Genomic DNA, 57,671 nt, shown 5'->3' with positions numbered 1-57,671 from the left:
AGATCTCGTTCAGCCGCTCGTGCGTCCGCCGGTCGACCGCGTTGAGGACGTGCGGACGGTCGATGGTGACCGTCGCGACTCCCCGCGAGTCGAGCTCGTAGCGTACTTCGTCCGTCATCACAGCACTCCCAGTTCCTGCAGCCGCCCGATGGTCTGCTCGTCGAAACCGTGCTCGCGCAGCACCTCCACGTTGTGCTCGCCGAGGCGGGGAGCGACGCGGCGTACGGAGGCGGGTGTCTCGGAGAGGTGGATCGGCGCGTTCAGCATCTTGAACCGGCCGGCCACCGGATGGTCCGCTTCGACGATCATCCCGTTCACGAGCGTCTGCGGGTCGGCGAGCGTGTCCGCGAGGGTGAGCACCGGGGCGTTCAGGACGCCTTCGGCTTCGAGGCGGGCCGTCCAATGGGCCGTCGTGTTGGTCGCGCACCTCAGCGCCAGGATGTTCTGCAGTTCCGCGCGGTTCTGCACCTGCTTCTCGAACGTCGCGAACTCCGGTCGCAGGGTGAGATCGTCCTCGAACTCCAGCGCGGCGCTGATCCGCCGGAGCGGGTCCGTGGAGAAGCCTCCGACGAAGCACACGGCCGAGTCCGTCGTCGCGAAGACTCCGGTCAGCGGCATCGCACCCCAGTTGACCTCGAAGCCGCGGTTGAGCTGCATCGACGCCTCCTGCATCTGCATGTGGAGCATCGAGTCGTACATGCTGACATCCACCCGCTGCCCCTCGCCCGTGGCGTCGCGGGTGCGCAGGGCGAGCAGGATGCCCTGGAACAGGTGCATGCCCGTCGTGTAGTCGCACAGGGTCGTCGGATACACCGACAGCGGCAGCTCGTCGGAGCTGCGCCGCCACATCACGCCCGAGTAGGCCTGGTTGATCACGTCCTGACCACCGAGGTCGGAGTGGGGACCGGTGGGCCCGAACCCCGTTCCGGAGGCCCAGATGAGCCGCGGGTTGACCGTGCGGAGCTCCTCGTAGTCGAACCCCATCCGCTCCATCACCCCGGCGCGGAAGTTGCTGACCACGACATCGGCGCTCAGGATGAGCTCCCGGAGCGCGTCGCGGCCTTCCTCCTTCTTGGTGTCGATGGCGATGCCGCGCTTGTTCCGGTTGATCGAGAGGAAGATCGGGTTGTCCTTCCCGTCCCGGTCGGGCATCGAGTTGCGCGACGTGTCGCCGACCCCCGGCCGCTCGACCTTGATCACGTCGGCGCCGAAGTCGCCGAGCATCTGCGTGCAGCTCGGCCCCATGAACACCTGGGTGAAGTCGATGACGGTGATCCCCGACAGGGGGAGCGCCTGTCCGGGGGCGGCGGATTCCCGCGGGTCCGCCGTCACGAGGCGACGGCGATCGACTCGGCGTCCTCGATGAGGGCGTTGGCGGCGGGCCGGTCGCCCGGGTCGGCGTTGTGCGAACGCATGCCCCGTTGGATCTCGGTCGCATCCACGTCGCGCACGCGGATCCCCTGCTGGACGGCGAGGGAGGCGGCCACGGCGGTCGCCTGCCCCATCGCCATGCACGGCGGGATCTCGCGCGACGACTTCTGGGCGTCGGAGGTCGCGGAGAAGTGACGGCCGGCGACGAGCAGCTGGTCGACGTTCTTCGGGAGCAGGGAACGGTACGGGTAGTAGTAGTCGCGGCCGCGGGCGACCGTGTCGGCGAAGTGACGGCGGTTCACGACGTCGTCCTTCGTCATGACGTACTCGCCCTGCAGCAGCCTGGTCTGGCGCACGCCGATCTGCGGAGCGGTGTCGAGCACGAAGCTGTTCTCGAAGCCCGGCAGGAACTCCCGCACGTACTCGACCGCCTCGGTGATGCGGTCGCGTCCGGCGAAGTCCGCCCGGGTCAGCGACTCGGGATCGGTGCCGTCGAAGCCGCTCATGTGCGGAGCGTTGCACCAGACCACGCCGGGGAGCGGGGTCTTCAGCCACCACAGGTCCCAGGCTCCGCCGAGGATCCGCTTGACGCGCTTGTTGATGGCTCGCGCCTCCTTCGGATTCTGCTGCTCGTACTCCTCGGCCGATCGCGTGTCCACGCCGCCCAGCCGGAAGACGAGGGTCGTGATGTACGCGCCCTGGATGAAGTCGGCGCCGGCGCGGGAAGCCACGTCGATGTCGCCCGTGGTGTCGATCACGACGGTGCCGAGGTGCGCCTGCGGGCCCGCCTTCGTCTCGACGATGACGCCCTTCATGACCCCGTCGTCGACGATCGGCCGCGAGAAGAAGGAGTGCAGCACGAGGTTGACCCCGGACTCCCGCACCAGGTCGTTGGAGACCCGCTTCCAGCCGTCCGGATCGAAGGCGGCCGCGTAGCAGATCGGCTTCGGGTGGGAGTGGCTGTGGAAGTCGAATGTGCCGAAGCGCCCCCACTTGTTCCAGAGCTCCTGGGACATCGCCCGGTCCTCGGCGGGCGGGACCACAGCCAGGCCCAGCTTCTGCAGGCGCTCGATGTACTCCGAGACGATGCCGGTGACGGTGATCTCCTGGCCGTTGATCATGTCGTCGAGCACGAGCACCATCCCGCCGGAGGCCAGGCCGCCGAGGTAGGAGTAGCGCTCGATGAGGGTGACGGACATTCCGCTGCGCGCCGCCGTCACCGCCGCCGACACCCCTGCGGGACCACCGCCGACGACGAGGACGTCGGAGCGGGAGACGACAGGTGCGGAGACGTCGTCCGAGTGGATGAGCAGGTGTTGCGAGGACATGCGTTGTTACCTTCCGATGTGGATGCCGTTGAAACGGCGCGCCAGGACGTAGAGGACGATGCTGAGGACCATCAGGACCGCCCCGTAGACGGAGAACAGCCAGGTCTGGTGGATCTCGGAGCACCAGACCACCAGGTAGGCGGCGGTGCCGCCGAAGACCGCGACGCCGATGCCGTAGCCCAGGGCGGTCCCGGCTCCCCGCGACGCCTTCGGCATCAGGGTCGAGGACACGACGTTGTAGAGGGTCATGTTCAGCACCATGACGATGGAGCCGCCCAGGACGACGCCGGCGAAGGCGCCCATGCCGGGCCGTACGTACAGCAGGACGAGGAACATCGACGGGATTGCCAGGGCGCGGGTCCAGATGTACCACTTCGACAGGGCCTTGCCGTCGACGAGCTTTCCGACGATGAGGGATCCGATGACCATGACGACTCCCAGCAGCGTCGTGATGCCGAACACCGCAGTGGGCGACTCCTTCATGACGATCCGCGCCGTGTTCGGCAGGCCGGTGGTCCAGGCGTAGTTGTACACCTGAACGGCGCCGACGACGAAGACGATCGCCAGGATGCTCAGCCAGTTCCGTCCGACGCTGCTCCAGATCTTGCCGGTGGACGCCTCTTCGAGCTCCTGAGGCGTCATGGTCTCCGGCAGGCGCCGCCGCAGGTAGAGGACGACGATGCTTCCGACCACCGCGAGGGCGAAGGGGACGCGCCAGCCCCAGTCCGCCATGGCGGCCGGGCCGAGCAGGAGGACGGTCAGGAACGTGACGAGGGAGGCGGCGAGGATGCCGAAGTTGACGAACGCGCTCATGACGCCGGCGACGGTGCCTTCGCGTCCCTCGGGGACGAGCTCGAGGCCCTGAGCGGTCGCGAGCGGCCCCTCCACTCCGGTGGAGATGCCCTGGACGATCCGGGCGAGCAGAAGGATCACGCCCGCCCACGGGCCGATCTGCTCGTAGGTCGGGCAGACGGCGATGACGAGGGTGGTGGCCGCCATCAGGACGACGCTGAGGATCATGATCTTCCTGCGGCCGATCCGGTCCGCGTACGTGCCGAGGACGATGCCGCCGACCGGACGGAAGAAGAACCCGACGGCGAACACCGCGAGGGCGCTCAGGGTCGCGGTGATGGGGTTGCTGTCGGGGAAGAACTTCGGGCCGAGGTAGGAGGCGACCAGGCCGAACAGCATCCAGTCGTACCATTCCAGGGTCCCGCCGAGCCCGAGCGCGATGAGGCCTCGGCGTGTCTCGGGGAGGAGCCGGGCGCGAGTGCCCGGCCGAGTGCTGACTTCGTTGTCAATCAAGGGTTTCTCCTTATTCGCGAGCGCGAACCATCACCTGCGCGTCACCCCGGCCGGGCCGTCTCGTACGTACGGTCCAGCAGGGGTTCCGGCACAGCGATGTTGCCGGTGGATCGGTCATGGGTGTCGAGGATGCGCGTCCTCGGGAGGGGGTGTGTTAACTATATCGAACGCGTTAACAATAGTAAAGAAATCAGCCCACGACTTTCCGGGCCTTCAACCCGTCGATCACCGAGGCGGTGTAGCCGAGCTCGTGCAGCACCTCCGTCGTGTGCTCGCCCAGCTTCGGGGGCGCGTGGCGAACGGCCGGATCGACGGCCGAGAGCGCGATCGGGGGCGAGACCGTCCGCACGGTCCGCCCCTCGTCGTCCTCGAACTCGAGGATCATGCCGTTGTGGATGGTCTGGACGTTCTGGAGCGCCTCCGCCAGATCCAGGACCGGCCCGCACAGCACGTCCTCGGCCTCGAGCGCGGTCAGCCAGTGCTGCGTCGTCTGCTCGGCGAACCGGCGTGCGAGGATCTCGCGGATCTCGGTCCGGTTCTCGCGCAGGCTTCCCATGGTGCTGAACCGCTCGTCCAGGGAGAGGTCGGGCAGCCCGAGCGCGGCGCAGATGTCCGCGAGCGGGTTCGGCTTGAACGCCCCGATGACGACGATCTCCGCGTCGAGGGTCGGGAAGCAGCCCGTGAGCGGCATGAGCGCCCAGTTCAGCTCCTCGTCGATGGTCATCCGGGCCGTTGCCTCCTGCATCTGCAGCGCCAGCATCGAGTTGAGCAGGCTGACCTCCACGACCTGACCGACACCCGTGCGCTCGCGCTGCAGGACAGCGAGGAGGATTCCCTGTACGAGGTGCTGCCCGGCGGTGTAGTCGGCGATCGGGGTGGCGTAGATGGCGACCGGATGGCCCGGGTCGGCACGGCGTTTCATGACGCCGGAGTAGGCCTGGCCGAGGATGTCCTGCCCGCCCTTGTGCGCGTACGGACCGCTCCGGCCGAACCCGGAGCCCGCCGCCCAGATGAGTCTCGGGTTGATCGCCGACAGCTCGTCGTAGCCGAGCTCCAGCCGTTCCATGACACCGGGCCGGAAGTTGCTGACGATCACATCCGCGTCGCGGACGAGGTCGCGGATGACGCCTCTGCCCTCCGCGGAGGAGAGGTCGATGACGATGCTCCGCTTGTTGCGGTTCAGGCTGGAGAAGACGGGATTCTCGTTGCCAGCTGCGGCGAAGACTCCGACCCGGGACAGGTCGCCGGCGCCGGGGCGTTCGACCTTGATGATGTCCGCGCCGAAGTCACCGAGCGTCTGCGTGCAGGACGGCCCCAGCATCACCTGCGTGAGGTCGATGACCGTGAGTCCCTCGAGCGGTAGCGTCATCGGACGTCGTCACCAGCTCGGCGGGGAGATGACCCAGATCGCCCGGCAGACCTCGTCCGAGGTGTTCTTGTACCAGTGCGGGACGGTCGAGTTGAAGGTGATCGAGTCGCCTTCCTCGAGGACGTACTGCTCGCCATCGACGTAGACCTCTTTCCTCCCCGAGATGATGAGCCCGAACTCCTCGCCCCGGTGGGTGAAGGGGGTCCCGCTCGAGTCGTGCCCGGGTGGAGTCTCGACCCAGATCGCCTCCAGCGTCCCGTGCAGGTCGGGCGAGAGCAGCTCGAACACCGTCCGGCCGCGTGCCTCCGCCACCGTCGAGAGGAGGTCGCGCCGTTCGGACTTCCGCACGACGGGCGACCGCGAGACGGGCTGCTGCGCGAAGAGCTCGCCGACGGGGATGTCGAGCCCGTGAGCGAGCTGCGCCAGTGTCGTGAACGAGGGATTCGCGAGCCCGCGCTCGATCTGGCTGATGATCGCCGTGCTGAGTCCGGTGCGCTCGGTCATCGCGCTGAGCGTCAGCCCTCGCGCTTTCCGGCGAGCGCGCACGGTATCCCCGATGCCCTCCAGGATCACTTCCAGCGATGCGTTCGGGAGGGAGCCGGATTCGGTGTTCGCCATTCACGCCGCCCTTTCGTCTTCATTATCCTAAACTCGTTAACCGCTCCTTACGCACCTGTGGCCCGGGTCGCGCCCAGGCCACAGGGTTCGATTCCGGTCACGCGACTACTGCGCCACGCCGTCGCTGTAGGTGGTCACGGTCTGCGCGCTGCCGCTGTTCGCCCCCGTCGCCGCGGGACCCTGGCCGTCGATGACGTGGTCGATCGTGCCGGCGTTCGTGTTCAGCGCGACCGTGCTGAGGTCGTGCATCACCACGCCGGGCGTGTTCGGGACCTCGAACGACTGGGTCGCGTGGAGGGTCGGGTCGACGTTGGTGTAGATGTAGCTGCCCAGGCCCCACGCCTCGTGGCTCCGCACGGTGTCCGCCACCTTGTAGGCGGCGTACCCGTCGAGGCCGTCGTGCTGCCACGCGGCCTGGTCGGGCGCGTCGTAGGGGAGCTCGTTCTGGAAGAAGACGGTCCGGCCGCGTTCTCCGTTCCACACGACGTTGTACTGCTGGTAGTGCTCGACGAACAGGCCGGTCGCGGTCACGTCGTCGCCGTTCACGACGACCCCGGTGTCGGCCGTGTTCACGGTCCAGCCGACCGAGCCGGCCACGCCGTGGTCCGCGCGCCACGCCCAGATGTCGTCGAGGATGGTGTGGTCGCTGTTGACCTCCAGGCTCGTGGTGGCCCTGCCGACGTGCGGGCCGCCGATCCGGAAGAACACGTCCTGCAACGCGGTCGGGTCGCTCGCCGCGGCCACATGCGGGCCGCCCTTGTCGTGGCCGCTCCCGACCCGGAGGAGGGTGGGCGACTTCACCGGACCCGCGTCGAAGGTCAGGCCGGCGATGTCGACCCCTCGGACATCGGCCACCGTCATCGGGATGGCGCCGCCCTGCGCCGTCAGCGTGGCCATGCCGAGCCCGAGCACGACGGTGTCGGCCCGCTTCACGGCGATGCTCTGCGCGATGTCGTACACGCCCGGGGTGACGAGGAGGTTCTTCCCCTGCGCCAGAGCGGAGTTGATCTTCGCGATGGAGTCACCGGGATGGGCGACGAAGAAGCCGCTCAACGGCAGCGACCGACCGGGGGTGTGGCCGCTCGCCCAGGTGGGCCCCGTGGAGTCCGTCTGCGCGCTCGGCACGAAGACGCGGTAGTCCCCGCCTGCGTCCACGTACAGATACGGCTTCTCGCGCGAGGCCGGTGTCTCCGCCAGCGTGGTGTAGGCGGGGTTCGGGAACGACTGCGCCGGGGCGTTGATGTCGCCCGAGAACACCTGGTTCCACACGGCGTTGGACCAGCCGGCGCCGAGGTCGGTGTTGCGCACGTAGAACTGCTGCTGCGAGCCGTTCAGTGCTCCACCCTCCAGCCGCGAGTCGGCCACGAACCCGCCGCTCGCGTAGTTCGGGTTGTCGCAGTAGGGCATGAACGTGGTGTAGTCCTTGACGTCCACCCGACGCATCGGCGCGGCCTGCGACACCGCCCACATCTCGTTGCCGGTGTGGCACCCGTCGGACGTCGGCACCACGTGGATGGTCAGGTTGGAGACGGAGCGCCAGAACGTGTCCAACGCGCCGCTGCCATTCTTGCCTGTCGCGGTCACCCCGCCGTTGATGGTGACGGCCGACGGGTCCTGCCCCAGGCCGTCGACCTCGGTGTAATAGCCCACCTTGATGTCCAGCGGGTCGGTCGCGGACCCGTAGGTCCCCGGCTTGAACAGGAGCGCGTACCGCTGGGCGCCCATCTCGTTGTCGACCTGCTGCGCGTATATCGCGTCCGCCTTCGCCTGGATGTCGGCCTGCGGCATGTCCGGCGAGAAGACGATCACGTTCGGTCCGAGGTCGGGCTGCGGGGGAGGCGGGGCGGCGACGGCGGCTTGCGTGGACGCGAGCACGCCGAGGACTGCGGCGCCGACGGCGACCGCCGATCCGATGGAGCGTCGATGCGATCGAGCTGTGGCGATCGGCTGTCGGGGGGATGTGGGCACCGCGCACCTGCTTCCGTTGAGGCGGCAGCCGTGCCGTCCTGTCCGCGGATGCGTTCTCCGGGTGGGCATCATCGGCCGCCGAGTGAGGAACGGCCGCAGCTTAACCGGTTCAACTCGGCACCGTCAACAGGCTGCGTGTGGCCCGCCGGAATAGTCCGGACGCGAGCGCCGTTCCGACCAGGGGCTGCGCCCGACCGCGCAGTCGACCCCCGACCGCGGGTCCGCGTCCGCACACCGAAAGGCATCCCCTCGATGGATCTGTTCACACCCGTTTCGCTCGGCGACCTCCACCTTCCCAACCGCGTCGTGATGGCGCCGCTCACCCGCACGCGTTCGGGGGAGGCGGGCATCCCGGGGCCGCTGGTGGCGGAGCACTACGCGCAACGGGCGAGCGTCGGGCTGATCATCACCGAGGGCACCTACCCCAGTCACGAGTCGCGTGCCTACCCCGGCCAGCCGGGCATCGTCACGCAGGAGCAGATCGCCGGCTGGCGCGCCGTCGCGGACGCCGTGCACGCCGAGGGCGGGCGCATCGTCATGCAGCTCATGCACAGCGGCCGTGTCTCGCATCCGCTGATCAACGGGACGGACCGCATCGTGGCCCCGAGCGCCGTCGCGATCGACGGTGAGACCCGCACGACCACCGGCAAGGTCGCCTTCCCGGTGCCGCACGCGCTCACGCTGGACGAGCTCGCGGAGGTGCGCGACGAGTTCGTCGCGGCGGCGAGGAACGCCATCGCCGCAGGCCTCGACGGTGTGGAGGTGCACAGCGCGAACGGCTACCTGCTCCACCAGTTCCTGTCGCCGGTCTCCAACGTCCGCGAGGACCGGTACGGCGGGTCCCCGGAGGCGCGAGCCCGCTTCGTCGTCGAGGTGACGACCGCGATCGCGGAGGCCGTCGGCGCCGGGCGGGTCGGCATCCGGCTGTCCCCGATGCACAACATCCAGGACGTCTTCGAGACGGACCTCGCCGACGCCACCGCCACCTACGAGGCCGTGGTCGACGGCATCGCGCCGCTGGGCCTCGCCTACGTGAGCGTGCTGCACGGCGACCCGACCGGCGAGCTCGTCCAGGACCTGCGCGAGCGCTTCGCGGGCCCGTTCATCGTGAACAGCGGCTTCGGTTCGGTCACCTCGCGCGACGAGGCGATCGCACTGGTCGAGGACTCGCACGCGGACGCTGTGGCCGTCGGCCGTCTCGCGATCGCCAACCCCGACCTGGTCGAGCGGTGGAAGGGCGCGCACCCGGAGAACCAGCCCGATGCGGCGACCTTCTACGGCTCCGGCGCGGAGGGCTACACGGACTACCCGCGCCTCAGCGCGTAGCCGGCGGTCGCACCGCGCCTCACTGCGGGCGGCGCTCCGCCGACTGCCCGGTCAGGAGCGCCGTCAGGATCCGCTCGAGGCGCGGTTCGACGTCGATCAGCGCGTGGGACATCCGCGGGTCGGAGCGGTACAGTGCCGCGACCTCCACCGACGGTGTCGCGATCTGCCAGAACGTGCCGGCGAGAGAGGTCGCCGTCGCGACGAGGTCGACGCCGTCCAGCTCGCTCAGCGCGGGGAGCGCCGCGCGCACGGCGTCGACGATGCGGTCGAGGCACTCGCGGGTGGTCAGCTTGAAGGTGCGCACCGCGTCGAGCGAGACGTTGCGCTCCAGGTTGAGCGGCGCCTGGGCGAGGAGGTCGCAGAAGGCGCCGCGCGCCGCCAGGGTGCTCGCGAAGGCGGCGGCGACGACGGCGACCGCGTCCCCGCGCTTCGGCGCGGCCGCGATGCGCTGGCAGAGTGCGGGCGTCCACTCGCGCCAGCCGTCCGCGGTGAGCCGGAGGAAGATCTCCTCCCGGGTCTCGAAGTAGCGCAGCATCGCCGACTTGTGCATCCCGGTCTCGTCGGCGATGTCGGTGAGCGTCACCCGGCGGATGCCGTCGCGCGCGGCGAGCGTGCGCGCAGCCTGCAGGATCGCCGCCTCGCGGGCGTGCTTCGCCTCGGGGGAGCGGGCGCGCTGGAAGTCGGCGGTCGTCATGCTGAAAGTTTACCGCAACCGTGTTGCACAAAGTAATGAAACGGTGTTTTATTAACGACATGCAGAAGACATGGTTCATCACCGGTTCCTCCCGCGGCTTCGGCCGCGAGCTCGTCGTCGCCGCCCTGGAGGCCGGCGACCGCGTCGCCGCCAGCGCGCGGCGCCCCGAGCAGCTCGACGACCTCGCCACGCAGTACGGCGACCGGATCCTCCCGCTCGCCCTCGACGTCACCGACCCCGACCGCGTGCGCGCCGCGCTGGCCGAGGCGCACGCGGCGTTCGGGTCTCTCGACGTGATCGTGAACAACGCGGGCTACGCGAACGTCGCTCCGATCGAGACCGCAGACGACGCGGACGTGCGCGCCCAGTTCGAGACCAACTTCTGGGGCGTCTACACGGTCTCCAAGGCGGCGATCCCGCTGCTGCGGGCGCAGGGCGGCGGCCTGATCGTGCAGTTCTCGTCGGTGGGCGGACGGGTGGGCGGCTCGCCGGGCATCGCGTCGTACCAGGCGGCGAAGTTCGCGATCGACGGGTTCAGCCGCGTGCTGCGCGCCGAGACCGCGCCGTTCGGCGCCCGCGTGCTGGTCGTGGAGCCGAGCGGGTTCCGCACCGACTGGGCCGGATCATCGATGACAGTGCACGACATCCCCGAGGGCTACGAGCAGACGATCGGCGCCGTCAACGAGCGGCTCCGCCAGAACCCGGAGGGCCCGGCGGGCGACCCGCGCCGCGCCGCCGAGATCCTGGTGGCGCTCGCCGGCCGCGACGACCTCCCCGAGCACCTGCCGCTCGGCGTGAACGCGGTGGAGATGTCGCTGGCTCAGGATCGCCGCCTGCTCGCCGACGACGACCGCTGGGCGGCGGTCGGGCGCTCGGCGGACTTCGCGGAGGACTACCCGGTGGCGTTTCCGGTGTGAGCGGGGGCCGCGGGCACGTGGAGGGGGCCCGAACCGCTCACCGCCCAGGTGGCGCCGTCGAATCCCTCGCCTCCAGCGTGAGCGCCGGGCCCGGGCGGGACTCCAGGGTCTCGCCCTTCTCGATCTGCTCGAGCAGGAGGCGGGCCGCGCGCTCGCCGAGCTCCACGGTGTCGCGGTGGAGGGACGTCAGGGCCGGGCGTACCAGCCGCGCCATGACCGAGTCGTCGAAGGACACGATCGAGAGGCGCTCCGGCACGGCGAAGCCCATCTCGGCCGCGACGCCGAGGCCGGCGACGGCGAGGATGTCGTTGTCGTAGACGATCGCCGTCGGCGGCTCGGCGCGGGAGAGCAGCGCGCGGGTCGTCGACGCGCCCTGCTCAGCCGAGTAGTCGGTGCCGAACGACTGAGCCCAGGTCAAGCCGGAGGTCGCGGCGAAGTCCTGGAGGGCCGCGGTGCGCATCCGGGTGTGCTCGAACGCCTCCAGCCCAGCCACATGGGCGATGCGGGTGTGGCCCAGGGCGTGCAGGTAGCCGAAGACGGTCGTGGCCGCCTCGGAGTCGTCGATCCAGACGCTCGGGGTCGTGCCGGGCGGGTTCGGCCGGGAGCCGATGAGCACGGCCGGCATCCCAAGCTCGCCCAGGAGCTCGACGCGCTGGTCGGGGGTGCGCGGGTCGACCACGACGACCCCGTCCACCTGATGGCCGTTCCACCACTCGCGGTAGGTGTCGAGCTCCTCGGCGAGGTCGCGCGCGACCAGCAGGTTCACGCCGGTGTGCGAGCCGCTCAGCCCGAGCTGGATGCCCGAGATCAGGTCGCCGAAGAACGACTCCGTTCCCAGCGTGCGGGCCGGCCGGTTCAGTACGAAGCCGATGGTGCCCGCCCGCGCGCCGCCGAGGGCGCGTGCGGCCGAGTGCGGCCGCCAGTGCAGCTCCTGGGCGATGCTCAGGATCCGCGCACGGGTCTCGTCGGAGACGCCCGGCCGGTTGTTGAGGGCGAAGGAGACCGCGCCGGGGGAGACTCCGGCGCGCGCGGCGATGTCCGCGATCGTCGAACGCTTCGGCGGATTCACACCGGTCTCCTCTGGGTCGGGCGCCACGTCTCTATCTTGGCGGAGATGACTTGACTATATCGCTTTAGTAGGCGATAACTTCTACAAGCGAGATCGGCGGAATGATCGACTCATCCGTCACTAAACCGCTCTAGTCATCCCCTGTACAAAGGAGTCAGCCACGATGAAGTTCAGCTCCACACCCCGCGCGCGGCGTTCCGTCGCCCTCCGTGCCGCCGGCATCCTCGGCGCCGCAGCGGCCACCGCCGCACTGCTCACCGCCTGCTCCGCGGGCGAGTCGGGCTCGTCCGACGTCACCGGCAGCATCTCGGTGCAGACCTGGGCGCTCACGCCCAAGTTCACCGGCTACCTCGACGGCGTCATCTCCGCCTTCGAGAAGGCCCACCCCGGCACGAAGGTCAAGCTCATCGACCAGCCGGGCGACGGCTACTCCGACAAGGTGCTGAGCCAGGCGGCCTCCAACTCGCTGCCCGACGTCATCAACCTCCCGCCGGAGATCGCGCTGCCGCTCGCTCAGAAGGGCTTCCTCGCCGACATCTCCAAGTCGTCGAGCACGCTCAGCAAGACCTACGTCGCCGGCGGTCTCGACGCGTACAAGTACAACGGCCTGGACGGCGTCTACGGCTACCCGTGGTACCTCAACACGGACGTCGACTACTGGAACAAGACGATGTTCCAGCAGTGCGGCCTCGACCCGGCCAAGGTGCCCACCTCGACCGACGAGCTCATCCAGCAGGCCGCGACCCTGCACAAGGCCTGCCCGGACAGCTACCTGATGAGCCGCAAGCCTGGCGTCGGCGACTTCGTCCTCGCCGGGGTGCCCGTGCTCAACGCGAAGGGCACCAAGTTCGTCTTCGCCGACAACCAGAAGGCCGTCGACCTCATCCAGCGCTACGCCGACGCCTACAAGTCCGGCCTGATGCCGTCGACCGTCCTCAACAGTGACTACCTCGGCAACTCGACCCTGTTCACCCAGGGCAAGGTGGCGTGGACCACGGGAGGCGCGACCAGCCTGTCCGACTTCGAGAAGAACAACCCGTCGCTGAAGGGCAACGTGGTCGTCTCGCCCGCGCTCGACACCCCGCCGCTGTACGTGCAGGGGATGAGCGTCTCCGCCAAGTCGAAGCACCCCGCCACCGCCGAGGCGTTCGCGCAGTTCATCACGAACGCGAAGAACCAGGAGGCCTTCGCCCACCTGGTCAACATCTTCCCGTCCACGATCTCCTCCCAGTCCGACCCGTTCTTCTCCAAGGACGACGGGACCGAGAACGGTCAGGCGCGCGTGCTCGCCAACCAGGCGCTGAAGACGGCGAAGAACCTCAACCCCGTCCAGGTGAACCAGGCCATGTCGACGATCCTCGACCAGCAGATCGCGCTCGCGATGAAGGGCGACGCCTCCGCCAAGGACGCGCTGCAGACCGCCCAGACCAAGATGAACGGCCTCCTCTCGAACGGCTGAGCACCATCACTCACCCGGCCGGAGGTCCGCCTCCGGCCGGGTGACCGACAGAAGGGAGGCCCGCGTGCTGCGTGCCAACCGCTGGTTCACCCCCTGGCTGCTCGTCGCGCCCGCGCTGGTGTGGCTGATCGGCTTCAGCGTGTGGCCGTCGCTCAACACGGTCAGGATGTCGTTCACGAACGAGAGCCCGCTCGGCGGAACGAGCCGGTTCGTCGGCTTCGACAACTGGAGCCGGCTCTTCGCCGACCCCGACGTGTGGCAGGCGCTGCTCAACAGCGTCGTCTACATGATCGTGTGCCTGCCGCTGCTGACGATCCTCCCGCTGCTGATCGCCGTGCTGGTCGAGAAGAAGCTGCCGGGCATCGCGTTCTTCCGCACCGCCTTCTACACCCCGGTCATCGCCTCGGCGGTGGTCGTCGGCCTGATCTGGACGTGGATCCTCGACGACCGCGGCGTCATCAACGAGATGGTGAAGACGCTCGGCTTCGTGCACGGGAGCATTCCGTTCCTCACCGACCGCTGGCTCGTCCTGTTCAGCGCGATCAGCCTGACGGTGTGGAAGGGCCTCGGCTACTACATGATCATCTTCCTGGCGGCGCTCGGGAACGTCGGCAGCGAGCTCCACGAGGCCGCGGCGCTCGACGGCGCAGGGGCCGCCCGCCGGTTCTGGTCGGTGACCGTGCCGGGCGTGCGCGGCACGATGACCCTGGTCGCGATCCTGATCTGCGTCTCGTCGCTGCGCGTGTTCAGCGAGCTCTACATCCTGACGAACGGCACCGGCGGCCCGGGAGGCCAGGACCAGTCGCTCGTCATCCTCATCCAGCAGTACGCGCGCGGGTTCACCGGCAACCTCGGCTACGCCTCGGCCCTCAGCCTCCTGCTGTTCGTCGTCACGCTCGTGCCGATGCTCGTGCTCGCCCGCATCAACAGCAAGGCCGACCGATGACCCAGACCACGACAGCCACCAGCAACGCGGCCGCCGAGCTCGCGCTCGCGCCGGCCGCCGACATCGGAGCCCCGCGCGCGCCGCAGCGCAGGCGACGCCGCCGGGCGTGGGGCGTCATGTCCACCCGCGAGCGGATCCTTCGCTACGTGCTGCTCGTGATCGTGCTCTTCATCACGGTCGGCCCCTTCCTCTGGCAGCTCTCGACCTCCCTCAAGGGCGCGGGGGAGGACATCTACACCGCGACGCCGTCGTTCATCCCGTCGCAGCCGACGCTGGCGAACTACGGCAAGGTCGCCGACGCCATCCCGGTCTGGGTCTACATCGGCAACTCGCTGATCGTCGCGGCGATCGACGTCGTCGGCAACATCGTGTTCGCCACGTTCGCCGGCTTCGCGCTGGCGCGCCTGCGCTGGCGGGGCCGCAAGATCGTGCTGGGGCTCTTCCTGGCGACGCTCGTGCTGCCCGGCGAGGCGACGATCATCTCGCAGTTCGTCACCGTCAAGGACCTCGGCCTCGCCGACTCCCTCGCCGGCGTCGCCCTGCCCGGGATGATCGCGGCGCTGAACGTGCTGCTGATGTACAACGCGTTCCGGCAGATCCCCGATGAGATCGACCAGGCCGCGGTGGTGGACGGCGCCAATTCGTGGCAGCGGCTGTGGTCGATCGCCCTCCCCGCCGTGCAGGGCACGATCGCCGTGATCGCGATCTTCTCGTTCATCGGCGCCTGGGACGACTTCCTCTGGCCGCTGATCGTGCTGCAGTCGCCGGACAAGCTGACGCTGACCGTGGGTCTGCAGTATCTTCAGGGCACCTTCTCCAACGATCAGCGGCTGATCGCGGCGGGCACGATGATCGCGTTCATCCCGATCGCCGTGATCTTCGCCGCGCTGCAGCGGTTCTTCTTCAAAGGCGTGCAAGAGGGAGGCGTGAAAGGCTGATGCGGTTCGGCGTCAACTACACACCGTCGGGCAACTGGTTCCACTCCTGGCTGGACTTCTCGGCGTCCGCGGTCGCCCGCGACTTCGAGGCGATCGCCTCGCTGGGCGCGGACCACGTGCGGATCTTCCCGCTCTGGCCCGTCGTGCAGCCGAACCGGTCGCTGGTCCGGGCGAGCGCGCTGGCGGACATCGTGGAGGTCGTGGACATCGCGGCCTCGTTCGGCCTGGACGCCAACGTGGACGCCCTCCAGGGGCACCTGTCGAGCTTCGACTTCCTGCCGTCCTGGCTCGACTCCTGGCACCGCCGCAACATGTTCACCGATCCGGACGTCGTCGGCTCGACCGCCGCGTACGTCCGGCAGCTGGCGTCGGCGCTCGCCGGGCGCCCGAACCTCCTGGGCGTGACGATCGGGAACGAGCTGAACCAGTTCGCGCACGCGCCGCATCCCTCGCCGCACACGGTCGGCCCCGGGCAGGCCGCGAGCTGGCTCAGCACCATGGTCGCCGCTGCGCGGGACGGGCTCGGCGGCGCGGAGCGGCACGCGCCCTCCGTCACCGTCGCGCAGTACGACGCGGCCTGGTACGACGACGACCAGCCGTTCGGCCCGGAGCACGCCGCCGAGCACGGCGACATGACCATCACGCACTCGTGGGTGTTCAACGGGGCCGGGCAGCTGCACGGGTCGCTCGGGGCGGGATCCGTCCGCCACGGCGAATACCTGATGCAGCTCGCCGCGGCGTGGAACCGCGAGCCCGGCCGGCCGAACTGGCTGCAGGAGGTCGGGGCGCCGACGACCGTGGTCGCGCCCGAGGACGCCCCCGACTTCGTCGAGCGGACGATCCGGCACGCGGCCGACGTCCAGAACGCGTTCGGCGTCACCTGGTGGTGCTCGCACGACGTGTCGCGCGCGCTCGCCGACTTCCCCGAGCTCGAGTACGACCTCGGCCTGTTCTCCTCCGACGGCGTCCTCAAGCCGGTGGGCGCCCGCTTCGCCGAGGTCGCGCGCGAACTCGGCGGCCGCCCGAGCGAACAGGCGCCGCCGGCCGAGGCGATCGTGCTGGACGACGTGGACGCGCAGGGCCGGCCCAACCCGCACGTGCGGCGGTCGTGCGCCCCGGGCGGCGGCTTCGCCCGGGCCTGGCTCGCCGTGGCGGAGGAGTCCGGCCGCGGCCCGCAGGTCGTCCTGCGATCCCGGTCGACCGACCGGGCGATGCTGGACGCGCGCGGCATCGGCCGGCTGATCGAGGCGGCGGGGACGGCCGACGCTCCGGTGAGCGTGCCGCACCCGGCCGTCGCCCCCTGACCTCCGATTTCCTCGACATTCCTGAACCACCCCCAGAAAGGCAGCGATGCACGACGACATCCCCCTGACCACCGGACGCGCGCGCCGAGTGCTCGACGAGCGGATCCTCCCGGCCGTCCACAGCGAGACGGCGCCGGTGGAGATCGCCTGGAACGTGCTGCCGGGCGAGCCGATCCCGCCCGCCGAGGGTCTCGCGCTGGACTACACGCCGTACGAGGTGGGCACGCCGTGGGGCCGCGCCTGGGGCACCACCTGGTTCCGGCTGACCGGCGCCGTGCCCGCCGCCTGGGCCGGCCGCCGCGTGGAGGCCGTCATCGACCTCGGCTTCGACAAGAACATGCCCGGCTTCCAGTGCGAGGGCCTGGTCTACCGGGCGGACGGCTCACCGGTGAAGTCGATCAACCCGCGCAACCAGTGGGTGCTCGTCGCCGAGAGCGCGGAGGGCGACGAGGAGGTCGAGCTGTTCATCGAGGCGGCCTCCAACCCGGTGCTGCTCGACTACCACCCCTTCCTGCCGACGCAGGAAGGGGACATCCTCACCTCCTCGGCGAAGCCGCTCTACACGACGCGTCGCATCGAGCTGGCCGTGTTCGAGGCCGAGGTGCACGCGCTCGCGCTCGACATCGAGGTGCTGCTGGAGCTGCAGCAGGAACTCCCGGACGGACCGCGGAAGATGCGCATCCTGCAGGCCCTCGACGACGCGCTCGACGCGCTCGACCTGCAGCGCATCCCGGAGACCGCACCAGACGCCCGCGCCCCGCTCGCGGGCGTGCTCGCCTCGCCGGCCGAGGAGTCCGCCCACCGCATCTCCGCGGTCGGCCACGCCCACATCGACTCGGCCTGGCTCTGGCCCGTGCGCGAGACGGTCCGCAAGGTTGCGCGCACGACCTCCACCATGACCGAGCTCATCGACCAGACCGACGACTTCCTCTACGGGATGTCGAGCGCGCAGCAGTACGCGTGGGTGAAGGAGCACCGGCCGGAGGTGTGGGAGCGGATCACCGCCGCCGTCGCCGCCGGTCGGTTCCTGCCGCTCGGCGGAATGTGGGTGGAGTCCGACACCGTGATGCCGACGGGCGAGTCGATCGTCCGCCAGTTCTCGCAGGGGCAGCGGTTCTTCCGCGAGCAGTTCGGGATCGCGCCGAAGGGCGCCTGGCTGCCGGACAGCTTCGGCTACTCGCCCGCCCTCCCGCAGCTCATGCGGCGGGCCGGGTTCGAGTGGTTCTTCACGCAGAAGATCTCGTGGAACCAGGTCAACAAGTTCCCCCACCACACGTTCCTATGGGAGGGCATCGACGGGTCGCAGCTGTTCTCGCACTTCCCGCCGATGGACACCTACAACTCGCAGCTCTCCGGGTCGGAGGTCGCCCGCGCGTCGCGCCAGTTCCGCGAGAACCGGCACGCCACCGGCTCGATCGCGCCGGTCGGCTGGGGCGACGGCGGCGGCGGGACGACGCGCGAGATGACCGGAAAGGCCGCGCGGCTCGCGAACCTCGAGGGGAGCGCCCGCGTGGCCTGGGAGCACCCGGACGCCTTCTTCGAGCGCGCCCGTGCCGAGCTGCCGAACCCGCCGGTGTGGGTCGGGGAGCTCTACCTGGAGCTGCACCGCGCCACCCTGACCTCCCAGCACCGCACGAAGCAGGGCAACCGGCGCACCGAGCACCTGCTCGTCGAGGCCGAGCTGTGGAGCGCGACCGCGGCGGTCCGGGCCGGCCTCCCGTACCCGTACGAGCAGCTGGACCGGCTGTGGCAGCAGGTGCTGCTGCTGCAGTTCCACGACATCCTGCCCGGCACGTCGATCGCGTGGGTGCACCGCGAAGCGGTCGCTACCTACGCGGCCGTCGCCGCCGAGCTGGAAGAGCTCATCGCGTCGGCGCTGGCCGCGCTCGCCGGCTCCGGCGACGAGGAACTGGTCGCCAACCCGGCCGCCACGGCGCTCGGCGCACTCCAGGCCCACGCAATCGCGCCCGCCGAGCGGTCCGCCGCCGAGCCGGTCTGGTTCGACCAGGGCCCGGAGGGCTTCCGGCTGCGCAACGGCGTGGTGTCCGTGGTCGTCGGGCACGACGGCCTGGTCACCTCGGCGGTGGACCTCGCGACCGGCAGGGAGGCGATCGCCCCCGGCGCAGAGGCGAACCTCCTCCAGCTGCACCAGGACTTCCCGAACATGTGGGACGCCTGGGACGTCGACCGGTTCTACCGCAACCGCGTCGAGGACCTCCGCGAGGTCGACTCGATCGAGGGCGGGATCGGGGAGGACGGGGTCGCCCGCGTCATCGTGAAGCGCTCCTTCTCGACGTCGACGGTCACGCAGACCCTCTCGCTCGCGGCGGGGTCGCGCACGCTGGAATTCGAGCAGTCGACCGACTGGCACGAGACCGAGAAGTTCCTCAAGGTCGCGTTCCCGCTCGACGTGCGTGCGGAGCACACCATCGCGGAGACGCAGTTCGGCGCGCACAAGCGCGTCACGCACACGAACACCTCGTGGGAGGCCGCCAAGTTCGAGACCTCCATGCACCGGTTCGTGCTGGTGGAGGAGCCGGGATTCGGCGTCGCGCTGGTCAACGACTCGAGCTACGGCTACGACACCGAGCGCTCGGTGCGCGACGGGGAGGTCACCACGACCCTCCGGCTGTCGCTGTTGCGGGCCCCGCGCTTCCCCGACCCGGAGACCGACCAGGGGGTGCAGACCCACCGGTACGGCTTGGTGATCGGCACGTCGGTGGCCGGCGCGACCGCGGCGGGCGTGCTGATGAACCAGAACGCCCGGACGATCCGCGGCGCGCACGCGGTGTCCCCGTTGGTCTCGGTGGAGGGCGGCGCCGTCGTCTCGAGCGTGAAGCTGGCCGACGACCGCAGCGGCGACCTGATCGTGCGCGTGTACGAGCCGGAGGGCCGGCGGGCGACCGCGCGGCTCCGGGTGGACGCCCCGGTCGGCGCCGCGCGCACCGCGACGCTGCTGGAGGAGCAGCTGCCCGGGGAGCCGGCGGCCGACGCGGGGAGCGTCGAGCTGACCCTGTCGCCGTTCGAGGTGCGCACGCTGCGCTTCGCGGTGCGGTGATGACGGCCTCCCGTCATCGGGCGGGCGGCCCGGCCTTCGCGCCGGCGGCCCGTCCCGGCGCCGGCTTCCGCTCGGTCGAGGCCCTGGCGCTGACGACGACGGCGGGAGGGCGGGTCGAGAGTCCGCTCCCCGCCCTCCGCGATCACGTGATCCGGCCCGGCGATCAGTTGGTGTGGCACTGGTTCCCGGAGCGCACCCTGCCCGCGGGCGCTGCCGAGCCGGACACGGCCGACCTGGCGTCGTTCTGGGCGGCGACCGCGTTCGCGGTCGACCTGGTGCTCGACGACGGGACCCGCCTCTCCGAGTACGCGCTCCGCGACCAGTACGGCACGGCGGCTACGCCCGAGGCGCAGGACGACGCCCGGATGACCTGGGTGGACCAGTGGAACCGCCGCGCGGTGCCGCTGGCCGCGCTCGCGGGCCGACGCGTGGTGGAGGCCATGGCGGTGCTCGGGCGCGAAGACCGCGACGGGACGGCCGCGGCCGAGCCTCTCCGGATCACCGGCTGGCTCGACGCCGTCGCCATCGAGCCACGGCCGCAGAGCCCGGCCCGACCGATCGACGCCGTGCGCACGACCCGCGGCACCCAGTCGTCCGGCGAGTTCTCGCGCGGCAACACGGCGCCCTTCGTGGCGGTCCCGCACGGCGGCGTCTTCGGCCTCCCGATGACCGACGCGGATCAGAACCGCTGGCCGTACGCCTTCCACGCGCACAACCGGAAGGCCGACAACCGGCCGGCCATCCAGGCGTTCGCCACGTCGCACCTCCCGTCGCCGTGGATGGGGGACCGCGGGGTGTTCCAGGTGATGCCCAACCCGTCGGAGCATCCCGCCACCGGACGCGCCGAGCGCGCCCTGGCCTTCGACCACGACGACGAGCTCGACGGCCCGCACCGCTACCGGGTGCGGCTTGCTGCGCCCCACGGCGGCGCGGTCGACGCGACCATGACGGCCGGCGCGTTCGCGCTCGGCTGGCGGTTCGGGTTCGAGACCGGCCGCGACCGGGCGTCGATCATCCTCGACCACCACGGCGAGCTGCGGGAGGCCCGCGTGCGGCTGGAGGGCGGCGACGCCGTCGTCGAGGCGCTGCTGGACGACCGGCCGGGGACTCCCGTGCACTACCTCCATCTCCGGATCGCCGGAGCGCTGGCCGACCGCACCCGGTTCCGCAGCGGGCTGCTCCGCGGCTACGTCGTCGTCGCGGCCGATCACCCGGTGGACGTGCTGCTCGGCATCTCGACGCTCTCGTTCGCCGACGCCGAGGCGAACCTCGCCGCGGCCGGCGGCTTCGACGCCATGCTCTCCGGCGCGGAGAGCGCATGGGAGGAGAAGCTCGGAACGCTCGTGATCGACGGGGCGACCGACGACCAGCTCGTCTCGGTGTACTCGGGCCTGTACCGGCTGTTCCTCCATCCGCTGCGCGCGGGCGAGTCCGCGCTGACCGCCGAGCCGCGGCACCGGGCGCTCTCCACCGGAGAGCCGACGGCCGGCGACCTCTCGACCACGAACGGCTTCTGGGACACCTACCGGACGGCGTGGCCCCTCCTCGGCCTCCTGACCCCGGACGACGCGGGCGCGCTCGCGCAGGGTTTCGTGCAGCACTTCCTTGACGACGGCTGGACGCCCCGCTGGAGTGCGCCGGGCCCGGAGGACGTGATGACCGGCACGACGAGCGACGTGGTGTTCGCCGACCTCCTGGTCAAAGGCGTCCCGGGGCTGGACCTCGTGGAGGCCTACCGCAGCGCCGTGAAGAACGCGACCGTGCCGTCCCCGGATCGGCGCGTGGGCCGCAAGGGGATGCTGCCCGGCGCGTTCCGCGGCTACGTCGACACCGACACGCACGAAGGCATGTCCTGGACGCTCGACGCCGCCATCGCCGACTGGGGCGTCGCCGCGATGGCACGGCTGCTGCTCGACCGGGCCGAGCAGGGATCGGCGGAGGCGGCGCGGCTGGCCGCCGAGGCCGAGTGGTTCGCCCGCCGCTCGCTGGGCTATCGCGCCGTCTTCGACCGCGAGCTCGGATTCTTCCTCGGCCGCCGTCCGGACGGAGACTGGCGTGCGTCGGCGGAGGACTTCGATCCGGACGACTGGGGCGTCGACTACACCGAGACCAACGCCTGGGGCACGATGTTCACCGTGCCGTACGACGGCGCCGGGCTCGTCGAGCTGCACGGCGGCGAGGACGGGCTGAAAGACGCTCTCGACCGGTTCTTCGCTCGGCAGGAGACCGGCTCGTCGCGTCACCGCGGCTCATATCCGCACGCCATCCACGAGATGACGGAGGCGCGCGACATCCGCTCCGGCATGCTCGGGATGTCGAACCAGCCCGCGCACCACATCCCGTTCGTCCCGATGTTCGCCGGCGACCACGACCGCGCGCACGCGGTGGTGCGGGACAGCCTGCGCCGGCTGTTCGTTGGCTCCGACATCGGCCAGGGCTACCCGGGCGACGAGGACAACGGCGAGATGAGCGCCTGGTACGTGTTCTGCACGATCGGCCTCTACCCGCTCGCGCCGGCGACGGGAGGCTACGTGCTCGTGCCGCCCTCCGTCCGCCGGGCCGAACTGAGGCCGCCCGGCCGCCCGGTCACGGTGATCGAGGTCGTCGCGGGCTCGGGCGACCACATCGCGGCGGTCCGCGTGAACGGCGAACCCTGGGAAGCGGTGACCATCCCGCACGCGGTGATCGCGGCCGGCGCCCGGATCGAGTTCGAGCTGACGGATCGCCCGGCCGGCTGGGCGGCGGGCTCCCGGCCGGTGAGCGCCTCCGAGCTGCACGGGTACGCCGACCGGGCCACGGATGTCCTGAGCGCGGACGCGCATCCGCTGACGGACGACAGCGGTGAGACCACCGTCGCGCTCCGGGTCGGCGAGACCGTCGACCTGCCGGTCGATGTCGCCGACGCGTCACTGCTGACGGTGACCGTCCCCGAGCCTGCCGTGCTCTCCTGGCAGGTCGGATGGGTCGGGACGGACGGCGAGGAGGTGGACGCGGGGCGGTACGAGGACGAGGTGTTCGACTGGCCCGGCCAGACCAGGGCCTTCCGGATCGCCGGGGGACTGCGCGGCGCCCTGCGCCTGACCGCGCTCTCCGACTGCCGCCTCACCCAGCTGGAGGTGATCCCGCGCAGCCGGCGGGCGTGAACGGGCCAACTGTTCCGCTGCAGTCAACCGCCGTGCACCGCACGGCAAGCGCGGGACGCGCCCGCGCGATTGGATCGTCTTCAATCGCGCATCCCCCTGAGCGCGTCCCATCGAGGGAGAAGCCCCGTGACCTCCACCTCTGACACCGCTGTCAGCGTCACCCCCCACACCGCTGCCCACCGCCGGCTCGGCGTGCCCGCCGTCACCTTCATGATCGTCGCCGCCTCCGCGCCGCTGACTGTCCTGGCCGGCGGCGTCACGACGACCTTCGCCGTCACCGGCGTGCTCGGCGTGCCGTTGTCGTTCCTGCTGCTCGGCGTCGTGCTCGCGATCTTCGCGGTCGGCTACGCCGCGATGAGCCGGTACGTCACCAACGCGGGAGCGTTCTACTCCTACGTCTCGCAGGGCATCGGGCGTCCGCTCGGCGTCGGCGTCTCCATCGTCGCGCTCGTGTCGTACAACGCCATGCAGATCGGCGTCTACGGGCTGTTCGGCTATCAGGTCGCCTCCCTCCTGAACACGAAGTTCGGCTGGGATCTGCCGTGGTGGCTCCCGATCATCGTCTGCATCGCGATCGTCGGCGTCCTGGGCGTGAACCGGGTCGACCTGTCGGCGAAGGTGCTCGGCGTGCTGGTCGCGCTGGAGTTCCTCGTCGTCATCGTCTACGACGTGGCGGCGTTCGTCGTCGCGCCGGAGGGGGTCAGCGCGCAGGCGCTCAGCCCGTCCGCCCTGTTCGTGCCCGGCATCGGCGCCGTCTTCGCGTTCGGCATCGCCGCGTTCATGGGCTTCGAGGGCGCCGCGATCTACGGCGAGGAGGCCAAGGACCCGAAGCGCACGGTCGCCCGGGCCACCTACACGGCCGTCGGCGTGATCGCGCTGTTCTACGCGCTGTCGTCCTGGGCGATGACCATCGCCTCCGGTCCGAGTCACGTGATCAAGGACTCCACCGAGCAGGGACCGAACCTGATCTTCTCGTTCCTGGAGTCGAACGTCGGCGTGCTCATCAGCGACATCGCCCAGGTGCTCTTCATCACCAGCCTGTTCGCGTCGCTCGTCAGCTTCCACAACGCCGTCGCGCGTTACTTCTTCTCCCTCGGCCGGGAGGGCGTGCTGCCGTCGTGGCTGGCCCGGGTGCGCGCGCACAGCCGGGCGCCGTGGGCCGGGTCGCTCGCCCAGACCGTCCTCGCGCTCGTCGTGATCGCCGCGTTCGCGCTCGCCAGCGTCGGCTGGGTGCCGCCGAAGGGAGCGCCGGCGATCCTGTTCCCGGTGCTGACGCTGTTCTCGTGGCTGACCAACACCGGCGCTCTCGGGCTGGTCCTGCTGATGGCGATCGTGTCCTTCGCGGTCATCGGCTTCTTCCGCCGCTCGCACCACGGGCTCGGCGCCTGGCAGCGGGTCGTCGCCCCGGTGGTGTCGGGGCTCGGACTGACGGCGGTCTTCGTCCTCATCGTCGTGTACTTCAACACCCTGCTGACCAGCGACCCCACGGCGCCGCCGTCGGCGACCACGTTCCTCCTCCCGGCGATCGTCATCCTCTCCGGTGTCATCGGGGTGGTCTGGGGCTACGTCCTCAAGCGCCGCAACCCGCGCGTCTACGCCCAGATCGGCCACGGCACCGAGGAGCAGAACGCCCCCGAGCTGTAACCATCCGCCGAAGGGCACGTAAACGCCCCTAAAACTGGGTTTTAGGGGCGTTTACGTGCCCTTCGAGCGTTTAGGCGTTCAGGCGACTGACGTGAGGGCGTCGGCGAAGGTTGCGAGCAGGAGGTCGACCTCGGGAGCCTGGATCGCGAGCGGCGGGCGCATCTTGAGGACGCTGTCGTGGCGGCCGATGCGGCTGATGAGCACGCGGCGGTCGCGCATGGCCTCGACCACCGCCTTGGTGCGGGCCGGGTCGGGCAGCGCGCCCGCCGCGAAGGCCGGGCGGTCGTAGACCTCCACGCCGAAGAACAGGCCGTCGCCCTTGGGGGCGCCGATCCACGGGTGCTCGGCGCCCAGCCGCGCCAGGGCCTCGCGGATGACCTGGCCGTTCCGCTGCGCCCGCTCCACCAGGCCCTCGTCCTCCAGCACGTCGAGCACCGCGAGGCCGGCCGCCGCGGAGACCGGGTTGCCGCCGAAGGTGTTGAAGTACATGTTGCGCGGGCCGAACTCGTCCAGGAGGGCCGCCGGCATCGCGACGCCGCCGAGCGGGTGGCCGTTGCCCATCGGCTTGCCCATCGTCACCAGGTCCGGGACGATGCCGTGGTTGCGGTGGCCCCAGAAGCTCCGGCCCGTGCGGCCGAAGCCGGACTGCACCTCGTCGGCGATCACCAGGCCGCCGGCCCGGCGAACCCGGGCGGCGAGCCCGCTGACATAGCCGGACGGCACCCGGTTGAGCCCCTCGGTCGAGAACAGCGAGTCGAAGAGCACGGTGGCGACGCCGAAGCCGGCCGCCTGCAGAGAGGCGATCGCCTCGTCCGCCTCCCGGAGGGCGGCGTCGAGTACCTCCTCGGCGGGCCGTCCGCGGTCGGCCCCGTCGAGGTCGGGGATGCGCAGCGTCCGCACGTGCGGGCCGAGTCCTTCGTGCGTGCGCAGCCCGGTCGTGACCCGGGCGAGCGCCTGGGTGTGGCCGTGATAGCTGAAGTCGGAGATCAGGATGCCGGACGCGCCGGAGTGCTGGGTCGCGATCCGGAACGCCAGGTCGTTCGACTCCGAGCCGCTGTTCGTGAACACGATCCGGTCGATCGCGGCGTCGAAGGTCGCCAGCAGCCGCTCGGCGTAGTCCACGACGCGGTCGTTCAGGTAGCGGGTGTGGATGTTGAGCGTGGCGGCCTGCTCCGCGATCGCGGCGACGACCCGCGGGTGCGCGTGGCCCACGTGCGGGACGTTGTTGTAGCCGTCCAGGTACCTGTCGCCGTTCGCGTCGGTCAGCCAGACCCCCTCGGCGCGCACGAACTCGAGGGGCCGGTCGTAGAAGAGCGGGCTGTACGGGCCGAGGGTGCCGAAGCGGCGGGTCAGGAGGTCGGTCATGAGGCTGCTCCGGGTGTGGGGTTCGGGGACGTCAGGCGGGCGACATCGAGGTCGGGCCAGCCGGTACGGCCGGTGGCGAGGTACAGCGTCGAGGCGCGGAGGATATGGGGGAGGAGGTGGGAGAGGTGGAAGCGCGTCGCCTCCTCGTCGGGACGCTCGACCGACCACGCGAGGTACGAGAGCGCCCGGGCGAGCAGCAGCGGATGCCAGGCGCCGGCGTCGTGGCGGGTGAGCGGCCGCTGCGAGCGGTAGCCGTCGAGCACCGCTGCGACCAGCTCGTCGCCCTGCGGGTGCCCGGTGAGGAAGAAGCACGCCGTCGCGAGGTCGAACAGATACCAGCCCTCGCCGCAGTCGTCGAAGTCGATGACGACGACCCGGCCGTCCGAGACGAGCACGTTCTCCAGGGTGAGGTCGGCGTGGATGGGGCCGTAGCTCGCGGCCGTGCGGTCGAGTCCGGCCAGGTCGCGGGCGAGGACGTCCTCCACCCGCGCCAGCGTCGCGCGCTGTTCGGCGGAGAGCGTGGGGAGGTCGTGGGCGCGTCCCCAGAGCGCGTCGGGTCCGCAGAGTCCGGCGGCGTCCCACGCGCGCCGGTCGTAGCCGGCGGGCGCGCCCGAGCGCTCGGCGCAGTCGTGCAGGAGGGCGATCGTGCGGCCGAGCTCCCGGAGGCCGGCGGCGGCCGGACTCGCGCGCCCGGTGAAGGTCTCGGGCGACGACCCGAGCGGGGTCGCGGCGGGCAGCCACTCCTGCAGGGACACCTGGACGGCCCGGCCGAGCGGGTCCGGAACGTGCGCGACGTGGGTGCCGTCGCCGAGACCGAGCGGTCGAGCCACGCCCACGCCGGCCCCGGCCAGCGTCTGGAGGAACGCCGACTCCGACTCGATCTCGCTGTCGGTGTGGTACCCGGGCCGGTGCACCTTCAGCGCCCAGTCGCCGGTCGCGGTCGTGACGCGGAAGACGACGTTCTCCCGGCGGTTGACGAGCCGGAGTCCGGCCTCCGACGGGATGCCGAACTCACTCAGAGCCCGCCGCGCGACATCCGTCGCCGGGTCGACGGCCACGGGGTCGAGCACCGTCGCCTCAGCCGTTGATGACGCGGTGCACCGCGACGGCCTTGAGCCCTTCGACGCCGAACTCGACGCCGTAGCCGGAGCCCTTCACGCCGCCGAACGGGATCATCGGGTGCACGCCGCCGTGCGAGTTGATCCACACCGTGCCGGCGTGCATGCGGTTCGCGACGGCGACGGCTTCGTCGCGGTCCGGTCCCCAGACCGATCCGCCGAGGCCGACGTCGAGCCGGTTCGCGCCCGCGATCGCGTCCTCCACGTCGGTGTAGCGGATGATCGGCAGCGCAGGACCGAATTGCTCCTCGTCGACGAGAGCGACCCCGTCGGAGACGTCGGCCACCAGCGTGATCGGGTAGAACAGCTCGCCCAGCTCGGTGGCGGGCGAGCCGCCGGTGACGACACGGCCGCCGTGGGCCTTGGCATCCTCCACCAGGCGGTTCACGATGTCGAACTGCTGCTTGTTCTGCAGTGGGCCGAGCACGTTGTCCTCGTCCAGCCCGTTGCCCATCGGGGTGGCCTTCGCGACCTCGGCCAGGGCGTCCACGACCTCGTCGTAGACGGAGTCGTGCACGTACAGGCGCTTGAGCGCCGCGCAGGTCTGGCCGGTGTTGATGAAGGCGCCCCAGAACAGGTCCTGCGCGATCGCCTTCGCATCCGTGCCCGGCAGCACGATCCCGGCGTCGTTGCCGCCGAGCTCCAGGGTGAGCCGGGCGAGGTTGCCCGCCGAGCTCTCGATGATCTTCCGGCCGGTCGCGGTGGAGCCGGTGAACATGACCTTGTCGATGTCGGGGTGGGAGGCCAGCCGCGAGCCGACCTCGCGGCCGCCGGAGACGGCGACGAGCACGTCGGCCGGCAGCGCCTCGTTCAGCACGTCGACCAGCGCGAGCACGCTCAGCGGCGTGTACTCGGACGGCTTCACCACGACGGTGTTGCCCATCCGCAGGGCAGGGGCGAGCTGCCAGATCGCGATCATCAGCGGCCAGTTCCACGGGCCGATCGCACCGACGACGCCGGCCGCGCGGTAGTGCAGCTCGGCGTGCGTCTGGCCGTCGTCGACCAGCACCTCCGGCTCCAGCTGGAGGGCCGCGTTGGTGCGCAGCCAGGCGGAGCACGCGCCCAGCTCGAAACGCGCGTTCGGCCCGTTCAGGGGCTTGCCCTGCTCGCGCGAGAGCAGCCGGGCGAGCTCCTCGGCGTGGGCGTCAACGGCGTCCGCAGCGGCCACCAGCGCGGCCGAACGCGCCTCGTGGCCGAGCGCCTCCCACGCGGGCTGCGCCGCCCGGGCACGCGCGACGGCCGCGTCCAGCTCTTCGACGGTCGCCTCGGGGGCGAATCCGATGACTGCGCCGGTGGCCGGGTCGTGGATGGGCCGGCCCCCGCCCTCGGGTGCGCTGACGCGGTCGAGCAGGTCGCGGACATCGGTCATGATGGTTCTCCTCCGATGGAAAGTGGTCCGTTCAGTCTTGCTCGGGCCGGCCGGGGGAGGTTGTCCGTGCGCGCAGGGGGTATGACGAGGGGTGCACGGACGGTGCTAACATCCTCGTCACGGATCGTATACAAAGTAGTCCCCGGTCCAGAATGAGGTCGATCGTGCTACCCGAGCTTCTCCGGTCCTCCGAATCCGCGCCCGTGCTCGATTTCAGCGGCTTCCGGACGGCGGTGTCGGAATCCTTCGTGCCCCTCCAGGTGACCAGCGACCGGCCCGAGCCGTTCTTCGGGCGGATCCGCTCGGCGGAGGCCGACGAGATCCACGTGTCGGAGGTGAGCGCCTCGCAGCACGTCGTGGAGCGCACCCCCGAGCTGATCGCGCGCGCCGACCGCGACTACTTCAAGCTGAGCCTCATGCTCTCGGGCACCGGGCTGCTCATCCAGGAGGGGCGGGAGGCCGTGCTGCGGCCCGGCGACCTCGCCGTCTACGACACCCACCGGCCGTACACGCTCGTCTTCGACGACGACTTCCGCACCGTGGTCGTGATGTTCCCGAAGCACCTGCTGGGGCTGCCTCCGGAGCTGGTGTCGCAGCTCACCGGCGTGCGGTTCGACGGCAGCGCAGGGGTCGGCTGCATCGTCGCGCCGTTCCTCGGACAGCTCGTCGGCAACCTCGATCAGCTCTCCGGCGCGACAGGGGCCCGGCTGGCCCACAGCGCCCTCGACCTGACCGCGACCCTCTTCTCCGACCACCTGGGCACGGCCGCCGAGCTCGCCAACCCGCACCACGCGCTCATGGGGCGCATCCGCGACTACATCGAGGCGAACCTGTCGTCCGTGGACCTCGGCCCCGCGCAGATCGCGGCCGTCCACTTCATCTCCACCCGCCACCTGCAGGGGCTGTTCCAGGAGCAGGGCACCACCGTCTCCGCCTGGATCCGCTCGCGCCGCCTCGAGCGCTGCCGCCGCGAGCTGATGGACCCGCTGTCGGCCGGCCGTTCGGTGGCCGCCATCGCGACCCGCTGGGGGTTCGTGGACGCCGCCCACTTCAGCCGGGTGTTCAAGGCCGCGTACGGGGAGTCGCCGTCGGACGCCCGCGCCGCCGGGCTCGCCTGATCCGCCGGGGAGGCGGGGAGGCCGGCGATTGTGCCGGCCGCGCACGTCGGTTGACCGTAGCGGTACGGTCGGCCTCCACCCGCTGAGCCGGGCCGCCACGCGCCGGATACTGGTCGGAGAGTCACCGACGTAAGGATCCGCATGTCCGCGCACGCTCACGCCTCCACCACCACCAGCCCGGTCGCCGTCACGCACCCGCTCGACGCCCTCACCGCCGACGAGCTCGTCGCCGGGCGCGCGATCCTGGCCGCCGCGGGCCTCCTCACCGAGACCACGCGCTTCCCGAACGTGCTGCCGGTCGAGCCCGAGCGGGAGGCCGTGGCCGCGTTCCGGCCCGGCGACGCCATCGAGCGCCGCATCCTGTTCGTGCTGCTCGACACCGCCACCGGACGCGCGGCCGAGGCGATCGTGTCGGTGACGGCGGGCGAGGTCGTCGGCCACCGCGAGCTGAACACGGCCGAGGCGCCGTACGGGCAGCCCCAGTACCTCTTCGAGGAGTACGCGCGGGCGGAGGAGATCGCCAAGGCCTCCGCGGAGTGGCGGGCGGCGATGCGGCGGCGCGGCCTGGAGGACCGGATCGACCTGGCGTTCTGCGCGCCGCTGGCGCCCGGCCACTTCAACCGCGCCGACGAGGTGGGCCGCCGCGCCATCCGCAGCCTGACCTTCCTGCGCGACCATGCCGACGACTCGCCCTGGTCGCACCCGGTCGAAGGCCTCATCGTCCACATCGACCTGACCCGCGGCGAGGTGATCCGGGTGGAGGACGACGGCGACATCCCGGTGCCCGACCTGGACGGCAACTACGGCGCCGCGACGACCGGTCCGGCGCGCACCACGCTCAAGCCCATCGAGATCAGCCAGCCGGAGGGGCCGAGCTTCCACGTCGACGGCCACGCGGTCGAGTGGGAGAACTGGAAGTTCCGGCTCGGCTTCAATGCCCGCGAAGGGCTGGTGCTGAACCAGGTGACCTTCCGCGACGGCGGTGAGGACCGCTCCGTGCTGTACCGGGCGTCGGTGCCGGAGATGGTCGTGCCCTACGGCGACACCACGCCGACCCGGTTCTGGATCAGCTACTTCGACGCGGGCGAGTACCTGCTGGGCAAGAACGCGAACACCCTGACGCTCGGCTGCGACTGCCTCGGCGTCATCCACTACTTCGACGGTGTCGTCGCCGACGACCACGGGAACCCCGTGACCATCCCGCAAGCCGTGTGCATGCACGAGGAGGACTACGGCGTGCTCTGGAAGCACACCGATCTGAACGGCACGGCGGAGGTTCGCCGGTCGCGGCGGCTGGTCGTCTCGTACTTCTCGACCATCGGCAACTACGACTACGGGTTCTTCTGGTACTTCTACCTCGACGGGACGATCCAGGTGGAGGCCAAGGCGACCGGCATCGTCTTCGCCGGCGCCGGCATCCCGGGCAGCAGCGATCCGCACGCCACCGAGATCGCGCCGGGACTGTTCGCCCCTGTGCACCAGCACCTGTTCTGCGCCCGACTGGATGTCGCGATCGACGGCGATCGCAACTCGCTGTCCGAGGTGGATGTCGTCGGCATCCCGACCGGCCCGGACAACCCGTACGGCAACGCGTTCACCTGGACGACGACCCCGATCTATCGGGAGTCGGAGGGCGGCCGGCTCGCGAACCCGGCGACCTCCCGGGTCTGGGAGGTCACGAGCTCCACGCGCAGGAACGCCGTCGGCAGGCCGACGGCCTTCCACCTCATCCCGCAGCCCGGCGCGACGCTGATGGCACAACCGGACTCGAGCGTGTTCGCGCGCGCGACGTTCGCGACCAAGCACCTGTGGGCGACGCGGTTCGACCCGGCGGAGCGGTTCCCGGCGGGGGACTACCCGAACGCCCACGCGGGCGGCGCCGGTCTGCCGGCCTGGACCGCGGCGGACCGCTCGCTGGCCGGGGAGAACATCGTGCTCTGGCACGTCTTCGGCCCGACCCACATCCCGCGGCCGGAGGACTGGCCGGTCATGCCCGTCGACTACTCCGGGTTCGCGCTCAAGCCCTACGGCTTCCTCGACCGGAACCCGGCGCTGGATCTGCCGGAGGGCGCCCACGGCGGCGCGGCGGGCGGGGCGTGCTGCGAAGACGGGGAGTGCCGCTGCGGGGAGAGCTGACCTCCGGCCGTCGAATCGTCCAGATAAGGCGTGGGAACGCATATTCTCCGGCAGCAGCCGCACCCATAGGGTCCTGAATATGTCCGTTCCGCACCCCCCGTTCCCCCTTCCGCCCGTCCCGGAGAACCAGCGCGACCGCGTCGTCGCGGCGTGGAGCGAACCGGTCGAGCTCCCGACCTACGAGCCGGGCGAGCCCGGGCGGCTCCCTGCCTTCCTGGAGTCCCGTGTCTACCAGGGGTCGTCCGGGCGCGTGTACCCGCTGCCGTTCATCGAGTCCGTCAGCCACGACGCGACGCCGCGCAGCTGGCAGGCCGTCCACCTGGAGAACGAGTACCTGCGGCTGGTGATCCTGCCGGAGCTCGGCGGGCGCGTCCACATCGCCGTGGACAAGACCACCGGGCAGGACTTCTTCTACCGCAACGACGTCATCAAGCCCGCGCTCGTCGGGCTGGCCGGGCCGTGGATCTCCGGCGGCATCGAGTTCAACTGGCCGCAGCACCACCGGCCAGCGACCTTCCTCCCGATGGACTGGACGATCGAGCGGGAGGACGACGGCTCGGTCACCGTGTGGTGCTCCGACCACGACCCGTTCTCGCGGATGAAGGGGATGCACGGCATCCGGCTGCGGCCGGGGAGCTCCGTGCTGGAGGCGCGGGTCCGGCTGTTCAACCGCACCGACACCACCCAGACGTTCCTCTGGTGGGCGAACGTCGCCGTACGGGTGCACGACGACTACCAGTCCTTCTTCCCTGCGGACGTGCACGTGGTCGCGGACCACGCGAAGCGCGCCGCCACCGCCTTCCCGCGCGCCGACCGTCCCTACTACGGCATCGACTACGCGGCGCGTGCCGACCGGGACAGCCCCGAGTACGTCGCCGACGACGCCGACCGCATCGACTGGTACCGCAACATCCCGGTGCCGACGTCGTACATGTGCGTCGCCAGCGACGACGACTTCTTCGGCGGCTACGACCACGCGGCGGGGCTCGGCTTCGCCCACGTCGCCGACCACCACATCGCCCCGGGCAAGAAGCAGTGGACGTGGGGCAACTCGCCGTTCGGCTGGGCCTGGGACGCGAACCTCAGCGACGACCGCGGCGCGTACGTGGAGCTGATGGCCGGGGTCTACACGGACAACCAGCCCGACTTCTCCTACCTGGCCCCGGGCGAGACGAAGACGTTCAGCCAGTTCTGGTTCCCGTACCACGGGATCGGGCCGCTGACCCAGGCCTCCACCGACCTCGCGCTGAGCCTCGCCGTCGGGACCGGACCGGAGCGGTTCGCGGAGGTCGGCCTCGCCGTCACGCGCGTCCACGACGGGATCGACCTCCGGCTGGTCGACGAGGCGGGAGCCGTTGTCTGGCAGGAGCGGGTGTCGGCCGCGCCCGGCGAGCCGGTCCACGCGCGCGTTCCCGTGCCCGCCGCCGGCGACCTCGACCTGGTCGCGGAGTCGGACGGCGTCGAGCTGCTGCGTGCGACCACGCGGCACCGGGACGCCGCGGCCGACGGCTTCGAGACCGCCACCGAGCCGCCCGCTCCCGCGGAGATCGAATCGATCGACGAGCTCTACCTCACTGGCGTCCACCTCGCCCAGTACCGGCACGCGACGCGTTCGCCCGAGCCCTACTGGCAGGAGGCGCTGCGCCGCGACCCCGGGGACTCCCGCTCCAACATCGCCGTCGCCTCGGCCCGGCTCGCGGCTGGCCGGCTCGCGGAGGCCGAGGCGCACCTCCGCTCGGCGCTCCGCCGTCAGACGCGCAGGAACCCCAACCCCGCCGACGGCGAGGCGTCGTATCTGCTCGGCGTGGTGCTGGCCGAGACCGGACGGGACTCCGAAGCGGACGACGCGTTCGCGAAGGCGGCGTGGACCTACGCCTGGCGCGCGGCGGCGGAGCTCGCCCGCGCCCGGGTCGCCGCGCGCGCCGGACGCTGGGACGACGCGCTCGGGCACGCCGCCGAGGCGGCGCACCTGGACGCCGACCAGCTCCAGGCGGCGGCAGTGCGGGCCATCGCGCTGCGCCGGCTGGGCCGGGCGGCGGAGGCGGAGCAGGTGCTCGCCGCCGCGCGTGCCCTCGACCCGCTGGACGCCTGGCTGAACGACCTCGCCGGCAGCCCGGAGGACACGGACGCCGGGACCCTCCGCGACCTCGCGGCGGAATACCGCAGCCTCGGGCTGACCGCCGAGGCCCTGCGGGTCCTGGACGCGGCGGCCGCAGCGGCGGTGCGGCGCCCGGTCCTCGGCGCAGGGGATCCGCTCGCGCTCATCCACTACGCCCGGGCCGAGCTGCTGGACGAGCTCGGCCGGCCGGGGGAGGCCGAGGCGGCGCTCCGTGCCGCGCGCGGCGTGTCCGTCGACCGGTGCTTCGCCGGCGGCCGGGACGACGCCCGCCTCCTCGAGCGCCGCATCGCGACCAGCGGCGACCCCCGCGCGCACGCGCTCCTCGGTCACTGGCTCTACTTCCACCGGCGCTACGAGGAGGCCGTCGCGCACCTGGAGCGGGCGGTGGAGGGCGACCCGGGCGACGCGGTCGCGCTGCGCGGCCTCGGCCTCGCCGCGTACAACGTGCAGGGCAGCCCCGATGCGGCCGTGCGCCGCTACCGGCAGGCGGTCCAGGCGGCGCCGGGCGACGCGAAGTTGCGCTACGAGGCCGACCAGCTCGCCCGCCGGGTGGGCGCCGGCCCGCAGGAGCGGCTCGACGCGCTGGCCGACGCCGGCTCGCTCATCGCCGAACGCGACGACCTCGCACTCGCCTACGCCGAGCTCCTCGTGCTCGTCGGCCGCCACGAGGAGGCGGTGGCCTTGCTCTCCTCCCGCCGGTTCAGCCCGTGGGAGGGCGGCGAGGGCGAGACAATCCGGGTCTGGACGCTGGCCCGGCGCGCGGAGGCGGCCGAGGCCCTGGCTCTCGGCGATCCCGGCGCGGCGGTGGCCGCCCTGGCGACGGCCGTCGACGTCCCCGCATCGCTCGGTGAGGCCCCGCATCCGCTGGCGAACCGGTCGGACCTGCTGCTGGCGTTCGGCGACGCCCACCAGGCGGCCGGACGCACCGAGGAGGCCGAGGCCGCCTGGCAGGCGGCGGCGAGCAGCGCGGGCGATTTCACGACCATGTCGGCGGTGCCGCACTCCCCGATGACGTACTACTCCGTCCTCGCCGCCCGGCGCCTCGGCGACCTCGGGCGCGCCGACCGGCTGACGGCCGAGTTCGCGAACTACATCGAGGTCGCCCGCCGGACCCGTCCCGCGATCGACTACTTCGCGACCTCCCTGCCGACCATGCTGATCTTCCGGGAGGACGTGGAGCAGACGCACCGCGACCTGGTCGCCGTCATGGACGCCGAGCTCGCGCTGCTGAACGGCGACCCCGCCCGCGCCGCGTCCCTGCTCGCCGCGATCGCGGACCGCGACCCCGCCGCGCCGCTTCCGCGCGAGCTGCTCGCCGAGGCGGAGGGCGCCTACGCGAACTGAGCGGACGCGAACTGAACCGCCGCGACTGGGCGCCGGGATCAGCCCTTGTGCTGCTCCCGGTACTCGCGCGCCGTCATGCCGTGCACCTTCTTGAACTGGCGCGCGAAGTAGAACGAGTCCGGATACCCCACCTCCGCCGCGATGGCGGCCACCGTGGCGGAGGTGGTGTCGAGCAGCTCCCGCGCCCGCGACATCCGGAGCATGGTCTGGTACTGCAGCACCGGGTAGCCGACATGCCGCTTGAACAGCGCGCTGAAGTGCGAGGTGCTGAGCGAGGCCATGACAGCGAGCTCGGGGACCGTCACCCGCTCGGCGATGTGCGCCCGCAGGTACTCGGTCGCGTGCTCGATCACATCGCCGGCCTCGTCGGCGCGGGCCCGCTCGCTCGCCAGCAGGGTGAGCGCGTGCCAGGCCGCGCCGGCCGCCGCGTTGAGGCTCGTCGTGGTGCTGTCCCGCTCCATCCAGGCCAGCACTTCCGACATCAGGGAGACGACCGGGTACAGGTCCCTGGGGCGGCGAACCGGGTTGTCCGCGGTCATCCCCGCGGCTGCCAGGTAGTTCTCGACCTCCGGTCCGGCGGCATGGAACCACCACAGTGTCCACGGGTTCTCCGCGTCCGCTCCGTAGGCGTGCGGATGCCGGGGCGGCAGGACGACGACCTGTCCCTGGTGCACGGGGAATCGTCCAGCTTCGGTTTCGCACCAGCCCGAGCCGTCGATGCACGCGATGACGACCGCCTGCGCGATCGGCGTGGTCCGGCGGCGGCCGTGGGAGTCCGCTTTCGGGAAATACCCGCTGTCCGTCACGACCAGTCGCGTCGTTCCCGGCTGCTGAAGGAACTCCCGGACGCGCGGCCGCGGGAGGACCAGCATGCGCTGGCCGGGGAAACCATCGGGGATGAGCACCGCACGATTCTGCGTCATGATCGTCGAAATGTCCAGATACACCAACGGTTTCTGCTACGGCGGCCACGGTGCGCGTCATAGCGTTGATGTCGTTCGGACGTAGGATTCTCCTTCGGCCGACCCCTCGCGATCACCCCCACGAAATGGAGTCGAAGATGACCCGAAAGACCACCCGATGGCTGACGGCGCTCGGCAGCGCGGTCGCCGCGACGGCGCTGCTCGCGGGCTGCGTCTCCACGTCGGGTGAAGCACAGCAGGCCAAGAGCGGCCCGGACGCCTCCGGACCCCTGATCCTGCAGTCCCGCTTCACCGACGCGGAGAAGGGCGGCCTCGACAAGCTGGTGAAGGACTTCAACGCCAAGGGCGAAGGCCAGGTCAAGGTGAACACCATCCCGACCAACACCTTCAACCAGCAGTTGCCGTCCTACCTCACCGCCAAGAACCCGCCCGACGTCTACACCTGGTACGCCGGTCAGGCCACACGCGACTTCGCCGACCAGAACCTCCTGCTCGACCTTTCCAGCGTCTGGAAGGACCACGGCAGCGACTTCCCCTCCTCGCTCAAGAGCCTCAGCCAGGACTCCTCCGGCAAGGAGGTGTTCGTCCCGACCGGCTACTACTGGTGGGGCGTCTACTACTTCAAGAGCGACTTCCAGAAGCTCGGGATCACCCCGCCGAAGACCTGGGACGAATTCCTCGCCGACTCCGCCAAGATCAAGGGCCAGGGCGTGACGCCGTTCACCGCCGGACTCAGCGACAACGCCTGGCTGGCCTCCGCGTGGTTCGACTACCTCGACCTGCGGATCAACGGCGCCGACTTCCACCTCAAACTGCTCTCCGGCAAGGAGAAGTACGACAGCCCGCAGGTGCGCAAGGTGTTCGCCGCCTTCAAGCAGGTGCTGCCGTACTTCGACCCCGCGGTCCTCGGCACCACGCAGAACCAGGCGATGAGCGACTTCTCGCAGGGCAAGGTCGCGATGTACCTGCTCGGCGCGTGGGCGCAGCCGTCGGTCCCCGCCGACAAGCAGAGCGATCTGGCGTTCTTCCAGTTCCCGACGATCGACCCCTCGGTGCCGGTCGCGGAGGAGGGCCCGACCGACGGCTTCATCGCCAGCGTGAAGACGGACAAGCCGAACCTCACGAAGAAGTTCCTCGACTACGTCGCCAGCCCGCAAGCTCAGACGGACCTCGCGGCGAGCCAGCAGGGCACCTACCTGCCGGCGAACTCGAAGGCCTCGCTGAACCTCGACGCGCTCTCCAAGCAGGGCAAGGACATGCTGCAGTCCGCCAAGCAGGTCACGCAGTTCTACAACAGGGACGCCGGTGACGCCCAGCAGACGCCGGCCGACACAGCGCTGACCAGCTTCATCGCCCACCCGGAGAACCTGGACCAGATCCTGAAGGACTGGGACGCCGCGTCGGCGAAGATCCGGGCGACTTCGTGACCACTCTCACCTCTGTTCGCGGTCGGCGGCGGATCTCCATCCCGCCGCCGATCGTGTTCGCCCTCGTCCTCATCCCGTTCCTCGTGGAGGCGGTCGGCGTGTTCTGGCCGGCGTTCCAGGGGATCAGCCTCTCGTTCCTGCACTGGAACGGCATCGGGCCGGCCACGCCGGTCGGCGTGCAGAATTACGTCGACCTGTTCTCGGACCCGATCTTCCTCACCGCGCTGAAGAACACCGCGATCTGGATCGTGCTCTTCGGCGGCATCTCGTTCGCCGCCGGCCTCGGGGTGGCGCTGCTGTTCCAGTCCGAGCGCCGCGGCGTCGGCATCTACCGCACCGCCCTCTTCCTGCCGATCGTCTTCTCGCTGGTCGTCACCGCCCTGATCTGGGGCGCGTTCTTCCAGCCGAACGGCGTGCTCAACAACATCCTCGACGCCGTCGGCCTGCACAGCTGGACGCACGTCTGGCTCGGCGACTCCAGCACCGCGCTCTACGCGGTCATCGTGGCCGCCCTGTGGCGGGAGATCGGCTACGTGATGGTGCTGTTCATCGCCGGCCTCAAGGCCCTCGACCCCGCGGTCCAGGAGGCCGCGCGCGTCGACGGCGCGACCGGCTGGCAGCGGTTCTGGCACGTGACCATGCCGCAGCTGCGCAGCGTCAACCTCGTGGTGCTGTCGGTGCTGATCATCGACTCGCTGCGATCCTTCGACATCGTCTGGGCGATGACCAGGGGCGGCCCCTACCACTCCACGGAGCTGCTGAGCACGTACATGTTCTCCACCGCGTTCGGCTCGCACGCCCTCGGCTACGCCTCCGCGATCGCTGTCGTGATCTTCATCCTCGCGATCGCCGTGATCGTGTCCTATCTCGTCCGCGCGCTCTCCGAGGAGAAGGAGTCATGACCGCGACCGCCGCCCAGACCCGCACCGCGGGCGCCCGGCCCGCGACGGCCGTCCGCCGGCGCAGCCGCCGCAGGACCGCAGCGACCGTCGGCTTCCACACCAGCGGCATCCTCATCTCGCTGGCCTGGTTCGCGCCGATCCTCGTCGTGCTCATCACCTCCTTCCGGACGTTCGACGACGTCTCCGCCAACGGCATCGCCAGCCTTCCGCACACCTTCACGCTCAGCACCTACGTGCAGGCGTGGAACCAGGGCGGGCTCTTCCAAGCGCTGGTCAACAGCATGATCGTGACCATCCCGACCGTGATCCTGACGCTGCTCTTCTCCGCGGCGGCCGCGTTCGGGCTCAGCCGGTACAAGGTGCCGTTCCGCCGGACCATCCTGCTCATGATGCTCGCGGGCAACCTCCTGCCGGTGCAGATGCTGCTGATCCCGGTCGCACGCCTGACCCAGCAGCTCAACGTCTACGACACCCTCGGCGCGCTCGTCGCCGTGCAGGTCGCGTTCGGCATCGGCTTCTACACGTTCGTGCTGTACGGCTTCATGCGCACCATCCCGCACGAGCTGCAGGAGGCCGCGACCCTCGACGGCGCGAGCACGGTCCGCATCTTCCTGCAGGTGATCCTCCCGCTGACCCGGCCGGCGCTCGCCGCGCTCGGCGCGCTCTCGTTCACCTGGGTCTTCAACGACCTGCTCTGGTCGATCACGCTGCTGCAGACGTCGGAGAAGCTCCCGATCACGGCGGCCGTGCTCTCCCTGCAGGGCGAGTACGTCTCCAGCTGGTCGGTCATCGCGGCCGCGACCGTCGTCGCCGCCGTTCCGTCCACCATCGTCTTCCTGCTCTTCCAGCGCAGCTTCATCGGGGGCCTGGCCCTCGGATCGGTGAAATAGAACACATGTACGTCGACACGGACCTGGTACACCTGCGCGCGGGGGGCACGAGCGTCGTCGTCCTCCTCGACGACCACCGCCTGCCGCGCATCCTGCACTGGGGCGACGACCTCGGCGACCCCGGAGCCGAGGAGCTGGCCGCCATCGCGCGCACGGCCCTTCCGGCGGTCGGCGACAGCCTCGTCACCTACCCGCAGCCGGTGCCCGTGCTCGCGCAGCTCCCGGAGGGCTGGCTCGGCCGGCCGGGGCTGTCCGGTGACTCGGCGGGCCGCCGGTGGGCGCCGCTGTTCCGGGTCGTCTCGGCGGACCTGGACACCTCGGCAGACGGCGTGACGCTGACCGTCAGGGCCGCGGATGAGCCGTACGGGCTCTCGCTCACCCTGGAGCTCTCGGTGCTGGCGGCCAGCGGGCTCGTCCGGCAGCGCGCGCGGCTGCGGAACGACGGGGCCGACGTGTTCCGGGTCGATGGCCTCGAACTCGCGCTGCCCGTCCCCGCCGAGGCGGACGAGGTGCTCGACCTCACCGGGCGCTGGGCGCTGGAGCGCGTCCCGCAGCGCCGTGCCTTCGACGTGGGCGAGTGGGTGCGGACCTCCCGCGGCGGCAAGCCCGGGCTGGAGCACACCCTCCTGCTCGCGGCCGGCGAACGCGGCTTCGGCTTCCGCTCCGGGAGGGTGTGGGCGACGCACCTCGGCTGGAGCGGCAACCAGACCCTCGCGGCCGAGCGCACCCCGGCCAACATCCGACGGCTCTCCGCCGTGGAGGGCCTCGCGGCCGCCGAGGTCGAGCTCGCGCAGGGCGACGAGTACGTCACGCCGTGGCAGTACGGCTCGTGGGGCGACGGGCTGGACGAGCTGGCCGCGCGCTTCCACCGCCACCTGCGCGCGTCCGGCGGGTATCCGTCCGGACCGCGACCGGTCCTGGTCAACACGTGGGAGGCCGTCTACTTCGACCACGACCCCGCGGCGCTCACGCGGTTCGCCGAGGCGGCCGCCGCGATCGGGGCGGAGCGCTTCGTGATCGACGACGGCTGGTTCACCGGCCGCCGCGACGACACCACCTCGCTCGGCGACTGGGACGTCGACCCCGAGCGCTGGCCGGACGGGCTCGGCCCGATCGCCGATCGCGTCCGCGAGCTCGGAATGGACTTCGGTCTCTGGTTCGAGCCGGAGATGATCAACCTCGACTCGCGCCTCGCCGCCGAGCACCCGGAGTGGATCTTCGACGCCGGCCACGGCCCCGGCCTCCCGTCGCGCCAGCAGCACGTCCTCGACCTGGGGCATCCGGAGGCGTACGCGTACGTTCTCGACCGGATGAGCACGTTGATCGGCGAGCTCGGCATCGCCTATGTGAAGTGGGACCACAACCGCTACCTGCTCGACGCGGGCCACACGCCGACCGGGACGCCCGGGCTGCGCGCGCAGACCCTCGCGGCGTACCGCCTGATGGACGAGCTGCACCGCCGCCATCCCGGGCTGGAGATCGAGTCGTGCGCGAGCGGCGGCGGCCGGATCGACCTGGGCGTGCTGGAGCGCACGCAGCGCGTCTGGCCGAGCGACTGCAACGACCCGCACGAGCGGCTGGAGATCCAGCGCTGGACCGGCCTGATCGTCCCGCCGGAGCTGCAGGGCACGCACATCGGCGCGGAGGAGTCGCACACGACGCACCGCAGCCACCCGCTGTCGTACCGCGGCGAGAAGGCGGTCTGGGGGCATCTCGGGGTCGAGATCGACCTGCTGACGGCGTCGGAGGAGACCCGGAGCGCGCTGGCGGCCTGGATCGCCTTCCACAAGGAGCATCGCGCTCTGCTGCACTCGGGCGTCGTCGTGCACGCGGACCTCTCCGAGGAGGCCGCCCGTCTGCAGGGCGTGGTCGCTCCGGACGGGAGGGAGGCGCTGTACGCCTACTCGCTCGTGGAGCGGCCGCGCACCTGGCCGGTCGGCCGTGCCGGACTGCCCGGTCTGGACGATTCGCTGATGTACGACGTGCGCGCGGTGTTCCCCGCCGGCGAGCGCCCGGCCGGCGATCAGCCCCCGTGGCTGGCCGACGGCGCGGTGCTGAGCGGACGGGTGCTGCGGCTGGTCGGGATCGAGCTGCCCTCGCTCGACCCTGACCGCTCCGTGCTGCTGCATGTCCGCGCGGTCTGAGCCGGTCCTCCTCGCACAGAGCTTCGCCGGCCGGCGGGTCGACGCCGTCGTCTCGCCGGTCGGCGCGAGCCTCCAGGGGCTCGCCGTGGGCGGGCTGGAGCTCGTCTGCGGCGACGCGGACGGCCCGGTCGCGTCGTCGGGCGCGGTGCTCGTGCCGTGGCCGAACCGGGTCCGCGGCGCGTGCTGGTTGCTGGACGGAGAGCCGCAGCGGCTGGAGGTGACCGAGCCGGCGGGCAACGCCCTCCATGGGCTGGTCGCGGCGACGCCGTTCGAGGTGATCGCGCGGGACCGCTCGTCCGTCGAGCTGGCGGCGACGGTTCGCGGTGCCGTGGGCTATCCCTTCGACCTCGATGTGGTGGTCGCGTACCGGCTCGTGCCGACGGGCGTGCGCTCGTCGATAGCGGTCGTGAACCGGAGCCGCGTCCCCGCGCCCGTCGCTGTGGGCGTCCATCCGTACCTCCGGGTCGGCGACGCGCCGGCGGCGGATCTGACGATCCAGGTGGACGCCGAGCGCACGCTTCTGCTCGGCGAGGACCATCTCCCGCTCCGGGAGACGGCCGTCGAGGGGACCGGGTTCGATCTCAGGCTGCCGACCGCGCTCGCCGAGGCGCCGTCGCACGCCGCGTACACGGGCCTGCGGTCGCAGGCCGTTCGCGTCCGCCTGCGACTGGCCGATGCCCGCTCGTCGGAGGCCGTCGAGGTGTGGGCGGACGACCGGTTCCGCTGGGCGCAGGTCTATGTCACCGACGAACTGCCCGGGCTGCCGGCCGGCGGCGCCGCCGTGGCGCTGGAGCCCATGACCGCCCCGCCGGACGCGCTCAACTCGGGGACCGACCTCCACTGGCTGCCGCCGTCGTCGCGCTGGGTGCTGGACTGGGGCGTCGACCGCGCCAGGGCATGAAGAAGGGGGCGCGCGCGCACGCCCCCTTCTCGGTGGTGGTGTCAGCTGCAGCTGATCAGCGGGGCCGCCCAGTCGGCGCGGTCGTTGTAACCACCGTCGCCGGCGTCGCCCACGTGCAGGACGAGCTCGCGCGCTCCGGTCAGGTTCACATCGAAGGTGACGGCGTGACCGCGGGTGACGACTCCGCTGTCCCAGACGGTCTTACCGTCTGCGACGAGGGAGAAGGTGGCCGTCCCGCCCTCCGGGCCGACGTTGTTCACCACGTCGTCGATCCCGACCGTGCCGGTGAGGCGCGTGCACGCCCCGCCGACGTAGTAGCGGATGTCCGACGGGCTGGCGACGCCGAGGCCGGTCGGGTAGGTGACGCCCGCGACCCGGATCGGGTTGCCACCGCCGACGCTCTGATCGACGGCCGGCGTCATCCACCCGCTCGTGGCGGAGACCCACGGCTGATGGGAGAGCGGCTGGTCCGCGCCCGACGGCGGCGCAGGAGCCACGGTCACCGTGGCCGCGGGAGACGCGACCGTGACCGCGCCGCGGATCCCGGTGAACGAGACGGCCGCGCCGATGGACGAGGATCCGACCGCCGTCCCGGCGGGGACCGTCACGGTGAAGCCGGCCGTGGCCATCCCACCCGGGACGATCAACCCGGGCTGCCGTGCGGACGCCGTGCTGGTCCAGCCGGACGGCGTCGTCAGCGTCACCTTCGGCGACAGGGCCGGGGTGGTGCCGTCGTTGCGCACGGCCACGGTCACGGCGAGCGTCGAGCCGGCGGCGGCGAGGAGGTCGCCCGTCGGCGTGATCGCGGTGCCGTTCACCGCGGTGAACGACGGAGCGCCCACGAGCACGCGCGGGCTCTGCGGCTGGCCGGTGCCCTTCCGGACGATCAGCACGGAGACGCCGTGCGCCGGGACGCTGGAGCGGATGCTGTTCTTGGCCTCGCTGAGCGCGTGCGTCCAGGCGTCCTTGATCGTCACGCGCGTCGCGTCGATGCCGACGGCGGACGGAGTGGTCGCGATGTCGGCGGCGGTGTCGCCGCGGTTGACGAGCGCGACGGCGAGGGAGCCGTCCGCGAGGGGCTTCGTCCACGTCTCCGTCGTCCCGGCCGCGCCGACCCGCACGGCCTGCTTGCCCAGCGGGTCGCGGTCGATGGCGAGGAGGTCGGGGTTGGTGAGCGTCGCGACCGTCGCCGGGGTGAAGGTGCGCGGATCGCTGCCGACGACCAGGGGAGCGGCCGACATCGACCACAGCGCCATCTGCGAGCGGAACTCCTCGTCCGTCATCCCGAGCTGCGGGCCCAGATAGTCGGGGTCGTTCCAGTGTCCTGGCCCCGCGGCCTCCGGGTGCCGCGCGTTCGCGTCGAAGTTCCGGAGGACGTCGGTGTACTTGATCGAGTTCACGAAGCCCACGTCGGTGTAGGTGCGCCAGGCCTGCGCGATCGACGGCGCGTAGCTCCACGTGTTGGTGGACTGCTGCGACTCCGGGTAGTTGCCCCAGTCGGGCGAGGTCACCGGGTTGCAGATGTCCAGGATGATCGGCCGCCCGCTGCTGTTGTGCCGCAGTGCGTCGGCGAACTGCGTGTAGACCGTCTTCGGGTCGAGGTTTGCCGTGATGCCGCAGAGGAAGTCCACCTTGACGGCGTCGAAGCCCCACTTCGCGAAGGTGTCGGCGTCGGTCTGGTAATGACCGTAGCTGCCGAGGCCGCACGAGCCGGGGATGTACGGACCGGCGTCGGTGTAGATGCCGGCCTTCAGGCCCTTGGCGTGGATGGCGGCGGCGAGAGCGGCCATCCCGTCGGGGAAGCGGGTGGGGTCGCCCTGCAGCAGGCCGTCGGCGCCGCGCGGAGTGGAGGCCTGCCAGCCGCCGTCCAGCCACACGATGTCGTAACCCGCCTTGGCGAGGCCGCTGGAGACCAGATGGTCGGCGACGTCGAGCACCTGGGCGGCCGTGTAGTCGCCGCCGAGGCCGAAGTACGTGTTCCAGCCCGCGTAGGGGGTCGCCGCGAGCCCCGGGGTGGGTGAGGTGGGCGCCGGCGTCGCGGTCGCGTGCGCCGGCGCGGCGTCCGCGGGGAGGGCCGTCGCGGTCACCGCGCTGAGGGCGAGCAGGGCTGCGACCCCTAGCCCGACCACGCGTTTGGTCAACATGTGAGCTCCTGACTTCGTCGTCATCCACGCAGGTGCGGGGACACCCCATGACACCGCGCGGCACCGGCGCGCCGGAATGGAGAGACGACGGAATACCTGGACACATCGATGATCCGGGCGGACGCCGGCCGGGGATGCGAGTGGCCGCTTTGCAGGGCGGCTACGGCGCGGGCGCCGGGTCGTCGCCGCGCAGCGACCGGATCATGCTCGTCAAGCTGGCGAAGGCGGCGGATTGGTCGGCCGGGGTCATCCCGGCCAGCATTCTCACCTCCACCGACCGGACCGCCGCGCTCGCCGTCGCGAGGCTCCGCCGGCCCTTCGCGGTGAGCCGCGCGGGGAGCGCCTTGCCGACCGGCGCCTGCTCGGGGCGCGTCACGTATCCGTCGCGCTCCAGGGCCTGCAGCAGCACGTTCATCGTCTGCCGGGTCACGAAGGCGCCGCGGGCCAGCTCGGAGTTGGACAGTCCGGGGCGCTGGGCGAGCAGTTCGAGGCACGAGTAGTGGGTCACCGTCATCCCGAGCGGACGGAGGACCTCCTCCATCGCGGCGCGGAGGGCGCTCGACGCCTCCTTGAGCAGGTATCCCAGCGACGTCTCGAGGTGGATGACCTCAGCGGCTTCACTCATGTCAGTAGTCTGACATAGACTCGGTCGTGTCAGATAACTGACACACGAGAGGAGTTCCACCATGACCGCCATCGGCCCCGATTTCATCTCGCTCCAGACGCGAGACCTCGACGCCTCGCAGGCGTTCTACGAGCAGTACCTCGGCCTCGTCCGCTCGCCGGCCGGGCCCCCGCACGCTGTCGTGTTCGACACGCAGCCGATCGCGTTCGCGCTGCGGGAGGTCGTCGAGGGCACCGACCTCGGCTCCGTCGCCCGGCCCGGCCTCGGCGTCGCGCTGTGGCTGCGCGCCACGGACGTCCAGGCGATCCACGACGCCCTCGCTTCCGACGGCCGCACCATCGTGTCCGCCCCGATCGACGGCCCGTTCGGCCGGACGTTCACGTTCGCCGACCCGGACGGATACCACGTCACCCTCCACGACCGGGCCTGAGCCTGCACGGAAGACTGCGCTTGACTTCAAGCGCTTGAGGTCTGTTCTGATGGGGACATGACCAGTTTGAGCATCCAGGACGTGTCCCGGCAGAGCGGTCTCAGCGAGCCCACCCTGCGGTACTACGAGGAGGTCGGCCTCCTCGGCCCGATCGCCCGCGACGGCAGCAGCGGACACCGGCGTTACAGCGAGGGCGACCTCGACACGGCGCAGGTGCTCGCCTGTCTGCGGGCGATGGGCGTCGGGATCGAGGACATGCGCACGTACCAGGCCAACCGGCTGCGCGGGCACGACACGGCGGGCGAGCAGCGGGACATCCTGCTGCGGCACGCCGTGCGCGTGGAAGAGCAGATCGCGACGCTGCGCACCCACCTCGACTACCTGCGGGCGAAGGCCGCGCTGTGGGACGCCCGCGCGCGAGCCGATGTGGCGGCGGAAGCCGAGGCGCACATCGAACTGGAGGCCATCCTTCCCCGACTCGAGGAGACATTCCGATGAACGCGACCCCCACCACCCGCACCACCAGCACTCTGGTCACCGGCGGCAACGGCTACCTGGCCACGCGGCTGATCGCCGACCTCCTCGCCTCCGGGATCGCTGTGCGCGCGACGGTGCGCACTCCCGAGCGGGCCGACGACGTCCGCGCCGCGGTCCGGCGCGCCGGGAGCGACGACGCCGGGCTGACGTTCGTGGCGGCCTCCCTCACCGACGACGACGGCTGGCAGGATGCCCTGGCAGGGATCGAGGACGTGTATCACGTCGCGTCGCCGATGATCCAGACGGCGGACCCGGCCGAGGTCGTGGTCCCCGCGCGGGACGGTTCGCTGCGCGTGCTGCGCGCCGCCCGCTCGGCCGGCGCCCGGCGCGTGGTGCTCACCTCGTCGTTCGCGGCGGTCGGCTACTCGCCGAAGCCGGTCCGCGACTACGACGAGTCCGACTGGACCGACCCGGAGACGCCGGGCCTGCCGGCCTACCCGCTCTCGAAGGCCGTCGCCGAGCGCGCGGCGTGGGACTTCATCGAGCGGGAGGGCGGCGACACGGAGCTGGTCGTGATCAACCCGACCTGGATCGCCGGCCCGACGCTGACCGCCTCGGCGCGGTCGTCGCTGCAGGTCTTCACCGGAATGCTCGACGGCACGATGCCGGCGGTCCCGCGCCAGCGCTTCGGCATCGCCGACGTCCGCGACGTGTCGGCGGCCCACGTCGCCGCGATGACGACGCCGGAGGCCGCGGGCAAACGCTACCTGGTGCTCGCGGACGGCCCGACGATGACCTTCCTCGACGTGGCGAACGTGCTGCGCGCGGAACTCGGCGAGCTCGCGCAGCGTGTGCCCACCGTCGAGCTGCCGGGTGAGGAGCCCGCGCCGCTCGTCATCCACAACGAGCGCGCGAAGGCGGAGCTCGGGCTGCGGCCGCGGCCGGCGGTGGAGACGATCGTGGCGACGGCGGAGAGCCTGCGGGGGATGGGGATGCTGGCGGGGGCGTAGCCGCGGCAGTGCCTGACGCGACGACGCCCCGGGTCCCGGCCATCGACCGGGACCCGGGGCGCCACCAACAGACTCCGCCGGATCACCCCTGCTGCAGCGACAGGTAGAACACGTCCTCGTTCTCCGTCTGGTTGAGGTCGTGCACCGTGGGGTCGGCGTCCATGATCGGCACCTGGACCTGGATGGCGTTCCTGCCGACGCTCTTCCACGTGAGCGGGGTGCGGTTGCCGAACAGGTCCACGCGGTCCAGCGACGTGACGTTCTTCACGTTCCTCAGCGTCACCGTCATCGTCGGGTCGCCGAAGTTCAGGTGGATGGTGTCACCCGTCGTCTGGTCCTCGAAGATGTCCGCCTGGTTCTGCCGCTTCAGGTCGATCGCCAGGACGACGCGCTTGTCGTCGAGCCGGAAGCCGTTCGCCGTCGACAGGGCCTCGTTCAGCTCCGGCTTCAGGCCAGGGGAGGTCGTGAAGTCGGTGTAGGTCTCGGCCTTCGTGCCGCGCAGCAGCGAGGCGAGCGTCACCAGGGTCTTGCCCTTCGCGCTCAGGTCGCTGCCGTTGTAGAGCGTGCGGTTGTAGCCGTACGCCGCCGAGTCGTTCGGAGACCAGTTCGCGAAGTACATCAGCTTGACCTGGTCGGGGTTCGCGCCGCCCTTGGACAGCGCCCACTCGAACACGCGCGGGTAGATGTCGGCGATGAACTTGTCCTCCGTCGTGAAGCCCAGCTCGGTCTGCCAGACGGACGGGTTCTTGATCCCGCGCTTCTGGGCGGCTGCGTAGATGGTCTGCATGGTGCCGATCGGCATGTAGTGCATGTCGTAGACGTCGATCGACTTCCACGCGTTCCACTTGTCCAGCAGCGCGATGTACTCGCTCAGCGGGGCGCCGCAGATCCAGCCGCCGTAGACCACCTTGGCGCCGGCGGCGTGGATGACCTTCGCCGCGGGGAGCTGGATGTCCTGCATGTACTGGTCCATGCCGCCCTCCCAGAAGCCGGACCCGGGGTACGCCTCGTTCCAGACCTGGAAGTAAGTGATGCCGAGCGGCTTGAGGGTGTCGACGGCGAGCTTCACGAAGTTCGCGTAGTCGGCCGGGTCCTGCGGGGGAGTGCGGCCGATGTTGGTCTGCGCCGTCTGGTCGGAGAGGACCTTGCCGGAGGCGTCCTTCACGGTGAGCTCGCGCACGAAGTTGTAGCCCTGCGTGCCGGTCACCGGCCCGTACGTGTAGGTCTTGCCGTGGAACTCGTAGCTGTAGCCGGTGCGGTTCGCGGCCCAGTCGGCGGTGTAGCCGAGCACGGGGAGGATGGTCTCGCCGTGCGCCTTGGCCTCCGTGAACTGGCGGACGTACTCGGCCAGCGCGGCCTGGTCGATCTGGCCCTTCGCCGGTTCGACGCTGCCCCAGTTGAAGTCCTGGCGCGACCACTGCAGATTGGAGGCCAGGCCCGTCGTCCCGGCCTGGTTGACGCCCGCGAACGCGCGGAACGGCTCGTTCAGCACGAACGGGAGGTCGGTGACCGCGCTCGGGGCCCCGGTCGGCGAGATCGCGACGGCCTTGATGTCGGTGTCGGCCGTGATGGTGATCGGCGTGCCGTAGGTCTTCGCGGTGCCGGAGGTAGTGGGGTCGGAGCCGTCGGTCGTGTACGCGATGCACGCGCCGGCGGTCGAGCTCGCCAGCTTCACGGCGTCGCCCACGGTGATCGAGCCGGCGCCGGGAGTGGCGGTGACCACGGCGGGAGGCGTCGAGAGCTCGGTGGTGACCGTCGCCTTCAGCTTGCCGGGGACCCACCAGGTCGAGACGCCGTCGTCGACGAACAGGATGTCGTCGCCCTTCGCCGCAGTGAAGTTCAGGTCGAAGTTCGTCGCCGTGCCGGTGTAGGTGAGGAGCTGGGCGAAGGCGCCGGGGTTGCCGATGGTGTTCGGGTCGCCGTCGTGCGAGACGAGCACGCGGAACCGGCCGCCGGGGGAGGTGAAGGAGCCGGTGATGTGGACGTTCTTGCCGTCCGCGGCATCCGGGACCGTGTACGTCTCGGCGATCTGGCGCCAGTCGGTGCCGATCGAGCCGTCGGCCTTCACGAACCAGGCGTGCTCGGGCTTGCCGGTGTCGGCCGCCCACTCGTCGGCGGCGAAGGCTCCGGCCCCGCCCTTGTTCAGCATCCCGACGGAGGTGCCGTCGATGGACTCGTAGGACCACCGGCCGGCGCCCACGACGTTCGTGTCGAGGTGGTAGTCGGCCACGTTGTCGGAGACCGGGTTGGGGACGGGAGCGGGGCAGTCCGCGGGCGCGGGTTTTGCGCTCGTATTGACGTTTGCTGGATGCGCAATTGCTTGCGCTGAGGTCGGAATCGCAACCGCGCCGAGCAAGGCCAACGCGGTGACGACGGATAACGATCGAATCTTCACAGTGAACTCCGTCGTTCGAAATCGGATCGAGAACGCGCGGATTCGCGCGGCTCGGCCAGAGTAGGGCCAGCTGTGCGCCGGTGTCAATCGTTTGCGACCGCTGGCTGTCGGGAGGCGAACGGGGCTTGTGCTCGCGGCCGGGGAGGCTCATTCTTAGGCGTGCAAGTGATTGCGCTATTTGTGCAGCCAGCCACCACGACGACGTGTGCGCGCCGTGACGAACCCAGGAGTCACGAAGATGAACGAACGCCATGATCCCTCGCATCCCATCCCGCGCCGGGTCTTCCTCGGCGCCGCGGCGGCCGCGTCCGCCACCCTGGTCCTCGCGGCCGCCGCGCCACCCCGCGCATCGGCGTCCACGCTCGGCGTCCGGCCGATGGCGGACTCCCCGAACGCGTCGCCGGACGGGACGACGATCCCGTCCGCGGCCTCCATCACCGACAACGGCGGCCACGTCTGGACCGTCTCCGGCGGGGTGATCTACCGCGACGGCGCCACGGTCGGCAACACGTTCAATGTGTCCGTGCTGCTCTGGTACGGCGGGATGGTCTACCACTGCGGCACGGGCGGCCAGTGGTACGTGGTGCTGGGCGACGTGTGGCGGCCCTCCACGGATCCGCGCATCGCGCTCTCGGCGCCGGCCGGCCTCGGCTACGGGGTGAACTCGCACCACGACACGTCGCTGTCGCCCGCGACGATCGCCGCGGCGATGGCGGGGCTCGGGGCGTCGGTGCTGCGGGTGAACACTGGCGGCGATACGGGGACGATCGGCGCCGCGGCGGCTATCGCGCAGTACCTGCACGGTGCCGGCCTGGCGACGTTCCCGGTGATCGACGCCGGCATCCGCTCGGGCGACGCTCTGGCCTTCGGGTCGGAGGGTGACGCCTACACGGCGGCGCGCGCCATCGGGGTGAACGTCGCGACCGCGTTCGCCCCCTACGGGGTGACGATGTACGAGTGCGGCAACGAGCTCACCCGCGACCCGTACATCATCCAGCCGGACCACGTCGCCGACGCCGGCACGAAGGTGGTGGACTTCAACAACGCCAACTGGCCGATCATGCGCGGCTTCATGCGCGGACTGATCGACGGAGTCAAGGCGGTCCAGCCGGGAGCGCTGTGCGGGATCAACTTCTGCAAGTCGGACGTCGCCGCAGCGGACGCGCTCTGGGACGGCATGCAGCCGGACGGCTCTGGAGGCCATCCGACCGTGCGCTGGGACCTCACCACCTGGCACAACTACGAGGGCGACGGCGACATCTTCCACATCGGGACGGACGGCGCCGGGCCGTCGTTCAACCTCCCGATCTACTGCAAGGCACGCTACGGCAAGCCGTTCCTGATGACCGAGTGGAACTCGGACCCGAACCAGCCGCTCACCTACCGCGCGTCGTACATCCCCGGGCAGCTGGACGAGTTCCGCACCGCGCGCACCACCGTCGGCTTCCAGTCCGCGATGATCTACGAGCTCGACGGCGGCACGCAGTGGGGCCTGACCGAGGCGGACGGGACCCCGCTCGACCCGCCGTACACGGCGTACCAGAGCTACGTGACCGCCCACCCCGACGCCGTCGCCAGCCTCGCGCCGATCGGCTCGACCATCTCGCTGAAGGCGTCGAACGGTCTCTACGTGAGCACGCGGGTGAACGCGGACGGCACCGCACCGGTGGAGGCCGTCGCCACGGTCGTGGACACGTGGGAGAAGTTCACGGTGGTGGACGCCGGAGGAGGCGCGATCGCGCTCCGGGCGCTGGCCAACGGGAACTACGTGAGCGCGTGGCAGAACACGACGGGCGCGCCGCTCGTGGCGCTGGTGACGGCGATCGGCGCCTGGGAGAAGTTCCGCTGGGCGGTCACCGGCGGCAGTGCGGGGCTGGTCGCGCTGGCGAACGGCCAGTTCGTCAGCGCACGGCAGGACACGGCGGACACGCCGCTGCTCGCGGAGGCGCCGCGGCTGCAGGGCTGGGAGACGTTCCAGTGGGCGACGGCGTGACCGTCGCCAACGGAGGACATCCACCCCGCCACGCCGCCCGATGACGCCCAGCGGAGGAGATCCGGCCGCCTCAGCCCGCGATCTCCTCCGTTGGCGACCGGGCAGGCTCCTCCGGTAGCCGCCGGCCTCACATCACGTCGTACGGGTCCAGGGTGGGGCCGACCGTGGAGCGGCCCACCACGAAGCGGGGGGCCACGTACTCCACGCCCGGCTCGCCGCCGCCCCCGATCACGCTGAGCAGCCGCTCCGCGGCCTTCTCGCCGACGGTTCCCAGCTCGGGGTCGAAGGTGGTGAGCGGGTCGTCGGGGCGGGCCACGCCGGCGAGGCGGTTGTCGTAGCCAACGATCGCGATGTCGTCGGGGACGCGGATGCCGTGGCGGTGGAACGTCGCGAACAGGCCCATCGCGATCTCGTCGTTGGCGGCGAAGATCGCGTCGACGGGCTCGCCCGCGGCGATGATCCGCTCGGCGGCGTCGGTGCCCCAGCGCTGCAGGTAGCTGCCGTAGAGCGGGCCGCCCATCGCGATCTTCATGCCGGCGGCGGCCATGGCCTCCGTGAAACCGGCGGCGCGGGCGTCCACGGCCGGCTCGTGGACTGCGGCCGTGACGTGCGCGATGTTGCGGCGGCCGAGGGTGATCAGGTGCTCGGCGGCGGTGCGGCCGGCGCCGCGGTTGTCCGGGGCGACCACGTAGTCCGTCTCGGGGGTGGCCGAAGAGGAGGCGAACACCACGGGGACCGAGAAGTCCTCCGACAGGACCAGGCTCGCCCGGTTGGGGTCGTCGCCGACGACGAGGATGCCGTCGATGCGTCGCGAGCGCAGGCGCTTCAGGTACTCGTTGAGCATGCGCGGCGTCCCGTGCGCGTCGAGGGTGACCGCCGCGATGTTCTCCCGGCCGAGGTAGTCGGTCGCTCCGACGATGAGGGGCATGCTGAACCGACCGAGAGCGGCCTCCGCCAGCACGCCGACGATGAAGCTGCGGCCGGTGACGAACGAGCGGGCGATCATGTCCGGCTGGAACTGGAGGCGCTCCGCCGTCTCGATCACCTTCGCGCGTGTCTCGGGGGAGACCCGGCCCACGCCGCCCAGGGCTCGGGAGGCCGTGGTCAGCGAGACGCCCGCCGCGCGCGCGACGTCGCTCATGCTGGCCCGCTTCGTCATCAGTCCTCCTCGAGTGTGGCGCTCACCCAACGGTAGGGCACGCGCGGCCTGGGTGTCATCAGCGTGAGAGCGATTCCATCACGAGCCGTGACGCGCCGATTCCACCGGTCCGGCGCGCCGCCGAGATCGCGGGCATCGCGCAAACTATTGCAATCCATCTGCCAGCCAAACTACGCCGGACACGCCAGCAACGCGCAATCAATTGCGCAGATTCCAGAAATGCTTGCTTTTACCCAACGCATCCGGCAGACTGCCGTTGCGAAAGCATTTGCGCTACTCATCCCAACCCGGAGAACGCGGCCCCCAGGGGCCGCTGCAATCAAGGAGTTTCAATGATGAAACCATCGCGAAAGGCGGTCATCGCCGCAGCGAGCGGCGCCGCCGTTCTCGCAGCACTGGTCGGATGCTCCAGCTCGCCCGGCTCGGACGCCGGCAGCGGAAAGGTCACGATCTCGATCGGCGACCGCCCGGCGGCGTCCGACGCCGACAACCGCGCCTACTACGACAAGCAGGTGAAGGCGTTCGAGAAGGCCAACCCGAACATCACCCTCAAGCCGACCGAGACGGTCTGGGACGCGACCACGTTCCAGGCGCTCGTGGCCGGCGGCAACCTCCCCGACACGCTCAACGTGCCGTTCACCGAGCCGCAGGGCCTGATCGCCCGCAAGCAGGTCGCCGACCTGACGGACGCGCTGAAGCAGACCAAGCTCGGCGGCCAGCTCAACCCCACCGTGCTCAAGGTGGCCCAGGACTCCAGCGGCCACACCTACGGCGTCCCGACCGCTGCCTACTCGGTCGGCCTCATCTACAACCGCGACCTGTTCACCAAGGCGGGGCTCGACCCCGACAAGCCGCCGGCGACCTGGGACGAGGTCCGCGCCGACGCCAAGCAGATCGCGCAGAAGACCGGCGCCGTCGGCTACGCCCAGCTCAGCACCAAGGGCCAGGGCGGCTGGATGTTCACCACGCAGACCTACGCGTTCGGCGGCACCATCGAGAACGCGGCCGGCACCAAGGTCACCTTCAACGACACCCCGTCGAAGGACGCGCTCCAGGCCCTCCACGACATGCGCTGGACCGACCAGTCGATGGGCACCACCACGCTCTACGACCTCGACAGCATGGCGCAGGGCTTCGCCGCCGGGAAGATCGGCATGTTCATGTCCGCGCCCGACCAGTACTCGGCCTCCGTCGTGACCAACGGCATGGACCCGAAGAACCTCGGCGTCGGCGGACTCCCGCAAAACGGCGGCGACCACGGCACCCTGTCCGGCGGCTCCGTCGAGGTGGTCAACCCGAACGCGACGGAGGACCAGAAGGTCGCGGCGCTCAAGTGGATCGAGTTCTTCTACCTGGCGAAGTACCAGGACCAGACCGCAGCGGTGGCGCAGGCCAAGGCGCAGGCGGCGGACAAGCAGCCCGTCGGCGTCCCGGGCCTCCCGGTCATGGGCGCCGACCAGCAGGCGAAGTTCAACGGCTGGATCAAGCCGTACGTGAACGTCCCGGTGAGCAACTTCGACCCGTACGTGAAGGTCGCGGCCGACCAGAAGATCATCCCCGAACCGCCGGCGCAGGCGCAGGAGGTCTACGCGGCGCTCGACCCGGTGGTCCAGGCGGTGCTCTCCGACCAGAACGCCGACATCTCCTCGCTGCTCTCCCAGGCGGCCAGCACGGTCCAAGCCAAGCTCGGACGCTGATCACCGACGGCCCGGCGCGTACCGTGACCCGGTGCGCGCCGGTCCGTCCATCCCGTAAGGAGTGACCATGGTGATCAGGGAGCAGGCCCCGACCATCCCGCGGGCGAGGGAGCGCGTGCAGCCGCGCCGCCGCAACCGCTTCGTCGCCTGGTACCGCCAGGGCGGACCGGCCGTCGTGCTGTTCGCGCTGCCGGTCGTGCTGATCTTCCTCTACTTCTCGTGGGGGCCGATCGTGAACGGGCTCGTGATGAGCCTGCAGAAGACCAACCTCGTCGCCCCGGCCCAGTGGGTCGGGCTGAGCAACTTCCAGTACGTCCTGGCCGACCCGACGCTCGGCCAGGCGACGATCAACACCCTGTACTTCACCGTGCTCGCGATCGTCTTCGGCTTCCCGCTGCCGATCTTCCTCGCCGTGTTCATGGCCGAGCTGCGCGGGAGGTCGTGGATCTACACGACGCTCGCCTACCTGCCGGTGATCGTGCCGCCTGTGGTCTCGATCCTGCTCTGGAAGGTGTTCTACGACTCGTCGGCGGACGGCCTGTTCAACTCGATCCTCGGCCTGGTCGGCATCCCGCCGCAGCCGTGGCTGGACTCGCCGGCGACCGCGATGCCCTCGATCGTGCTGGAGGCCACCTGGGCGGCGTCCGGGACGGCCGTCATCATCTACCTGGCCGCGCTCACCTCGGTGCGCACCGAGCTGTACGAGGCGGCGGAGCTCGACGGCGCGGGGATCTGGTCACGGGTCTGGCACATCACCCTCCCGCAGATCCGCGGCGTGATCCTGGTGATGCTGCTGCTGCAGATCATCGGGACGATGCAGCTCTTCACCGAGCCGTACCTCTTCACCGGGGGCGGCCCGCAGGGCGCGACGACGACGATCCTCCTGCTCATCTACAACTACGCGTTCGTCAACGGCGACTACGGCGCGGCGACCGCCCTGAGCGTGCTGCTCGCCGCCGGCCTCTGCGTGCTGTCGGCGATCTACCAGTTCGCGACCCGGAAATGGAGCACCGACTGATGAGACGAGTGGAGCCCCGGAGACGAGTGGAGCCCCGGAGACGGGTGGAAGCGGCCGAGCGCAGCGTGATCTCCGACAGCGACCGCAAACGGCGCCGGGTGCGCGTCCCGCTGACGGTCGTGCAGGTCCTGATCCTGGTCGGCCTCCTCGTCGCCGGTCTCGGTCCGCTGCTGTGGCTGCTGAAGGCCGCCATCTCGCCGACGCAGGACACCCTGCGCGAGCCGCTGGCGTTCTTCCCCTCCGGGGTCGTGCAGTGGCAGAACCTGGCCACGGCGTGGAACCAGGGCCACATCGGCTACTACCTCGGCAACACCGCGATCCTGGCTCTCGGCGCGATGATCGCGAACCTGTTCGTCTGCACCACCGGCGCTTACGTGCTGAGCGTGCTGCGGCCGAAGTGGGGGCCGATTCTGTCGGGCGCGATCCTGGCGACGCTGTTCATCCCGGGGATCGTCTCGCTGGTGCCGCTGTACTTGACCATCCTGAAGATGCCGGTGATCGGGGCCAACCTGTCCAACACTTACTGGGCGGTCTGGCTGCCGGCCGCGGCCAGCGCGTTCAACGTGATCGTGATCAAGCGGTTCTTCGACGCGATCCCGCGCGAGTACTTCGAGGCGGCGCGGATCGACGGCGCGGGGCACCTCCGCGTCTTCACGACGGTGGTGCTGCCGCTGTCCCGGCCGATCCTCGGCGTGGTCGCGCTCCTGGCGGTCATCGCGTCGTGGAAGGACTACCTGTGGCCGCTGCTCGTGCTGCCGAACCCGGACCTGCAGCCGGTCTCGGTCGCGCTGCCCAAGCTCGCGCAGCACAGCGAGCTGAACATCCAGCTCGCCGGGCTGTTCCTCGCCCTGCTGATCCCGGTCGTGCTGTTCGTCGTCTTCCAGCGCTCGTTCCTGCGCGGGGTCGGAATGTCGGGAGGAGTGAAGGGATGAGCGACATGGCGATGAGCGACATGCAGAGGCCGCTCCCGCGGCGTGTGCTGGTGACGGGAGCGGACGGCGCGATCGGCCGCGCGACCACTGAGCGCCTGGCGGGGCTCGGGGTGGAGGTCACAGCCCTGTCCCTGGCGTTCGACGGCGAGACCCCGGCCGACCGGGTGATCGCGGGCGATGCGCGGGACGAGTCCGTCGTGGCCCGGGCCCTGGAGGGCGTGGACGCCGTCGTGCACCTCGCCGCCATCCCGCATCCCTCGCTCGGGACGCCGCCGACGGTGTTCGGGACGAACGTGGTGGCCACCTTCACGGTGCTGTCGCTCGCCGGTCAGGCCGGCGTGCGCCGCGCGGTGATCGCGAGCAGCATCAACGCGTTCGGCGTCCCGATGAACAGCCACGAGGTCGCGCCCGCGTACTACCCGCTGGACGAGCAGACACCGGCCGACATCGACGACGCCTACTCGCTGTCGAAGCAGTACGACGAGGCCACCGCCCGGATGATGTGGCGGCGCTGGGGGATCGACGTGGTCGCGCTGCGCTTCCCGCTCGTGAAGGACGCCGAGACGCTGCGCGAGACGGCCGAGTCGGTCGGGCAGGACCCCGCGTCGATGGCGCGGGAGGGCTGGGCCTACCTCGACCTCCGGGACGGGGTGCGGGCGATCGAGCTCGGGCTGACCGCTCCGCTCGCCGGCGCGCACGTCGTCAGCCTGAGCGCGGACGACCTCCTGCTCGACCGGCCGGCGGACGAACTGCTGCGCGCCTACGCGCCGGCCGTGCCGCTGCGGACTCCCATCGGCGCCCGCGGCCCGCTGGTCGACACCGCCCGGGCGCGCGAGCTGCTCGGGTTCGAACCGCAGTACTCCATCCACCGGCCGGACCCGGCCGCCGACCCGCTCGAGTTGGGAGCCCTCAGTGCTTGACACCGTCCCGTTCCGCACCTTCGACCAGCCCTGGCCCGCGCCGCAGGACGTGCGCATCACCGGCGTGCGCGCCATCGTCACGGCGCCGGAGGGCATCCCGCTCGTCGTGGTCCGCGTCGACACCGACGAGGACGGCCTGCACGGCTACGGCTGCGCGACCTACACGCAGCGCTGGCACGCTGTCGTCGCGTTCGTGGAGGAGCACCTGGCGCCGCTGGTCGTCGGGCGCTACCCAGGCGACATCGGCGACCTCCTGCGGCTCGTGCGCTACTCGGGCTACTGGCGGGAGGGGCCGGTCGGCAACAACGCGCTGTCCGGGCTCGACATGGCGCTGTGGGACATCGCGGGCAAGCGCGCGGGCCTGCCGGTGCACGAGCTGCTCGGCGGCAAGGTGCGCGCGGCGGCGGACACCTACATCCACGCGGGCGGCCGGGACATCCGGGAGACGCTCGACCAGGCCGAGGAGTTCGCCGAGCGGGGCTGGCGGCACGTCCGGCTGCAGGTGGGGCAGCCGGGCATCGGCACCTACGGTGCGGCGCCCGTCGACGGGCCGGCGCGGGTGGGGGCGCCCTACCCGCGCGGCTGGGACCCGCGCGCCTACCTGGCGACGACGCCCGCGCTGTTCGAGGAGGCCCGGGTGCGCTTCGGCGACCGGCTG

The 57,671-nt window shown here is 70.9% G+C and carries 43 protein-coding genes (2 of these 43 only partly in view); 26 read left to right on the top strand and 17 right to left on the bottom strand.

What is annotated here, in order from left to right; translation table 11 throughout:
- From F1C12_RS10980 to F1C12_RS10950, 7 genes are all read right to left on the bottom strand, one after another.
- Positions 1 to 118, bottom strand: partial view of an enoyl-CoA hydratase-related protein gene (locus F1C12_RS10980; protein ID WP_185275063.1) — the 5' end (the start) only. Its footprint begins 671 nt before the window's first position; only the first 118 of its 789 coding nucleotides appear in the window; the start codon lies at positions 116 to 118; its stop codon lies off the left edge, out of view.
- Entirely contained in the window at positions 118 to 1,332 is a 1,215-nt protein-coding gene (locus tag F1C12_RS10975) for a CaiB/BaiF CoA transferase family protein (protein ID WP_258045845.1), read from the bottom strand. Before F1C12_RS10975 ends, F1C12_RS10980 begins: the two co-directional genes overlap by 1 nt.
- Positions 1,329 to 2,699, bottom strand: a complete 1,371-nt coding sequence (locus tag F1C12_RS10970; protein WP_185275062.1) for an FAD-dependent oxidoreductase — start codon at positions 2,697 to 2,699, stop codon at positions 1,329 to 1,331. The genes F1C12_RS10975 and F1C12_RS10970 overlap by 4 nt, the downstream gene beginning before the upstream one ends.
- Positions 2,700 to 2,705: 6 nt before the next feature.
- Entirely contained in the window at positions 2,706 to 4,004 is a 1,299-nt protein-coding gene (locus F1C12_RS10965) for an MFS transporter (protein ID WP_258045844.1), read from the bottom strand.
- A gap of 190 nt (positions 4,005 to 4,194) precedes the next feature.
- Positions 4,195 to 5,373 carry a CaiB/BaiF CoA transferase family protein gene (locus F1C12_RS10960; RefSeq protein ID WP_185275061.1) on the bottom strand — a complete coding sequence of 393 codons (1,179 nt, stop codon included), beginning with the start codon at positions 5,371 to 5,373 and terminating at the stop codon, positions 4,195 to 4,197.
- 9 nt (positions 5,374 to 5,382) lie between these two features.
- The gene (locus tag F1C12_RS10955; RefSeq protein WP_185275060.1) at positions 5,383 to 5,991 is read right to left on the bottom strand and encodes a helix-turn-helix domain-containing protein; all 609 of its coding nucleotides are present in this window, start codon (positions 5,989 to 5,991) and stop codon (positions 5,383 to 5,385) included.
- Positions 5,992 to 6,096: 105 nt separating this feature from the next.
- Positions 6,097 to 7,959 carry an adenylyl cyclase gene (locus F1C12_RS10950; protein WP_185275059.1) on the bottom strand — a complete coding sequence of 621 codons (1,863 nt, stop codon included), beginning with the start codon at positions 7,957 to 7,959 and terminating at the stop codon, positions 6,097 to 6,099.
- Between the two features lie 252 nt (positions 7,960 to 8,211).
- On the opposite strand from F1C12_RS10950, the gene F1C12_RS10945 reads away from it, so the two are divergent.
- Positions 8,212 to 9,285, top strand: a complete 1,074-nt coding sequence (locus F1C12_RS10945; protein ID WP_185275058.1) for an alkene reductase — start codon at positions 8,212 to 8,214, stop codon at positions 9,283 to 9,285.
- Positions 9,286 to 9,304: 19 nt separating this feature from the next.
- Here F1C12_RS10945 and F1C12_RS10940 read toward each other — a convergent pair whose 3' ends face one another.
- Positions 9,305 to 9,979 carry a TetR family transcriptional regulator gene (locus tag F1C12_RS10940; protein ID WP_185275057.1) on the bottom strand — a complete coding sequence of 225 codons (675 nt, stop codon included), beginning with the start codon at positions 9,977 to 9,979 and terminating at the stop codon, positions 9,305 to 9,307.
- 59 nt (positions 9,980 to 10,038) lie between these two features.
- Here F1C12_RS10940 and F1C12_RS10935 point away from each other — a divergent pair, with 59 nt between their 5' ends.
- Complete coding sequence (locus F1C12_RS10935; protein WP_185275056.1) at positions 10,039 to 10,896, top strand: SDR family NAD(P)-dependent oxidoreductase; 858 nt, start codon at positions 10,039 to 10,041, stop codon at positions 10,894 to 10,896.
- Between the two features lie 37 nt (positions 10,897 to 10,933).
- Here F1C12_RS10935 and F1C12_RS10930 read toward each other — a convergent pair whose 3' ends face one another.
- Complete coding sequence (locus F1C12_RS10930) at positions 10,934 to 11,965, bottom strand: LacI family DNA-binding transcriptional regulator (RefSeq protein ID WP_185275055.1); 1,032 nt, start codon at positions 11,963 to 11,965, stop codon at positions 10,934 to 10,936.
- Between the two features lie 163 nt (positions 11,966 to 12,128).
- Here F1C12_RS10930 and F1C12_RS10925 point away from each other — a divergent pair, with 163 nt between their 5' ends.
- From F1C12_RS10925 to F1C12_RS10895, 7 genes are all read left to right on the top strand, one after another.
- Complete coding sequence (locus F1C12_RS10925) at positions 12,129 to 13,424, top strand: ABC transporter substrate-binding protein (protein WP_185275054.1); 1,296 nt, start codon at positions 12,129 to 12,131, stop codon at positions 13,422 to 13,424.
- A gap of 64 nt (positions 13,425 to 13,488) precedes the next feature.
- A complete protein-coding gene (locus tag F1C12_RS10920) occupies positions 13,489 to 14,370 on the top strand; it encodes a carbohydrate ABC transporter permease (protein ID WP_308457983.1) in 882 nt (293 codons plus the stop codon).
- Entirely contained in the window at positions 14,367 to 15,308 is a 942-nt protein-coding gene (locus F1C12_RS10915) for a carbohydrate ABC transporter permease (RefSeq protein WP_185275053.1), read from the top strand. Before F1C12_RS10920 ends, F1C12_RS10915 begins: the two co-directional genes overlap by 4 nt.
- Positions 15,308 to 16,612 carry a glycoside hydrolase 5 family protein gene (locus F1C12_RS10910; RefSeq protein WP_185275052.1) on the top strand — a complete coding sequence of 435 codons (1,305 nt, stop codon included), beginning with the start codon at positions 15,308 to 15,310 and terminating at the stop codon, positions 16,610 to 16,612. The genes F1C12_RS10915 and F1C12_RS10910 overlap by 1 nt, the downstream gene beginning before the upstream one ends.
- 46 nt (positions 16,613 to 16,658) lie before the next feature.
- Entirely contained in the window at positions 16,659 to 19,670 is a 3,012-nt protein-coding gene (locus tag F1C12_RS10905) for an alpha-mannosidase (RefSeq protein WP_185275051.1), read from the top strand.
- Positions 19,670 to 22,813: a GH92 family glycosyl hydrolase gene (locus tag F1C12_RS10900; protein ID WP_185275050.1), complete on the top strand. Its 3,144-nt coding sequence runs from the start codon at positions 19,670 to 19,672 to the stop codon at positions 22,811 to 22,813. Before F1C12_RS10905 ends, F1C12_RS10900 begins: the two co-directional genes overlap by 1 nt.
- A 126-nt stretch (positions 22,814 to 22,939) precedes the next feature.
- Positions 22,940 to 24,457, top strand: a complete 1,518-nt coding sequence (locus F1C12_RS10895) for an APC family permease (protein WP_258045843.1) — start codon at positions 22,940 to 22,942, stop codon at positions 24,455 to 24,457.
- Between the two features lie 78 nt (positions 24,458 to 24,535).
- Here F1C12_RS10895 and F1C12_RS10890 read toward each other — a convergent pair whose 3' ends face one another.
- From F1C12_RS10890 to F1C12_RS10880, 3 genes are read right to left on the bottom strand one after another with little or no spacing between them, the layout of a single operon-like run.
- Positions 24,536 to 25,822, bottom strand: coding sequence for an aspartate aminotransferase family protein (locus F1C12_RS10890; protein WP_185275049.1), 1,287 nt, complete (start codon positions 25,820 to 25,822; stop codon positions 24,536 to 24,538).
- Positions 25,819 to 26,892, bottom strand: coding sequence for a phosphotransferase enzyme family protein (locus F1C12_RS10885; protein WP_185275048.1), 1,074 nt, complete (start codon positions 26,890 to 26,892; stop codon positions 25,819 to 25,821). Before F1C12_RS10885 ends, F1C12_RS10890 begins: the two co-directional genes overlap by 4 nt.
- 7 nt (positions 26,893 to 26,899) lie before the next feature.
- Positions 26,900 to 28,309 carry an aldehyde dehydrogenase family protein gene (locus F1C12_RS10880; RefSeq protein ID WP_185275047.1) on the bottom strand — a complete coding sequence of 470 codons (1,410 nt, stop codon included), beginning with the start codon at positions 28,307 to 28,309 and terminating at the stop codon, positions 26,900 to 26,902.
- A gap of 152 nt (positions 28,310 to 28,461) precedes the next feature.
- On the opposite strand from F1C12_RS10880, the gene F1C12_RS10875 reads away from it, so the two are divergent.
- The 3 genes from F1C12_RS10875 to F1C12_RS10865 all read left to right on the top strand — a co-directional run bounded on the left by F1C12_RS10875 (position 28,462) and on the right by F1C12_RS10865 (position 35,026).
- Positions 28,462 to 29,427 (top strand): AraC-like ligand-binding domain-containing protein, encoded by a 966-nt coding sequence (locus F1C12_RS10875; protein WP_185275046.1) that lies wholly within the window; start codon positions 28,462 to 28,464, stop codon positions 29,425 to 29,427.
- Between the two features lie 141 nt (positions 29,428 to 29,568).
- Positions 29,569 to 31,563 (top strand): primary-amine oxidase, encoded by a 1,995-nt coding sequence (locus F1C12_RS10870; protein WP_185275045.1) that lies wholly within the window; start codon positions 29,569 to 29,571, stop codon positions 31,561 to 31,563.
- Positions 31,564 to 31,642: 79 nt separating this feature from the next.
- Positions 31,643 to 35,026 (top strand): DUF5107 domain-containing protein, encoded by a 3,384-nt coding sequence (locus F1C12_RS10865; protein WP_185275044.1) that lies wholly within the window; start codon positions 31,643 to 31,645, stop codon positions 35,024 to 35,026.
- A gap of 38 nt (positions 35,027 to 35,064) precedes the next feature.
- On the opposite strand, the gene F1C12_RS10860 is transcribed toward F1C12_RS10865, so the two are convergent.
- Positions 35,065 to 35,949, bottom strand: a complete 885-nt coding sequence (locus tag F1C12_RS10860) for an AraC family transcriptional regulator (RefSeq protein ID WP_185275043.1) — start codon at positions 35,947 to 35,949, stop codon at positions 35,065 to 35,067.
- Between the two features lie 137 nt (positions 35,950 to 36,086).
- Here F1C12_RS10860 and F1C12_RS10855 point away from each other — a divergent pair, with 137 nt between their 5' ends.
- From F1C12_RS10855 to F1C12_RS10835, 5 genes are read left to right on the top strand one after another with little or no spacing between them, the layout of a single operon-like run.
- Positions 36,087 to 37,376, top strand: a complete 1,290-nt coding sequence (locus tag F1C12_RS10855) for an ABC transporter substrate-binding protein (RefSeq protein ID WP_185275042.1) — start codon at positions 36,087 to 36,089, stop codon at positions 37,374 to 37,376.
- The gene (locus F1C12_RS10850; RefSeq protein WP_219732603.1) at positions 37,373 to 38,278 is read left to right on the top strand and encodes a carbohydrate ABC transporter permease; all 906 of its coding nucleotides are present in this window, start codon (positions 37,373 to 37,375) and stop codon (positions 38,276 to 38,278) included. Before F1C12_RS10855 ends, F1C12_RS10850 begins: the two co-directional genes overlap by 4 nt.
- Positions 38,275 to 39,168: a carbohydrate ABC transporter permease gene (locus F1C12_RS10845; protein ID WP_185275041.1), complete on the top strand. Its 894-nt coding sequence runs from the start codon at positions 38,275 to 38,277 to the stop codon at positions 39,166 to 39,168. The genes F1C12_RS10850 and F1C12_RS10845 overlap by 4 nt, the downstream gene beginning before the upstream one ends.
- Before the next feature lie 5 nt (positions 39,169 to 39,173).
- Positions 39,174 to 41,312, top strand: a complete 2,139-nt coding sequence (locus F1C12_RS10840) for an alpha-galactosidase (RefSeq protein WP_185275040.1) — start codon at positions 39,174 to 39,176, stop codon at positions 41,310 to 41,312.
- Positions 41,296 to 42,213, top strand: coding sequence for an aldose epimerase family protein (locus tag F1C12_RS10835; protein WP_185275039.1), 918 nt, complete (start codon positions 41,296 to 41,298; stop codon positions 42,211 to 42,213). The genes F1C12_RS10840 and F1C12_RS10835 overlap by 17 nt, the downstream gene beginning before the upstream one ends.
- Positions 42,214 to 42,254: 41 nt before the next feature.
- On the opposite strand, the gene F1C12_RS10830 is transcribed toward F1C12_RS10835, so the two are convergent.
- Together F1C12_RS10830 and F1C12_RS10825 are read right to left on the bottom strand one after the other, a co-directional pair.
- Positions 42,255 to 44,357, bottom strand: a complete 2,103-nt coding sequence (locus F1C12_RS10830; protein WP_185275038.1) for an NPCBM/NEW2 domain-containing protein — start codon at positions 44,355 to 44,357, stop codon at positions 42,255 to 42,257.
- Positions 44,358 to 44,517: 160 nt separating this feature from the next.
- A complete protein-coding gene (locus tag F1C12_RS10825) occupies positions 44,518 to 44,982 on the bottom strand; it encodes a MarR family winged helix-turn-helix transcriptional regulator (RefSeq protein WP_185275037.1) in 465 nt (154 codons plus the stop codon).
- A 61-nt stretch (positions 44,983 to 45,043) separates the two neighbouring features.
- Between F1C12_RS10825 and F1C12_RS10820 the strand changes: the two genes are divergently transcribed.
- Genes F1C12_RS10820 through F1C12_RS10810 form a run of 3 tightly spaced genes read left to right on the top strand, consistent with a single transcriptional unit; the run spans position 45,044 to position 46,899 of the window.
- Positions 45,044 to 45,412: a VOC family protein gene (locus tag F1C12_RS10820; protein WP_185275036.1), complete on the top strand. Its 369-nt coding sequence runs from the start codon at positions 45,044 to 45,046 to the stop codon at positions 45,410 to 45,412.
- Positions 45,413 to 45,469: 57 nt separating this feature from the next.
- Entirely contained in the window at positions 45,470 to 45,910 is a 441-nt protein-coding gene (locus F1C12_RS10815) for a MerR family transcriptional regulator (protein WP_185275035.1), read from the top strand.
- Positions 45,907 to 46,899: an NAD-dependent epimerase/dehydratase family protein gene (locus tag F1C12_RS10810; RefSeq protein WP_185275034.1), complete on the top strand. Its 993-nt coding sequence runs from the start codon at positions 45,907 to 45,909 to the stop codon at positions 46,897 to 46,899. The genes F1C12_RS10815 and F1C12_RS10810 overlap by 4 nt, the downstream gene beginning before the upstream one ends.
- Positions 46,900 to 46,981: 82 nt before the next feature.
- Here the strand turns inward: F1C12_RS10810 and F1C12_RS10805 are convergent, their stop codons facing one another.
- A complete protein-coding gene (locus F1C12_RS10805; RefSeq protein WP_219732602.1) occupies positions 46,982 to 49,129 on the bottom strand; it encodes a chitobiase/beta-hexosaminidase C-terminal domain-containing protein in 2,148 nt (715 codons plus the stop codon).
- 403 nt (positions 49,130 to 49,532) lie between these two features.
- Between F1C12_RS10805 and F1C12_RS10800 the strand changes: the two genes are divergently transcribed.
- Complete coding sequence (locus F1C12_RS10800) at positions 49,533 to 51,287, top strand: hypothetical protein (protein WP_185275033.1); 1,755 nt, start codon at positions 49,533 to 49,535, stop codon at positions 51,285 to 51,287.
- 127 nt (positions 51,288 to 51,414) lie between these two features.
- Here F1C12_RS10800 and F1C12_RS10795 read toward each other — a convergent pair whose 3' ends face one another.
- A complete protein-coding gene (locus tag F1C12_RS10795) occupies positions 51,415 to 52,446 on the bottom strand; it encodes a LacI family DNA-binding transcriptional regulator (RefSeq protein ID WP_185275032.1) in 1,032 nt (343 codons plus the stop codon).
- A 332-nt stretch (positions 52,447 to 52,778) separates the two neighbouring features.
- On the opposite strand from F1C12_RS10795, the gene F1C12_RS10790 reads away from it, so the two are divergent.
- The 5 genes from F1C12_RS10790 to F1C12_RS10770 form a co-directional block, all read left to right on the top strand.
- A complete protein-coding gene (locus F1C12_RS10790) occupies positions 52,779 to 54,143 on the top strand; it encodes an extracellular solute-binding protein (protein WP_185275031.1) in 1,365 nt (454 codons plus the stop codon).
- A 67-nt stretch (positions 54,144 to 54,210) separates the two neighbouring features.
- Positions 54,211 to 55,161, top strand: a complete 951-nt coding sequence (locus tag F1C12_RS10785) for a carbohydrate ABC transporter permease (RefSeq protein WP_185275030.1) — start codon at positions 54,211 to 54,213, stop codon at positions 55,159 to 55,161.
- 65 nt (positions 55,162 to 55,226) lie between these two features.
- Positions 55,227 to 56,093: a carbohydrate ABC transporter permease gene (locus tag F1C12_RS10780; protein WP_258045841.1), complete on the top strand. Its 867-nt coding sequence runs from the start codon at positions 55,227 to 55,229 to the stop codon at positions 56,091 to 56,093.
- Positions 56,090 to 57,013: an NAD-dependent epimerase/dehydratase family protein gene (locus tag F1C12_RS10775; RefSeq protein WP_185275028.1), complete on the top strand. Its 924-nt coding sequence runs from the start codon at positions 56,090 to 56,092 to the stop codon at positions 57,011 to 57,013. The genes F1C12_RS10780 and F1C12_RS10775 overlap by 4 nt, the downstream gene beginning before the upstream one ends.
- Positions 57,006 to 57,671, top strand: the 5' portion of a protein-coding gene (locus F1C12_RS10770) for an enolase C-terminal domain-like protein (protein ID WP_185275027.1). It continues 606 nt past the right edge of the window; only the first 666 of its 1,272 coding nucleotides appear in the window; its start codon is at positions 57,006 to 57,008; the stop codon falls past the right edge of the window. Before F1C12_RS10775 ends, F1C12_RS10770 begins: the two co-directional genes overlap by 8 nt.

Origin of the sequence: Leifsonia shinshuensis (assembly GCF_014217625.1) — a bacterium.
GTDB classification, from domain to species: Bacteria; Actinomycetota; Actinomycetes; order Actinomycetales; family Microbacteriaceae; genus Leifsonia; species Leifsonia shinshuensis_A.
Note: the sequence above shows the minus strand (reverse complement) of the source record. Positions and strands in the feature narration are given on the sequence as shown.

Bases quoted from the DNA above. Each gene is read 5' to 3' on its own strand.
- F1C12_RS10865 (WP_185275044.1), top strand. From the start codon at position 31,643: ATGTCCGTTCCGCACCCCCCGTTCCCCCTTCCGCCCGTCCCGGAGAAC.
- F1C12_RS10845 (WP_185275041.1), top strand. From the start codon at position 38,275: ATGACCGCGACCGCCGCCCAGACCCGCACCGCGGGCGCCCGGCCCGCG.
- F1C12_RS10960 (WP_185275061.1), bottom strand. From the start codon at position 5,373: ATGACGCTACCGCTCGAGGGACTCACGGTCATCGACCTCACGCAGGTG.
- F1C12_RS10835 (WP_185275039.1), top strand. From the start codon at position 41,296: ATGTCCGCGCGGTCTGAGCCGGTCCTCCTCGCACAGAGCTTCGCCGGC.
- F1C12_RS10785 (WP_185275030.1), top strand. From the start codon at position 54,211: ATGGTGATCAGGGAGCAGGCCCCGACCATCCCGCGGGCGAGGGAGCGC.
- F1C12_RS10945 (WP_185275058.1), top strand. From the start codon at position 8,212: ATGGATCTGTTCACACCCGTTTCGCTCGGCGACCTCCACCTTCCCAAC.
- F1C12_RS10840 (WP_185275040.1), top strand. From the start codon at position 39,174: ATGTACGTCGACACGGACCTGGTACACCTGCGCGCGGGGGGCACGAGC.
- F1C12_RS10890 (WP_185275049.1), bottom strand. From the start codon at position 25,822: ATGACCGACCTCCTGACCCGCCGCTTCGGCACCCTCGGCCCGTACAGC.
- F1C12_RS10910 (WP_185275052.1), top strand. From the start codon at position 15,308: ATGCGGTTCGGCGTCAACTACACACCGTCGGGCAACTGGTTCCACTCC.
- F1C12_RS10915 (WP_185275053.1), top strand. From the start codon at position 14,367: ATGACCCAGACCACGACAGCCACCAGCAACGCGGCCGCCGAGCTCGCG.
- F1C12_RS10875 (WP_185275046.1), top strand. From the start codon at position 28,462: ATGAGGTCGATCGTGCTACCCGAGCTTCTCCGGTCCTCCGAATCCGCG.
- F1C12_RS10795 (WP_185275032.1), bottom strand. From the start codon at position 52,446: ATGACGAAGCGGGCCAGCATGAGCGACGTCGCGCGCGCGGCGGGCGTC.
- F1C12_RS10905 (WP_185275051.1), top strand. From the start codon at position 16,659: ATGCACGACGACATCCCCCTGACCACCGGACGCGCGCGCCGAGTGCTC.
- F1C12_RS10940 (WP_185275057.1), bottom strand. From the start codon at position 9,979: ATGACGACCGCCGACTTCCAGCGCGCCCGCTCCCCCGAGGCGAAGCAC.
- F1C12_RS10925 (WP_185275054.1), top strand. From the start codon at position 12,129: ATGAAGTTCAGCTCCACACCCCGCGCGCGGCGTTCCGTCGCCCTCCGT.
- F1C12_RS10855 (WP_185275042.1), top strand. From the start codon at position 36,087: ATGACCCGAAAGACCACCCGATGGCTGACGGCGCTCGGCAGCGCGGTC.
- F1C12_RS10830 (WP_185275038.1), bottom strand. From the start codon at position 44,357: ATGTTGACCAAACGCGTGGTCGGGCTAGGGGTCGCAGCCCTGCTCGCC.
- F1C12_RS10955 (WP_185275060.1), bottom strand. From the start codon at position 5,991: ATGGCGAACACCGAATCCGGCTCCCTCCCGAACGCATCGCTGGAAGTG.
- F1C12_RS10870 (WP_185275045.1), top strand. From the start codon at position 29,569: ATGTCCGCGCACGCTCACGCCTCCACCACCACCAGCCCGGTCGCCGTC.
- F1C12_RS10820 (WP_185275036.1), top strand. From the start codon at position 45,044: ATGACCGCCATCGGCCCCGATTTCATCTCGCTCCAGACGCGAGACCTC.
- F1C12_RS10790 (WP_185275031.1), top strand. From the start codon at position 52,779: ATGATGAAACCATCGCGAAAGGCGGTCATCGCCGCAGCGAGCGGCGCC.
- F1C12_RS10970 (WP_185275062.1), bottom strand. From the start codon at position 2,699: ATGTCCTCGCAACACCTGCTCATCCACTCGGACGACGTCTCCGCACCT.
- F1C12_RS10935 (WP_185275056.1), top strand. From the start codon at position 10,039: ATGCAGAAGACATGGTTCATCACCGGTTCCTCCCGCGGCTTCGGCCGC.
- F1C12_RS10880 (WP_185275047.1), bottom strand. From the start codon at position 28,309: ATGACCGATGTCCGCGACCTGCTCGACCGCGTCAGCGCACCCGAGGGC.
- F1C12_RS10860 (WP_185275043.1), bottom strand. From the start codon at position 35,949: ATGACGCAGAATCGTGCGGTGCTCATCCCCGATGGTTTCCCCGGCCAG.
- F1C12_RS10815 (WP_185275035.1), top strand. From the start codon at position 45,470: ATGACCAGTTTGAGCATCCAGGACGTGTCCCGGCAGAGCGGTCTCAGC.
- F1C12_RS10775 (WP_185275028.1), top strand. From the start codon at position 56,090: ATGAGCGACATGGCGATGAGCGACATGCAGAGGCCGCTCCCGCGGCGT.
- F1C12_RS10900 (WP_185275050.1), top strand. From the start codon at position 19,670: ATGACGGCCTCCCGTCATCGGGCGGGCGGCCCGGCCTTCGCGCCGGCG.
- F1C12_RS10825 (WP_185275037.1), bottom strand. From the start codon at position 44,982: ATGAGTGAAGCCGCTGAGGTCATCCACCTCGAGACGTCGCTGGGATAC.
- F1C12_RS10800 (WP_185275033.1), top strand. From the start codon at position 49,533: ATGAACGAACGCCATGATCCCTCGCATCCCATCCCGCGCCGGGTCTTC.
- F1C12_RS10810 (WP_185275034.1), top strand. From the start codon at position 45,907: ATGAACGCGACCCCCACCACCCGCACCACCAGCACTCTGGTCACCGGC.